The organism is Campylobacter concisus (genome assembly GCF_902460675.1).
GTDB classification, from domain to species: Bacteria; Campylobacterota; Campylobacteria; order Campylobacterales; family Campylobacteraceae; genus Campylobacter_A; species Campylobacter_A concisus_AJ.
Map to the genome: position 1 here is coordinate 553,213 of NZ_CABPUQ010000001.1, position 57,671 is coordinate 610,883.

Consider the following 57,671-nt stretch of genomic DNA (forward strand, 5'->3'; position numbering starts at 1 on the left):
GCAAGCTATCATCTAAAGATCTTAAGCTCTTTTTAGTAGGGGTATTTTTTATTTTTATCACATTTTGCTTTATCTTCCAAATTTCATCATAAATTTGATCAAAATTTCCAAAAAATGCAGGTGAGAATATAATCAAAGTATCATCTTCTATAAAGCTTATATATCTATCTTTAAAAATTTCAAGCTCAAAAATTTCTGATCCCATATTGCTAAAAACTAGCGCTTGATTGTCCCTATCTAGCCCCATCACAAAGCCTCTTTTTATGATCAAAACATTCATGCATTTTAAAAATCTCTGAACTTTTGCCTCGTCATAAACATAGCTTAAAAGATAAAGCGTCATATCATCTAGCTGGCTACTTGAAAAGTCTTTGCATTTGCAATCCCAAAGGTAATTTCCTGGTCTTAAACACATCATTATAAAAGCAGCGTCTTGCATATATGCAAATTTTTTATCATCGCCTATTGATCTACTTTTTAGAGATTTTACATGCTTTTCTAGGTATTCATTTGGAGCTAGGATGTAACTATTTTTATCGTTTATATGCTGTTTTTGGCTCGGTACTAAATTTTGATCTAGCTTTATAAGCGCAAAAAACTCTTCACATATCTTCTCTAGTTTTATATTTATTTGCTTTCTTTTGCTCTTTATTTGTTCATCAAAATTTTTGATGTAGCCACGAAGTCTTGGAACATTTACTATTAGATCTTCGTCTTTACCACAAACTTTGCAAACTTCATCCATAAATTTTTTAGTCTGTTTATCTCTTTCTTTATCAACCAACTTTTTAAGTATAGGTAGATCATTTTCTTTACTAAAATCATAAAATTTACTAACAAAAAGAGAGAGTGCATATGTATTTACAATAGAGTTTAAAATAGGTGTTTGATGTATTTTTAGGTTATTATTTGGTTTCTTTTTGCTTCTACCATTAAAAAGTTTATATTCGACCTCGAATGACATATTTTATCCTTGTAAATAAAATAAGTAAATTTTATCAATATTTCATTGTTTTAATATAAAAATCTGCGTAAAACTGATGAACTACTAAATTTAAATTTGTGTTATCAAGTGATCTATAAAGAGAGCTGAAAATAAAACATATATTTATACAATTTAAGTATTCAGTAAGAATAATTCTTATATTATTTTTCACTTAGTAAATAAATTTCAAACATGGAATCAGTTATGAAAGATCTTTTTAAAATAGTAGTTTTTGTCGCTTTATCATTAAATTTCTTGTATGCAAAAGCTACGATACTAGTAGATGGCTACACAAAAAAATTGCTTTTTATGAACTTAAAAGATGGTGGCACTATCTATGTAGATAACGAAAAAAGAGGAGTGACATCTTTAAAAGAGCCAGTGTCCATTTTAGCCGAAAATGGCAATCATGAGATAAAAGTATGCTTTCCAGATGGGAAAAGCACAACACATAAAATATGCGGGGAGCAAAATGTCACCCTATCAAATAATGAACAAATCAATATAAAAATAAAAGCAGACAAACTTACCGAGATGTCGCCACTAGAAAAAAATGAAGCAAAATGCCAATATGGGGATTTAGGGGCTTGTATTATTTTGGGGATGAACTATTATAGTGATAAAAATGCACAAAAAGACTATAAAAAGGCAGATGAGCTATATCAAAAAGCTTGTGATGGTGGAAATATGAGTGGCTGTGTTGATGTTGGTTTTGCTTATATGTATGGCAAGGGTGTAGAAAAGGATATCAAAAAAGCGATAGATCTTTTTAAGAAAGCTTGCGAAAAAGGTGAAATGAGTGGATGCGTCGTTTTAGCAGATGAATTTGAACATGGCAAAGTGATAAAAAAAGATCCTATAGAGGCTATGCGCCTATATGAAAAAGCCTGCAATGGAGGCAATATGGCAGGTTGCGTTAAATTAGGGATCGCATATAAACATGGAACATGTGGTATAAAAAGTGTTTCAGAAGCAATAAAATTATTTGAAAAAGTTTGCGATAGTGGATATGAATGGGGATGCTACTATTTGGATCAGTTAAAATCTCAAAGATATAACTAGAGCCATATAAAAGGCTTTAGATAACGTAAAACTAACTAAAAGGGCGAGCAATTGCCCATCTTCTAACTATCTCAACCTCGTTTATATCTTCAAATTTGATCTTAGTTTTTACGATCATGAGAGTTTTATCTTTGAAATTTACATCTGAGACTAGTCCGCCAGATATTACGTAAGTAAAGCCGTCGTGGTAGCTCACGCGCACCTCATCAGCTATCTTTAGCTCGCTTATCTTTTTTAAAATTTCATCAACCTTGCTCTCATCAAGCTCGAGCTTTTCGCATTTTTCTCGCTCTTTTTGACGCAAGGCTCGCTCTAATGTAGAAAGAGGATTAAACGAGCTAAAAATTTTCGCCCTATCTTTACTCACCGCTCTTGTGCCCTCCGATCTTTTTGTTTCTATCTTGCCCAGTCGCCTCTGGTAGCAGGTCGATCGCGCGCAGGATCGAGTTTTTACCAAATTTCTCTTTTATCAAATTTAGTGATTTTAGCACCGCTTTTTCCTTAGCGTCATCTTCAAATAAGCTAAACTCAACCAAATTTTCTTTCACCACATCATTTGCTGATATGCCTATTTGCCTGATTAGCCCAACGTTTTTTATCTTGTTTAAAAGTAGCTCCTCAGCCGCGCTCATCAGCACGCTTGAGACATTTGTTGGCATTTTAAACCTCACGCTCGCACGTTGCTGAGGCTCAAGCTTATCGGCAAATCTCACATTTATCGTTAGCCCACTCGCCCTCACATCTTTGTTTATCATCCTAAGCGCGAGCCTGTCAGCCATCTCTTTTAGCACGATCACCGCCTCGCAGCGCTCGTAGTCTCTAGGCAAAATTTCTGAGCTAAAGTAGGACTTCGTGCTTGGTTTATAGGTCTTTATATCAGCTATCGTCGTTGGCTCTATACCGTTTGCGTGATCTATCGTGATGTAGGCATCGACGCCAAAAATTTTTTCAAGCAGGCTTTTTGGCGCATTTGCGATATCTTTCATGCAAAAGATGCCGCATTTTTCGAGCTTTAGCCTAGTTTGCTTACCGATACGCCAAAAGTCACTTAGCGGCTGATGTGTCCAGAGCTGCTTTTTATAAAGCTCTTCGTTAAGATAGGCGATGCCGTCATCTTGGTGCTTTGCTAGTATATCAAGCGCGATCTTTGCGAGGTATAAATTTGTCCCCATGCCACAAGTCGCCGTCACACCAGTCGTTTTTAGTATCTCATCCATCATCATCTTTGCCATCTCTTTTGCGCCAAGAGCGTAAAATTTCAAGTAAGAAGTGAGGTCTATGAAGCACTCATCGATCGAATAGACGTAGATGTCCTCTTTGGCGACATATTTTAGATAAATTTCATAGATCCTTGCGGCGTAGTCGATGTAAAACTGCATCCTAGGTGGCGCGATGATAAATTTGACATCCTTTGGTATCTCAAAGAGCCTGCAGCGGTTTTTCACCCCTTTTGCACGAAGCGCAGGGCTAACAGCTAAGCAGATGCCACCACTGCCACGACTAGCATCAGCCACGACTAGATCGGCCTTAAATGGATCAAGCCCACGCTCTACGCACTCAACCGAGGCGTAAAAGGACTTTAGGTCGATAACGGCGTAAATTTTGCTCTTTGGATTTTCATTTTTCATGAGAGGATTATAGATGAAATTTGGTAAAAGTTAGTTTGTAAATTTTGTTTGAAATGGCTTAAAAATTTAATAAAAATCTTTTAGAAAAAAGGCTAAATTTTAGTGCAAAAACCCCGCACAAAGATACCGCCTCCACTCACAGCTAAATAGCTCCGTGATCAGAAACTACGCCAAGCTGAGCGCAAAAGAGCCGTAAATGCCGCCAAAGCAAAAGGGTTCGCGACTAGCGACATGGTGAGAGTATTTAACGACAGGGGTGAAATTTTGGTTGATGCGCTTGTAGCTCATCATCCCAGAGCACGTCATCGCCATCTGCGAGGGTGCGTGGTATGCTCCTGAAATGCTAAGCAAAAGAGCCTTTGCAAACACGGCTGCGTCAATGTCCTAACTCGCAACAAAGACATATCTGACACCACTCAAAGCAACTGCGGACACGGGGTCTTAGCAAATTTAGAAATATATAAAGGCGAGATCAAGTTGGTCGCTGCGTTTTCTAAACCAAAAATTTTGCAATCTTTGCAGAATTTATAGAAATTTAGTCCTCGTTTTTTGGGGTGGCTAAGTCAAATTTAGCCGTAAATTTTCTTTAAATTTTCAAGCTTTGTGCTTGCATTTAGCAGTAGCATATCAGCAAGTACTAGCCTTATCATCGCGGTTGCGACGACGCTGCCACGTATGCCTATACAAGGATCATGCCTGCCTCTTAGCTCAAAATCCACCGCCTCGCCAGCTAAATTTAGCGTCTTTTGCTCTTTAAATATCGAAGGCGTTGGCTTAAAATGGCTCTTTAGCACGATCTCAGCCCCGCTGCTTATGCCGCCAAGTATGCCACCAGCGTTGTTGCTTAAAAAGCCAAGCTCGTCCATCTCGTCGTTGTTTGCTGAGCCAAGCATAGAGCTCACATTTACGCCAGCGCCGATCTCTACGGCTTTTACTCCGTTTATGCCCATTAAAGCTGCCGCTAGAGCGCTATCTAGCCTATCATAAAGTGGCTCGCCAAGACCAGCTGGCACGCCTCTAGCCACGCTTAAAACCACAGCTCCAACGCTATCGTGCTCGCTTCTAGCTTTATTTACAGCCTCTTTCATCGCCTCTTCGTTGCCAAGGGCGTAAATTTGCGAATTTTGGGCAAAATCAAAATCAATCTTGTCGCTAACAACTTTGCCAATGCCAAGCACACCGCTTAAAACTTCTATCTTAAGCTCATTTAAAAGTAGCTGTGCAAATGCCCCACCAGCAACCCTTACTGCTGTCTCTCTAGCACTTGCGCGCCCACCACCTCTGTGATCCCTGATGCCATATTTTTTAAAATATGTAAGATCAGCATGCCCTGGGCGGAAAATTTCACGTAAATTTTCATAGTCGTTTGACTTTTGGTTGTTGTTAAAAATGGCAAAACCTATCGGTGCGCCGGTACTCATGCCATCAAAGACGCCGCTAAAAATTTCTATCTTATCAGCCTCATCTCTTGCCGTTGTGAAGCTACTTTGCCCAGGGCGACGTTTATCAAGCTCGCTTTGGATGAAGTCTGCATCGATCTTTAGCCCAGCAGGTAGGCCGTCTATCACGCCACCGATCGCCACTCCATGGCTCTCACCAAAGCTAGTTAAGGTTAGTTTTTTGCCAAATGTATTCAAAATTTATCCTATTTTTTGATTTTTTCTAGTGCTATTTTTGCTGCGAGCTGTTGGGCTTGTTTTTTCGAGCTACCAACAGCACGTGAAATTTCTTTGCCATTTAGCAGTAGGGCTATCTCAAATTCTTTCTTATGATCAGGGCCAAAAGAGCCTATGAGCTCGTATGTTGGTATGACGCCAAGGGTCGCTTGAGTGACCTCTTGAAGGGCAGTTTTGTAGTCCTTTTCAAGGTGTGCAAAGTCGATCTGCGGATAGCAAAGCTCAAGCAGGCTAATAGAAATTTCTCTAACTTTAAGAAGTCCAGCCTCAAGGTAGATAGCGCCCATCACTGCTTCAAATGCGTCACTTAAAATGCTATCTTTCTCTCTACCGCCGTTGTTTTCTTCAGCTTGGCTAAGTCTTAAAAACTCGCCCATTTTTAGCCGTCTAGACATATTTGCAAAGCTTTTTTCATTGACAAGCGCGGCTCTTAGCTTGCTCATATCGCCCTCTGCGATCTTGCTAAATTTCTTAAAAAGATACTCAGCCACGAGCAGATCCATCACCGCATCGCCCAAAAACTCGAGCCTCTCGTTATTTAACGCCTGCTTAGTGCTTTTATGCGTTAGCGCCTCTTCTAAAAGCTCAGATTTTTTAAATTTATAGCCAAGATTACGTTCAAATTCTTCTAAATTTTTCATATCTTATTCTCATCTTTTATTTTTAATGCCTCGTTTCTTGCCATCTGGTCGCACTCCTCATTTTCAGGGTGCCCAGCGTGCCCTTTGACCCAGCTAGCCACGACTTTATGCGGCTTTGAAATCTCTAAATACTCCTGCCAAAGCTCGACATTTTTTACATTTTTAAAATTTCTCTTTTGCCAGTTTGCAAGCCACTCGTTTATGCTATTTACCACGTATGAGCTATCGGTTATTAGCCTCACTTCGCAGGGCTCTTTTAGCGCTTTTAGCCCCATTATCGCAGCTTTTAGCTCCATTTGATTATTTGTAGTATACGCCTCGCCACCACTTGCTTTTTTCTGCGCTTCATTAAATCTCAATATATACGCCCAGCCGCCAGCTCCAGGGTTTCCAAGGCACGAGCCATCACTAAAAAGTGTTACTATCTTCACTTGGTTTTTCTGTGATGTGGGATAAAATTTTCACACTTCCTAGCTCGTGACAGACCGGACAGCGGTAAAAGTGCATAGGAAATGAGTTTTTGCAGTTTTTGCAAACGTAGTTAAAGCTTAGCCCAGCTGCGTCAAATTTAGCATCTTTTAGCCTCTTTATGACATTTAGCTCAAAGCCATAAATTTCACATGGACCTTCTATATCGCCCTTTGCGTAAAAGAGGGATTTGTATTTTGCATCGTCTAAATTTATAGGCGTTTTTAGGTTGTAAAGTAGATCAAGCACATCTTCAAATTTGGCAAAATCTTTTAAATTTTCTAAATTTTCATTGTGCCTTATGAAAAGGGCTAAGATCATGCGCTTTAAAAGTTCAAAATTTTGACTAAGGTGCGAGAGAATTTCTACCTTTTCGCTAAAGCTTAAATTTCTATCATCTAGCGTGCTAATCGCCTTTATATAGGCCTTTTGATCTTTTACATTTGTCCCTAGCTCTTCAAGAGAATTTAGCGCATAAAGGGCTTCTTTATAATTTTTAAGCTTCTCATCTATCATCGTTAAAAAGCGAAGTGCTAGGACATTTCTAGGGCTTAGCTCGAGCGCTTTTTCAAAGACTTCGCTAGCTTTTTTTAAAAATCCAGCCTTAAAATAGACCTCTCCAAGCTCGTTTAGGATAAATTCCTTCTCGTTTTTATCTTTTACCTTTTCAAGTGCGATGAGATAGACGCCGATTGATTTTTCAAAGTCGCCATTTTTAGCGAAGGTCTGACCTAGCATGCTAAGGCTTGGTATATCTACTTCTGGGCTTTTTAGCATCTGCTTGTGCTCGTCGCTTATGCCATCTTTGCTGTCAAATTTCTTGATAAATTTCTCGATGCGTTTTTTCTCATCTTTGCTAGAAAATATGCCCCAAGCATAGCTTAAAGCGGCGATCATCAAGATGATACTAAATAGAATAATAAGGCTAAATATCGGATCTCTGTGTCCAATGAAAAAAATATCCACGCTAACACTTTGTAATAAAATTTTACTTTAATTATAACAAAGCAGTTGTATAATTTTGCTTATGATAGATCCAAAATCCATTGAAAAATTAAAAAACCAGATAGATATTGTTAGCATCATCGAGCAGTATATCCCTGTTAAAAAGATGGGCTCAAGCTACAAGTGCGTATGTCCGTTTCACGACGACAAAAACCCAAGCATGAGCATAAATCAAAACAAGCAGATGTATCACTGCTTTGCCTGCAAGGCTGGCGGAGATGCGGTTAAATTTGTGATGGATTATGAAAAGCTGACATACCCAGAGGCGATAGAAAAGATCGCTCAAATTTCAAATTTCAGCCTTGAATACACAAACGACAAGGTGCCAACGCAAAAAGAAAATAAGCACATTTTAGAAAAGGCAAATGCCTTTTATAGAAGTGAGTTTTACAAAAACGAAGCGGCTGTTAGATATATCAAGTCGCGCGGCATAAATGACGCTATGATCGAGAAATTTGAGCTTGGCTGGGCTGGGGATAGTAAAAGCACCATTAGGCTTTTGCAAAATGAAAACATAGAGCCTAAAGAGGCGCTTGAAGTTGGCATCGCAAAGCAAAATGAGAAGGGAATTTACGCTAGTTTCATCGAGCGCGTAACATTTCCTATCTACTCGCACACCACAAGGCTAGTTGGCTTTGGTGGTAGAACGATATCAGACCACCCTGCAAAATATGTAAATTCGCCCCAAAACTCGCTCTTTGACAAGTCAAAGCTGCTCTATGGCTACCACCTAGCTAGACAAAGCATCTTTGAGAAAAATCAGATAATAATAACAGAGGGCTATCTTGATGTCATCATGCTTCACTACGCTGGTTTTACAAACGCTGTTGCAGTGCTTGGCACCGCACTTACTACAAGCCACTTGCCGCTTTTAAAAAGAGGCGAGATAAGCGTAGTTCTTTGCTTTGACGGAGATGGCGCTGGCATAAATGCAGCTATAAAGTCCGCTCACTTGCTAAGCATAAATAAGATAGATACAAAAGTAGTCATCATAAGTAACGGCGCAGATCCTGCTGATATGGTCTTTGCAGGCAAGATAAAGGAGCTTAGTGAGCTCTTTGGCTCAGGCGAGGACGCGGTGAAATTTTATATAGAAAAGATCATGCAAAAGTATGACATCGCGCGCCCAATGCAAAGAGATAACTGCCTAAGCGAGATAAAAGCCTATATGGACGAGCTTGGAGAGGAGATAGCAAGCTCGTATGTGACTGAGGTTGCGGCAAGATTTAACCTCACTCCACAAAGCGTAGCAGATAGGTTTGGGCTAAAGCAGAAGCCAAAAAATGAAGCTAAATTTAAAAGAGAATTTAGAAAAAAAGATAAAGATGAATTTAGCAACTCTGTCATGGTAGATGAGGTGCCAGCTGTGATGAACAAAGACCCGCTAGAGTTTGCACTTTTTAAAACCATGCTAAATAACCCAAACTACAGAGATGAGATACTCTCAAAGCTTGGAGCTAGATACTTTATAAAGCATCCTGAGTATCTAAACGCCATCCTTTATAGATACGACGTGAGCGATGAGCAGATGGTTAGAGAAATTTTAATGGACGAAAAGATCCATGAGATCATTGACCCAACCACTTTGCAAAAGGCTATTTTAAATATGCAAATCGCATTTTACGAGAACGAACAGCAAATTTTAAAAGGCTCTGACAACCCAAATAAGATAGAAATTTTAGAAAAACTGCTATTTATCATCAAAGATCTCAAGACTCAGCTTTATAAAATTTAAGCAGAGCTTTTAACTAGCAACACAAAATCCTTGATACTCTGAAAGAAATGTAAAATAGCGTAAAACTGAGGGCATGGTAGAAGCTGACGAAACATTTGTGCCTATCTCGTGTAAATGTTGTCGCAAGGATTTTAATTTTCAACGCTCGGCAAAACATCGTGGCACGGCAAATACGAAGCGTGGATTATAAAAAGAATTAGTTTGTATGCCTTGCGTTGTTAATCTAAACGGCAAATCAGTAGCCAAAGTAGCAAATCTTGGTAAGCCAAATGTAAAGGCACTTAATAGCGTAATAGGTGGCAAAGTTGAGCGTGAAAGCGTATTTGTAACTGATAGCCTTAGAAGCTACCTAAGCTCTCAAATGAGATGAGCTTAAATCATATTAGAATACCACACAATAAATATTCTAATAGAAGTTTTAATATTCAAGTAGTTGATAACTATCATAGCTGTCTTAAATCAATCCTAGTGTATAATTTCAAAGATGTATCTAAAAAATATATTAATAATTATCTTGTTTATCACAACTTTGTAAATTTTGCAAAAGAAAGTAGAATGGATAAAGAGCAGATACTATTTAATCATATATTAAATACTGATTGTATTAGTAAGGTTGATAAACTAGGAGATAGACCAAGTGTGCCACTACTTGTGGTGTAATAAACCAAAAACATTTTAGAAAGGATATAAATGGCAAAAAATAAAAACTTACATCAGGCAAAAAATGCGAAAAAAGATGAGTTCTATACTCAACTTGGAGATATAGAAAACGAACTAAGACACTACGAAACACACTTTAAAGATAAAGTTGTCTTTTGTAACTGCGATGACCCCTATGAGAGCAATTTTTTTAGATATTTTGTCTTAAATTTCAACCGACTAGGGCTTAAAAAGCTAATTTGCACTTGCTATTATGATAGCCCTATATCTCAAACAAAAACAGGCAAAGACAAAGCACATAAAATAATAATCAATGAGATGAAAGATTTTGATAACAACGGAAGTATTGATTTAGACGATGCTAGGTTTATTATTGAAAAAGCCTTAAAAGATAGTGATGAAAATGTCTTATCGGTGCTAAAAGGCGATAAGACACAAACTAGTGACACTTCTCTCTCTCTCTCTCGCATAAGCCTGGCGACTTTCGCTCTGCAGAGTGCATAGAATTACTAAAACAAGCCGATATAGTAGTGACTAACCCGCCTTTTTCACTATTTCGTGAATATGTAACACAGCTCATTGAATATGATAAAAAATTTGTGATAATCGGTCATCAAAACGCTATAACATATAAAGAAATTTTTGGCTTGATAAAAAATAATAAAATTTGGCTAGGATTTGGATTTCGTGGCGGTGCTGGTCATTTTATAAATAAACATTATGAAGACTATGCAACAGCATCAAATCATATTGAAGGAATGATAAGAGTTTCAGGTGTGAATTGGTTCACAAATTTAGACATCAAAAAACGACACGAGAAATTTGAAACAATAGCAAGTTATCACAAAGACCCTAATCATTATCCAAAATACGACAACTACAATGCTATCAATGTGGATAAAACGATAGAAATTCCGCTTGATTATGACGGTGTTATGGGTGTGCCGATAACATTTTTAGACAAATACAACCCTGAGCAATTTGAGATTGTGGCTCTTGGAATTGTCGGCTCGGTCGATTTTACTTGCAATAAAAAAATGGAAATTTTAGATAAAAATGGCTTACCGACAGGCAAATTTACATTTAATGCCAAAGGAACACTTTATAGAAAATTTAATCCCAAAACAGACAAAACACCTGCATTTAAAGATTGTGAAACAGGCGAATTATATTCTAGTATTTACGCACGAATTTTAATAAAAAATAAAAACCCACAAAAAGGAAAAAAATGAAAATAGATTTGCAGCCTATAAAGGTAGTTGATTTAGTAAAGGATTATTTTCGTGATGATGAGAGTAGTCAAGTTAGCGGATATGGCGGCATACTAAATATCCGTCCAAAATATCAAAGAGAGTATGTCTACGATGATAAAAAGCGAAATGCGGTCATTGACACTGTTATAAAAGGCTTTCCGCTTAATACCATTTACTGGGCTAGACAAACAATGTCTAGCAATGAAGCAGAATTTGAAGTGCTAGATGGGCAACAAAGGACTATCTCAATTTGCGAATATGTAAAAGGAAGTTTTAGTATAGAAATAAATGGTCAGCCAAAACTATTTGATAATCTTACAAAAGACATACAAGAAAAAATCCTAAACTACAAACTAATGGTCTATATATGTGAGGGTAGCGATAGCGAAAAATTAGACTGGTTTAAGGTCATAAATATAGCAGGTGAGCAGCTAAAAGACCAAGAGTTAAGAAACGCTGTATATACAAGTGCGTGGCTGAGCGATGCAAAAGTGAAATTTTCAAAAAATAACTGCTTAGCGTATCAAAAGGGTTCAAAATACTTAACTGGTGCACCTATAAGACAAGAATACTTAGAAACTGCTATAAAGTGGATAACTGCTAAAAGCTACGATAAAGTAGGCGATGATAAAGATATATGCGAATATATGGCAAAAAATGCAAAAGATAGTAAAAACGCTGATGATTTATGGGGATATTTTAGTGGCGTAATAGACTGGGTAGAAATGAAATTCCCTAGATACCGTAAGGAAATGAAAGGATTGCCTTGGGGAGCCTATTATAATGAGTTTAAAAATAGCAATTTAGATAAAGATGAGTTAGAAACAATCATAAGTGAGTTAATGAAAGATAGTGATGTAGGAAGCAAGGGAGGAATTTATCCTTATTTATTGAGCGGCAATGAGAAGCATCTAAATATAAGGGCATTTGACAATAATCAAAAGCGTGAAGTCTATGAAAAGCAAAATGGAATTTGTGCGATATGTAAAAAGTATTTTGAGATAGAACAAATGGAAGCCGACCACATAATACCTTGGAGCGAGGGCGGAAAAACACAGCCTGATAATTGTCAAATGTTGTGTAAAAATTGTAACAGAACAAAATCAAATAAATAGCCATCTATCCAAAAGTGCCATTTTGGCACTTTTGTTTTTTTCTTATCTAGCAATACTTTTAGCACACAGAGCCTAAAATTTAAAAACTCACACTTTTTCAGCTTCAAATCATAAAATAAAATGTAAAATGCTTAAAGTAATAAATCTTTTTAAGATTGGCTTTATATTTTAAGGATTTATGATGATAGATGCTAAAAGATTTGAGAGAAATTTTAACGCTATAAGCGAGTTTGGAGCACTAAAAGGTGGTGGGCTAACAAGGCTAGCCTTTAGCAAAGAGGACCTCGAAGCAAGAGAATTTCTTATAAATTTGATAGAAAAAAATGGCTTTAAACTTAAAATTGACAATGTCGGCAATATCTACGCTATCTATGATGATGGCTGCGAGGCGGACGCGAAGCCAGTTTGTGTGGGTTCTCACATAGATAGCGTGCCAAATGGTGGCTTTTATGACGGCACACTTGGCGTCATGGCTGGTCTTGAGGCGCTAAGCTCTATAAAAGAGGCTGGCATCAAGCTAAAGCGCCCACTTTGGCTCATAAATTTCTGCTGTGAGGAGTCGAGCCGCTTTAAGACAGCCACTATCGGCAGTAAGATAATAAGCGGCAAACTAAGCCAGCAAAGGCTTCATGAGCTAAAAGATGAAGAAGGCATCTCGCTTTTTGAGGCGATGAGTGCGGCTGGGTTTAAACCACAAAATTTAGATGAAGCCATACTAAAAGAAAACTCCCTGCACGCCTATCTTGAGCTTCACATCGAGCAAGGCCCAGTTTTAGAGCGAAGCGCTATAAGCGTTGGCGTGGTAAGCGGGATTGCAGCTCCAATTAGGTTTGAGATAACAATACAGGGCAAGGCCGATCACAGCGGTGCAACTCCTATGAATATGCGTAGTGACGCCCTGCTTGCCGCTTCACACATCATAATCGCAGCAAATAAATTTGCTAAAAACAAAAAAACAGCTGTCGCAACCGTTGGCTACGCGCATGCAAAACCAGGCGTTTTAAATGTCGTGCCAGGCGAGGCAAGGCTTGGCGTTGATCTAAGAGATATCGATAAGGCAAGCTTAGAGGAGCTAAATTTAGAGCTTAGAAATTTTGTGGCTGAGCTAAGCCGTGAGCTTAAATTTAGCTACGAGATAAGGGAGCTAAGTAGCGACGAGCCAGTAAAACTAAGCGAATACGCCATAAATTTACTTGAAGATGAAGCCAAAAAGCTTGGCATAAAAACGCTTACTTTGCCAAGTGGGGCTGGGCATGATGCGATGAATTTAACAAAGCTTGCAAGCAGCGTTGGCATGCTCTTTATCCCTTGCGTAGATGGCATCAGTCACAACACCAAAGAGGCGATAAATTTCAAAGACGCCGTAGCAGCAACAAAAATTTTGACAAACGCACTAATTAGACTTTCAAACGAGGAGTAGTCATGGACAAAATAGCAAAATTAGCACTATCTTTAAAAGAGGATATGATCAAAGATCGCAGATACTTTCACTCGCACCCAGAAACTGGCTGGTTTACCTTTTTTACGACTGCGGTTTTGGCAAAAAGGCTTAGCGAGCTAGGATATGAAGTGAAGCTTGGCGAAGAGGTCGTAAAGAGCGATGCAAGGCTTGGAGTTGGCAGCAAAGAGCAGTGCCAAAAGGCGATCGAGCGGGCAAAAAGCCTTTTAAATCCTGACGAGGCAAAATACCTTGAATGCATGAAAGACGGCCTAACTGGCCTAACAGCCTTCATCGATACAAAAAGGCCTGGTAAATTTAGCGCATTTAGATTTGACATTGATAGCGTTGATGTGACAGAGAGCGCAGAGGCTGCTCATAGACCTTGTAAGGAGGGCTTTGGCTCAGATATCGCTGGTATCACGCATGCTTGTGGGCACGATGGACACATGGCGATGGGTCTAGCGCTTGCAAAGCTGATCGCTAAAAATTTAGACGATTTTAACGGTAAATTTAAATTTATATTTCAAACTGCAGAAGAGGGCACAAGAGGCGCTGTGGCTATGGAGGCTGCTGGGGTGCTTGATGGGGTTGAGTACCTACTTGGCGGACATATCGGCTTTCAAGCAGAAACAAATGGTGGCATAGTTTGTGGCACAAACAAACTGCTTGCAACTTCTAAATTTGACGTGCATATCACTGGCCGTTCAGCTCACGCAGCAGGAGCGCCGCAAGAGGGAGCAAACGCCCTTTTAGCCGCTGCTCAAATGGCTCTAAATATGCATGGCATCACAAGACACGCAAAGGGTGTGACTAGGATAAATGTGGGCGTTTTAAGAGCAGGCGAGGGCAGAAATGTCATAGCTCCAAACGGCTATCTAGCCTGCGAAACAAGGGGTGAGGATACAAATTTAAATGAATTTATGTATAAAAAATGCATGGATATCGTAAAAGGTGTGAGTGAAATTTATGACGTCGATAGCAAAGTCGTGATGACTGGGGGCACAAGCGGGGCAAATAGCGACAAAGAGGTGACTGAAATTTTCTATGAAGCGGCAAAGCAAAGCCCATTTATAGATGACGATAAGATCGTTAAAGAGCTTGACTTTGGCGCTTGCGAGGACTTCGCTCACTTTATGAGAGCTTTGCAAGATAGGGGCGCAAAGAGCGGATATATGATGATCGGTACAAATTTAAAAGCGGGCCATCACAACAGCAAATTTGACTTTGACGAGGAGTGCTTGGTCGCTGGGGTTGATATCTATCTAAGGGCTGCTTACAAACTAAATGGAGCTAAAAAATGAAAAATGCTTTACTAATCAGCGCTTCAAGCTACCAAGATACTGGCTACTTGAGACACTGCAAAAACTGGGTCAAGGACTTCTTGGGTGAGAGTGGCAAGGAGGAGATTTTATTTATCCCTTACGCTGGAGTCAGACGAACAAATGACGAATACGAGCAAAAGGTGATCGACCGCCTAAAAAATAAAAATATAAAGTCGATCCACCACTACGAGGATAAAATTTCAGCTATCAAAAATGCTAGCAGTATCGCAGTTGGCGGTGGTAATACCTTTATGCTGCTTTACACGCTTTATAAGCTAAATTTAATTGAGCCTATAAAAGAGGCTGTGGCAAATGGTGCAAAATACTTTGGCTGGTCAGCAGGCGCAAATATCGCTGGTAAGACGATGATGACGACAAATGATATGCCTATCATTATGCCAAAGTCCTTTGACAGCCTAAATATCTTCCCATATCAGATCAATCCGCACTTTATAAGTGGCAAACTAGCAGGTCATAACGGCGAGAGCAGGGAGGAGAGGCTAGAGGAGTTTTTGATAGCAAATCCAAAAGAGACTATCTACGCTTTGCCTGAGGGCACAGCTTTGCTTATAGCTGGTAGCGAAGCTGAGGTCATAGGACACAGCGAAATTTTAAAATTTGAGTATCAAAAAGAGATAGAAAAAATAGAAGTTGGAACTAAATTTAAAATCTAAACAAGGAGAGAGGTATGGAATCATTCAAGCTAATTGCTGCCATTCTTGGCATCGTTGCAGTTGTCGCACTTCTAGTCTTAAAAAAAGAGACAAGAACAGTGCTAATAGGTGTTGGTTTGGTGCTTTGTTTAATCGCACTAAAACCGATGGGGGCACTAAGTGCTTTTACTGACTATATGACTAAAGCAGGGCTTATAAAGGCTATTTGTGCTAGTATGGGTTTTGCTTTTGTTATGAAATACACAATGTGTGATAAGCACCTTGTTGCGCTTCTTACAAAGCCACTTAAAAACGTGGGATTTATCTTGATCCCTGTAACAACTGTGCTAACTTACTTTATAAATATCGCTATCCCTTCAGCTGCTGGCTGCTCGGCTGCTGTTGGCGCGACGCTTATACCGCTTCTAATGGCTTCAGGCGTTCGCCCTGCGATGGCTGGTGCGGCTGTTTTTGCAGGCACATTTGGCTCAGTCCTAAGCCCAGGCTCTGCGCATAACATATATGTGGCTGACCTTGTTAAAAAGACAGTTGAGGGATATACAGTTCAAGACATCATAAAAGTGCAAATTCCTAGCGCATTTACAGCTCTTGCTATCGTAGTTGTCATGCTAACTATCGTCGCAATATTATTTAAAGACTATCAAAAAGGTACAAATTTCACTCTTGAAAGCGGTGCCGCAAGCGAAGAGAAGTCAGCGTTTAAAGTAAATTTGATCTACGCTATTATGCCAATTGTCCCGCTTGTCATCTTGGTTATTGGCGGAACTAGCCTAGCAAAAGACTACAGCTTTTTGGCATGGACAAAGATGGGCGTTGCTGAGGCGATGATACTTGGTGCTATCATAGCTATCTTTGCTACTCTTACAAACCCGCAAAAGATCACAAAAGAGTTCTTTAACGGCATGGGTCACGCTTACGCTGATGTTATCGGTATCATCATCGCAGCTGGCGTCTTTGTCGCTGGCTTAAAGGCGTGCGGAGCTGTTGATGTGGTCATAGCGTGGCTAAAAACCGATCAAAGCTACGTTAAATTTGGCGGAACATTTGTGCCATTTATCATGGGTATAGTTACAGGCTCAGGCGACGCTGCTACATTTGCATTTAACGAAGCTGTCACAACAAATGCTGCTGCTCTTGGCTTTGAGCAAGATAAGCTTGGCATGGCTGCGGCAATCGCAGGCTCACTTGGACGTTCAGCTTCTCCGATCGCTGGTGCTGCTATCGTTTGTGCAGGTATTGCTATGGTTAGCCCAGTCGAGCTTGCAAAAAGGACATTTTTAGGTATGTTTCTCTCTGTTGTGGCGATCGCATTTTTCGTCATCTAAGGATGAAAGATGGATATCGTAGAGAGATTTATAAACTATACGAAATTTAACACCACGACAAATAAAGAGAATGGATTAAAAGGCATCATGCCTTCTAATCCAACCGAGTATGAGCTAGCCAAATTTATCAAAGATGAGCTTAGCTCGCTTGGTATAAAAGATATCATCTTGCAAGATAATGCCATCTTGATAGCAAAAATTCCTGCAAACTGCGAAAATGCTCCAAGTATCGCCTTTTTTGCGCACTTAGATACAAGTAGCGAGCAAAAAAACGACACAAAAGCGAAGATAGTAAAATACACAGGCGGCGACATCTGCCTAAACGAAGAGCAGGGCATCTATCTTAAATTTGGCGACAACCCAGAGCTTAAAAAATACGTTGGTGACGACATAGTCGTGACTGACGGCACTAGCTTGCTTGGCGCTGATGATAAAGCGGCGATCGCTAGTATCGTAAATATGGCTAGCTTTTTCATGCAAAATCCTGAGGTCAAGCATGGCAAGATCGTGATCTGCTTCGTGCCTGATGAGGAGCAGGGCTTGCTTGGTGCAAAGGCACTTGATGTAAATTTGCTTGGGGCTGATTTTGGCTACTGCTTAGACTGCTGCGAGATAGGCGAGCTAATATATGAAAACTGGAACGCAGCCGACTGCACGATGGTCTTTAAAGGCGTTTCGGCTCATCCGATGAATGCAAAGGGCAAGCTTGTAAATTCGCTACTTCTTGCGCATAAATTTATCTCGCTTTTACCAGGCGGTGAAGTGCCAGAGTGCACCGAGGGCAAAGAGGGCTACTTCTGGGTGAAAGAGCTTAGCGGAAACAGCGCGAAAACGACGCTCAAGATCGACATTAGAGAATTTGACGAGGTGAAATTTCAAAAAAGGCTTGAGTTTTTAAGTGAGATGGCAAGCTCTTTTAATAAAATTTATGGAGATCGTTGCGAGATCACGCTAAAAACACGATATGAAAATGTCTTTAAGTTCTTAAAAGATGAAAACTCACTGCCTATAAAACTGGCAAAAGATGCCTTTAGTGAGCTAAATATCACGCCAAACATAAAGCCGATGCGAGGCGGATACGACGGTGCTGCGATCTCTGCAAAGGGCGTACCAACGCTAAATTTATTCACAGGCGGAAACAACTTTCACTCCGTCTTCGAGTACTTGCCAGTTAGCAGCCTAAAAGCCGCAAGCGAAGTGATTAAAAAAATCGTAATTAACGCTGCTAAATAAACTTCATAAAAGCCTAGATTTAGTAAATTTAGGCTTTAAATTTTACTTTCAGGACAAAAATGAAGGCTTTAGCTTTGTTTAGCGGAGGGCTTGATAGCATGCTCTCTATGAAAATAATAAGCGATCAAAATATCGAAGTGGTCGCACTTTATATGGATACTGGATTTGGCGTGGATGAGGAGAAGCACGAAGTTTTAAGGCGCCGTGCAGCCTTGGCAGGGGCTAGCCTAAAGGTGGTTGATATGAGAAACGAGTATCTTCGTGACGTGCTTTTTAACCCAAAATACGGCTACGGCAAGCAGTTTAACCCTTGCATCGACTGCCACGGATATATGTTTAAAACCGCTCTTAATATGCTAAAAAGCGAAAATGCAAATTTTATAATCACTGGCGAAGTCGTGGGGCAAAGACCGATGAGCCAGCGCAGAGACGCACTTTTTCAGGTTAAGCGTCTAGCTGATGATGAGGATGATCTAGTGCTTCGTCCGATGTGCGCTAAGCTCTTGCCACCAACTAAGCCAGAGCGCGAGGGCTGGGTCGATAGAGAGAAGCTGCTTGACATAAGCGGGCGTGATAGAAAGCCGCAGCTTGCTTTGGCGAAGGAATTTGGCTTTGAGGACTTTGCAACGCCTGGAGGTGGGTGTTTGCTAACGATCGAGAGCTTTGCTGTAAAGATAAAAGACTATTTGAAATTTGACAAAGAGATGCGAGATATCGACGTTACGTGGCTAAAGCTTGGTAGGCATCTGCGCTTGGTTGATGGAGCTAAAATGATAATAGGCCGTGATGAGAGTGATAATAACGCACTTTTGGCTCATCCAAATGATAAATTTGAGCAGGTTAAATTTAAAGAGAGCGATGACATCGTGGGAGCTGTTAGCTTCATAAGTAAAAACGCAAGCATTGCCGACAAAGAGCTTGCTGCAAGGCTCGCACTTGCTTATACAAAAGCTAGCAAAGAAGATGAATTTGAAGTTAGCATCGCTAATGAAAAATTTATCATCAAACCTGAAGATAAAAAGCTAGCGCAAGAGTTTTTTGTGAAGTAAATCCAAATTTGCAAAGAAATTTGCTCTAAATTTCTTTGCAATATCTAAAATTTTATAACTATTTCAAACCCCCATAAAATCTAAATTTACAAAATTCCCAGTCATAAATATGTCACAACTGTACCAAAGTACAATGGTTTGATTTTAATAAAACCGTTAAATTTAGGAAAAAATTTAAAAAGGGAGATGCATGTCAAAGGAAATAGGCGTAGTAAAAAATGTAACGCAAGGAAGCGTAAAAGCTGTAAGTCTAACAGGCGAAAGCAGAGAATTAAAAGTAGGTGACATAGTATATCAAGGAGAAAAGATAGTCACTGAATCAACTGACGCAAAAGTAGTAATAGCAAAAGCAGATGGAAAAGAGATAAGCCTAATAGGTAAAGACTCAATAAATTTAGACCAAAGCGTTAGTGAAAATTCTCAAACAACAGCAGATATCACTTCACTTCAAAAAGCAATCTTAAGCGGTGAAGGTTTAGCTGGTTTAGAAGAGACTGCAGCTGGTGGAAACCAAGCAGGTGGAAACGCTGGAGGTGACGGAGTAAGTCTTGGTGCTGCTAGCTTTGCACAGGGTGGTCACTACTCAAATATAAGTGCGAATTTTAATAATCTCGGCGACCTAGGTGCTACATTTGAAGCTCCAGTTAGCTCAGTCGGCGGCGGACAAAGTGAAAATTTAGGTGACGGAGCGGCTACTGATAACGTAGTACCACCACAACCACCATTGCCACCACAGCCAAATGGAATAATCAAAATCCCACTCTCAGCTCACAAGGGCGAGGACCCAGCGGCTGATCTGATACCGGCATTTACGACAAAGATACCTAGCGGATATAGCGTACAAAAGCAAGGTGATGGCAGAAGCTACCTAGTACCTGATGATGGTGTGAATGAATTTACATATAACAATGGCTGGTACGTGAGCAACGACAGCCAGCTAGCTATCGGCCAAGATGAGGCTAAAAAGCTAGCAGTAACGAGCAACGCAAACGAGGGCAACTACCCAGATGATGGCACTATTGCAAAGATAGTAGCTCCAAATGCACAGCTAAACGTTTTTGGCTCAGATTTTAAAGATAATATAGTTGTAGATAATGCGCAGATAAACAATGTCTACGGCGGCGTTGGTGTTGATAAAATTTCAGGTATAAATTCTGCAAAGCTTAGCAATATCTCTGGTGGCTCAGGTGGTGACGTGGTCGATCTAAACAAAACTACGATCACTGGCATAGTTGTGGGCAACGATGGCGACGACACTATAAATGTAGATAATGGCTCAAAAGTTGCTAAAAGCGTATATGGAAACGACGGAAAAGACACTATAACGATAGATAATAGCTCTGTTGTTAGTAAGAATGTATTTGGTAACGCTGGCGAAGATACGATAGTAGTTCAAGGCGGTGCCAAAGTGGACGGCTGGGTGCTTGGTGATACAAAGACTAAAAACGATATGCATGAAAAACAGGTAGATCCATCTCTGGATATAACAGATAATGGCGCTGGTAATGACATCATAAAAATAAGCGGCGCAGGAACTAGTGTAAAAAATATAGGTGGTGGAAACGGCATTGATACTATCACGGCAGAAAAGGGTGCTCATGTTGGACTTATCCAAGCAGACGAGGGCGACGATATCATAACTGTAACTGGTGCTGGCACATTTACAAGCGCAGTAAATGGCAGAGGTGGCGACGATACTATCTTGGTTAGCGACCAAGCAAAGGTTGAAGGCATAGTTGGTAGATGGGGCAATGACGACATAACTGTAACAGGTGCTGGCACTACTGTGACTGAGTATGTACAGGGCAACGAAGATGCTGATACTATTAGAATTTTAGATGGAGCCACTGTAAATCAATATGTAAGCGGCGGTCGTGGTGAAAACCCTGATGTATATGGCGGAGCTCAAGACTCTGATAAAAACAAAATAATCATCGAAAACGCCACAGTAAGAGGTGACGTAGAGGGCGGCAGCACTAGTGGCGGTGATAGTAAGATCGAAATTTCAGGCTCTACTATAAATGGTAAAGTAGTTGGCTCTAGCGACGGTATAAAAGTTAGCAAACTTACCATAGAAGACAGCTCTGTGGACTTTAGTAAGGTTGAGAAAATAACAAGCCTTGAGCTTGGTGGAGCTGATAAAAATTTAAATATCACGCTAACTAAAGATGATATCTTTAGAAACAATGAGCTTAAGATAGACGGCGAAGAAGGCGATAAAGTAACGCTAACTGGTGGCTTTACAGAGGCTGGCTCACATGATGGCTACAAAACATACACGGCAACTACTCATGCAGGTGCTACGGTAAGTGTTGAGATAAAAAACGACGTCGTTGTAGATATATAATAAATTTGGTCTAAAAGGGAAACCTTTTGGACCGAAATGCTTTTTTCGTATATAAATTTGTTAAATTTTTACAGGAATGCAGCTTAAATTTCTAGTTAAATTTAAAAAATCCTCAAACGAAATTTGATTCATCCCGAATTGACTCCAAAAATATTGCCAGCTTTTTGCTCTCTCGCTTATAGCTTTATGCTTAAATATCTCAATGTATGCCTTAAATCAAGCAATACTAAATATCACAGAACATGTCAAATTTAACAAATTTTGGTCGCCACTGTGCACTTTTACCTTTAAAATTCTATAATTACAAAATGAAATTCAAGAGAAATTATTTTTATATTTTATTGGTTGCTGTTGCTGTGGGATATTTTTATCTAGTTTTTACAAACTATGATGAGAACAAACAACAAACATACAACTCTGCCGTTTCAAGCCAGATAAAAACAGTGCAAAAATACAAAGCAATAATAAACGAGCGCATCGAACAACAAAAGCGACTGCTTGAGGAGACCGCTAAATTTATAGAGACAAAAGACTATATAAAAGACTATGCTACGATAAAAGGAGTGCTTAGCATTGTTGCTAGAACGGGTAGCTTTTTAGCAGTCTATGCCGGCTATCCTGATAGCTACAGATTTGTCGCAAGCAACGATATAGAGCCGCAATATAATTTCTCAGACCGCCCTTGGTTTGTCGCGGCAAAAGAGAGTATGACAACAAGCTTTACCGAGCCATATATCGACCGCCAGCTTGGCATCTACGTCATCTCTGTCTCAACGCCACTTTTAAAAAATGGTAAATTTATAGGTGTTTTGACGGCTGACCTTGACTTTGAAATTTTTCAAAAAGAGCTTGCCACACTCTTTCCGCTTGCAAATGGCTCAGCGTTTTTAATGGTAGATGGCAAAAATATCCTCGATCAAACAGAGCAAATTTTAGACTTTTCAGGCGCTCAAACCAAAGAGATATTGCAAAAAATTTCAGTTAAAAAACAAGGAAATGAGAAAATTCTTATCAAAAATAAGCCTTATATTTTTGTATATGATACGCTCGCAAATAGCAAATGGATGCTAGTTAGCGTGCTTGATGAGGGTATGATTTACAGGCAAATCGACAAAAAAGCGCTAAAAGATCTTGGTATTTTTTTGGCATTGGCATTTTTTGGCATTTGTGCCTTTGCTACTCTTTATGTGGCGCAGCGAAAATTTTATAAAAACAAGCATCTTTTAAATCTTTTTGCAAAAAACCCAATAGGTGGGCTTGTCATCACAGATAAAGCTGGCAATATCGCCTTTATCAACAAAGAATTCGAGAAAATTTTTGGCCTAAAATTTAAGGCAAATATCGGTAAAAATTTAAAAGAACTCTCTAGTATTTTTTGCTCGAATAAAACCACACAGAGTATATTTACGCAAATCAGCAGCAACCCAACCAAGAGCTTTAGCCTGACTTCAAAAAAGGGCGAGCTGTTTTATAAAACAGAGTTTTTGCCACTGCTTGACAAGCAAGGCGTATTTGAGGGTGTTTTTATCATGTCGCACGATATCACGCATGAGGTGAGTTTGGAGCAAAATAGGCAAAAACAAGAGCAAATTTTACTGCAAAACTCCAAAATGGCAGCACTTGGTGAGATGATAGGCGTGATCTCACATCAATACAAACAACCCCTAAATACGCTTTTGCTTCTTGCAAGCGATACTCATGAACTGTTAAGCGGCAAAAATGGCGATAAAATGGCACTAAAAAACATTGAAAATATACGTATGAACGTTGAGCTTATGAATGAGACTATCGATGTTTTTAGGGATTTTTACAAAGAGGATTTTTGTGAGAAAGAATTTGACCTAATCAACGTGCTAGATGATGTTTTATACATTTGCCGACCGCAGCTTCAAGTAAAAAATATCGAGTTACGCTTTACATACGACGAAGGCTCTTATAAGATCAAAAGCTATGCAAACTACATAAAGCACGTGCTTATGAACCTTATCACAAATGCAAAAGATGAGCTGGTAAAAAAGGCAAAAAATAGAGAAAATTTCTCTCCTTATGTGGCTATAAATTTAAGCCAAGATGAGAGCAAATTTATTATTACTATCGAAGATAATGCAAATGGTGTAGATAGTGAGCTTTTAGATAAAATTTTCGAGCCGTTTTTTACTACAAAAGGCGACGACGGCACCGGTATGGGGCTTTATCTTTGCAAGCTTATTTTTGAGAAAAAACTACGTGGTGACATAAGGCTTGCAAATGCTAAAAATCCGACAAAATTTGAAATAGAGCTATTAAAATGAATGAAATTTTTAAAGAGTTAGCACACTTAAATGTGCTTTTGGTTGAGGACGATACGCAGTTACAAGGAGTTTTGGCTGGACTTCTTGCGCCATATGTAGGCCAAATTTATAAGGCACAAAACGGGCAAGAAGGCTTTGAGTGCTTTAGCAAAAACGACATTGATATTATCATCACTGATATAAATATGACCCATATGAGCGGAACATCGATGGCAAAACGGGTTAGAGAGCTTGATGCACGCGTGCCTATCATTTTTATTACAGCCTATGATACCGATGAAAATTTACAAAACTCACTAAACATACAAAATTCAAATCTGCTTAAAAAACCATTTGATAAACAGCAACTTTTAATCATGATATTAATGGCTACAAAAAATGGTTCAAATGCTAATAAGCGATTAAATTTAGGTCGTGGCTTTAGCTATGATACGCAAGATAGGTTGCTTTATAATGAGAACAAAAATATCGTTTTAACTAGAACTGAGCAGCGACTTTTGCATATCCTAGCGATAAATAAAGAGCGAGTCGTATCGTTTGAGATGATAGAAAATTTCATGTGGAGTGGCAAAGTAGCGTCTTTTGAAACTATGCGAAACTACATAAATAAACTGCGTAATAAAACCTATGCGCAGCTTATCAAAAACGTTCAAGGGCTTGGTTACAAGCTCTCTCTTGATGATGAAGCTTGATAGTAAATTTAATTCTAAAAGCAATTCCGTGATTTGATTTAAAAATTGCTGAAAATTTCGACCTAAGCCCAGAGATATAGTCCATCAAAGGCCGAAATTTTCTAGTTTATAGAAATATAGCACAAATAAAGTTATTCTATCGGAGCTTTACTTTGTAAAAATCTAGTCAAAGTTTGCGTTTCTGTCTCATTAAGTCCAGCGTTGCCGATCATAGTTTTTATAACACTTGGCCAAACATTTACGTTAAACTCATCATATCCGTGTAGTGCATGGCACGCCCCACATCGCTCTTTAAACAACTCTTCGCCAGGCTTATAAACCTCGTCTAAATTTGGCTTTAAGGCCTTTTTTTCGACCGCTCCCTTAACACTAACTTTGATCCATTCATTGTCATAGTCGTCTTTTTGGACGCCATTTTTCTTGAAATTTTTATCGTTTTTAACACTTATGTCGCTCTATAGGACACCTAGTCTAGCATAAGCTGTATTACCCTCGCCAGGTACAAAGCCGTTATATTCGACCTCGGCAAAATTGCCGCTATCTTTTAATACCTTGACTTTTGCACCCACAAAAAGCTGACCGATCTCTTTGCCGCCAACCTTATCTAAAATTTTAGCTGGCGTACCGACATAGGCATCGTTAGCAAAAAGCGCAGCACTAAGCCCTAAAAACATAACTATTTTTTTCACTTCTTATCCTTTTTTTGCAAATTTTGGCTGAGAAAAGACCTCTAGGTTTGGCAATTCACCCTCAAATTTCTCGATTTGCACGAGTGCAGTTGCTTGATTTCCCATAGCAAGGCTTGAGGTTGGTTCGTTTGGTATTAGGACGTTTACGTTTCCGTGTCTGCAAAGTCCGTTTTTATCTGGATCCCACCAGCTACCCTCTTGCATTCTAACAACGCCTTGTTTTACGTTTTTAGTTACGATAACTCCTGCTAAAGTTTGACCGCGATCGTTAAAAATTCTTACCACATCACCGTTTTCAAGACCTCTAGCTTTTGCATCGTCTGGATGCATCCATACAGGCTCTCTGCCTTGGACTTCTTCAAGGTTTCTAAGCCATGTGTTGTTTAGTTGGCTGTGAAGGCGATATTTTGGGTGCGTAGTTACTAAATTTAATGGATATTTTTTTGTTTTTTCCACATCTCCTAGCCACTCCATCGGCTCCATCCAAGTTGGGTGCGCCTTGCAGTCATCATAAGCTGCTTTTGCGATCTTTTTAGACAAAATTTCAAACTTGCCAGATGGCGTTCCTAGGCGGTTGATGATAGGATTTTTTCTATACTCAGCCATAGTTACGTATTCGTGAGCGTGAGGCGAGACCTTAAACTCAACATAACCTTTCGCCCAAAACTCATCAAAACTTGGCATGCCTAGTTTTGCATCATCGCCCTTTTTCTTTGAGGCATTATAAAACTGCTTGATCCAGTCCATTTCACTCTTGCCCTCGCTAAATGCCATATACTCTTTATCGCCAAATTCTTTTAAAATGCCGCAGTAAATTTGGTAGTCGTTTTTAGCTTGCTCGTATGGCTCAGCGATCTTATGCATAGCTATAATAAATTTGTTTGTATGAGATTTTGTGATGTCATCTCTCTCTTGCTCGGTGGTAGCCGGCAAAACGATGTCAGCCATGCGAGCTGAAGCCGTCCAGAAGCAATCTTGCACGATAAACGTATCAAGCTTTTCAAAAGTTTTTGCCATTAAATTTGTATCTGGTGCATGGTGAAATGGATTGCCGCCAGCCCAGTATGCCATCTTTATAGTTGGGTAGGTGATCTTTTTGCAGTTAAAATCAACCTCTTTACCAGGGTTATTTATACAATCAAGTATCCTTGAAACCGGTATAGCGATATTGCTGCGGTTCTTCCACTCGCCCTCAGTTGATGGTACGATGCCGATAGCTCCTAGTCCAGGGAAAGCTGTAGATGTTGTAGCAGAGCCGCTTGCAAGTGCAAGTGCGCTGCCGTTTGGCGCAGCTGGACTTGGGCAACCGCCGTCAGAGTAGTGGTAACCAAAGCCATATCCGCCACCAGGCAAGCCGATCTGTCCAATAAACGCAGCAAGAGTTATCATCATCCAGTGAAACTGCTCACCGTGATGTGCGCGCTGTGGTCCCCAGCCACCCATTAGCATAGTTCGTTTTGAGCCAAAAATTTTAGCTAAATTTCCAATCTCTACCTCGCTCACTCCACAAATTTTTGCCGCCCAAGCAGCATTTTTTACAACTTTATCCTCGGCTTCGCCTTTTAGATAAGCGATAAATTGCTCTGAGCCGCTTGTATATTTTTTTAGAAATTTCTCATCAGCCACGCCAGCGCTCATCATCTCGTAGCATATCGCCATCATCATAGCAACGTCGGTTGTTGGATTGACGAAAATGTGCTCTGAATTTAAGTAATTTGCAGTGTTGTTATAAACTGGATCGATTGTAATGACTTTGATGCCACGCTTTTTCATCTGCTCTTTTAACTTACGAAAATAAATGTAGCTCTCGTGATCTGGCACTCCCCATGCGATCTGGTTTGTATTGATCGGGTCAGCTCCCCATATGACGACAACTTCGGTATTTTTAAGTATCACAGGCCACGCAGTAACAAGAGAGTTGCCCTCGTCAGAGCCTGCAACGTGTGGCGTGATCGCACTGATAGCATGCTGCGAATAGTTTAGCGTACGAGTAGTGTAGCCGCCAATGATATTTAGCATACGGCCAAGAAGCGTTTGCGGATTGTTAATGCTACCAACGCTATACCAACCATAGCTACCGCCATAGATCGCGCTACCGCCATATTCTTTATTAACGCGTTTTAGTTCGTCGGCTACTAGTTTAAAAGCCTGCTCCCAGCTTATCTCGACCCACTCGTCCTTACCGCGCATTGATTTATCGCTTTGATAGCCTTTTTCTAGGTATCCTTTACGCACGCTTGGACGCGCGATACGAGTTTGATCGTAGGTTCTAGCAACCACGCCTTGAGTTAAGCTAACTGGGTAAAAGTCGATCTCACTAGCATCTAATGCGCCTTCGAATTTACCGTTTTTAACTAGCCCTTTGATAGCACCAAAATGGCTTGCGCTCATCTTTGCAGGCGTGTCGCTCATTAGGTTGTCGCTTATGAGAGTTGTTGCGTTTAAGCTACTTGCTCCAGCAGCTGTAGCTGCTGCAGCTTTTAAAAAATCTCGTCTTTGCATCTTTTCTCCTTGCATAAAATTTTATGATTAGTTTAAAATATAAATGTAATTTTAAATAAAAAGCATAATAAAAGTATAATTTAAAAAAAATTTGTAAAAAAGTGTCCGAAAGACTCAGACACTATATGTTTTATGCGTTAGGTTTTGAAAATACCTTTACTTTTGGGGCATTGCCTGTAAATTTCTCTATATTTACAAGAGCTATGTGAGATATATTGCCTTGTGTAAGCTTTGATGTGCCCTTATCGATAGTTAGGACGTTTACATCGCCATGAACATACATAGATCCTATCTCGCCAGGATTTTGTGGATCATGCCACTCACCCTCTGCTACGCAAACTACATCTTTTCTGACATCATCTTTTACGACAGCGCCACATAAAATTTTGCCACGTTTTGATGAAACAACGACTAGATCACCATTTTCAATGCCTTTTTGTTTAGCATTTTCTGGATTTATCAGAACTGGCTCACGCTACTTCAGCCCCAAAAATAAGACTTGGGATACAGAAAAATATAAATACAGCAACTAAGTTTTTAGGTTGTTTTGTTTTTTTATCCTTATTCTTCCTTGTGATGTAGGTTAATAAAGAATTTTAATAAAAAAGTATAATAATTTAAAAGAATAAATTACTTTGTATTTTTAAGACAATACATTTTTTATATTTTTTGATACATAAAACATCTGCTTTTCTAGTCGCTTTTTGTATTGATTGTATTACAATCCGCACTTGCCTTAAGGGGAGGAGTTCTGACGATAGTTTAGACTAAAGCTACCCTAAACCTTTTTTCTACAAACTTCTTAAAAATTATCTAAAATCTGTGAAAGTATAAATTTTGAGCTCCAAAATTGTGAAAATCTTTGTTTAAAAATCGTCCAGCATAATTCTTTAAGTAGCAAACAAAACTATTGGATTGCTTGCATATAGTAAAACAAGATTTTTATTCTTTAAATGCTTTCATTATTTATGAAGCAGGAGTACGACATGATTTTAAACTTTTTTGAGATAGTGTTCCACTCTTAAAGGAAATTTTAAAGAAAGGGAAAGAACAAAAGCATTACTGCTAGTGCCTAAAATAGGGTGTTATGGTGTCACGGGGGAGACTTGAACTCCCGACCTCCGGCTTATGAGGGTTTAAAAATAAACCTTGTGTAAGCACCAAAAAGACGGCACACAGCCAGTTTCACACTAGGTATCTGCTACATTTTGCTACAAAGTTATATTGCATAGGTAACAAAGATGCAATATTTAGTCAAGCGAAATGGCATATATTACTTTAGAGTAGCCATCCCACTATATCTGAGGCCTTATTTTGGTAATAAAACCGAATACATAACCTCCTTCCTAACAAAACGCTTTGATACAGCAAAAAATCGTGCTAAGATCTACTCTATAATTTTTAACGCGATCAAAAAGGCATGGAAGATGAATTTGAGCAGCGAACTTATAGAGCACTTGGTGCTTATGCTTTTAAAAGCCAAGGAGGCCAAAAGTATCAAAGAGCATGATATGCTTGGCAGATATATAAATTTAGATGGACTACTATCACTAAATTTGTTTTTAAAACAGAGTTTAAAAGAAGATAGCTTGCCCAGTGTAATATCAAAAGAGATTGATGATATCTGCAAAAAGCTATCTTGTACTGACTCTCACACCAAAAAGCTTCTTGGCAAAAGAGTGCTTGAAGCAACGATAGATAACATAAATCACATATCATATAAAATGTGCAAAAACCAAAAGCTACTAAATGATAAGCAACAGACATTTGTACCACTTGGTAAAAAGCACAAGAGTGCAAATTTAGATGATAATACTAAAGACGAGATAGCAAAAGGTGTTAAAGAGGCTAACATAGATAGCTATCAAGACGATATAGAGACTTTAAAAAAGCAGAATTTGGTGCTACCTTTTACTAAAAAGTCCTTAAAGCACTCTATTTGCGAGCTAAGAGATGCTATAAATGAGCTAGCCAAGCAAAAAGGTGCACTCACACAAAACGATATCCTAAGAATATTTGGTTGTGAGTTATCACCAGATGGAGACAATGAGCTAAGTGATGATCTAAAATTTGGGTATGGAAATTTAAATGATCCTAACTTTGGTGGTCAGGTAAAGTTATACAAGGCAGATAAATATGAAGATAAGGGCATAGTTTTAAGTGACATTGAGGCTAAAGACCTTGAGATAGATGATACAAGTGATACTAGTAACATGACTTTTAATGAAGCTATAAATTTCTTTCAAAAACTCTTCTCAAATAGAGCTAGAAGCTTTAAATCACAGCTAGACTCATCTACTAAAAGCGAGAATAAAGCTAGCATCGTCACGCTAAAGAGCGCATTTGAAAACTATGTATCAAACACGAGTATTTCAAATAACTGGAGTGATAGCACATTTGGTCTTGTTAGACATGTAGGACGGCTAATGTCTATGAAATTTGGCGATGAGCTAGACATCAAAAAGATAAAAAGAGATGACTTGCTAAATTTTAGAAATGTCTTACTGCAACTACCAACCAAACTCTCTCAAAATAGTCTCTATAAAGATAAGAGCCTAGATGAGATCATAGCTTTGGCAAAAGATAGACCAAAAATTTCTAAATCAACCATCAAGAAGTATATTGTTAGAGTTAGTGAGTTTTTTAAATACTGCTACGATAGCGACTATATAGATAAGAACCCAGCGGTGGATCTACAAATAAATTTAAACCAAGATGATGTTACAAATAAAAACCCTTATGAAGATAGTGACGTAAACGCACTTTTGGATATTGTGAGTAAGATTAGATCAAGTGGCGATACCAAAAGTCAAAGAATTGGCAAAGATGAGCTATTTTTCGTTACTCATATAGCAGCCTACTCTGGCATGAGACTAAATGAAATAATCCAGCTAAACACAGATGACATAGTCGAAAAATATAACATAGTATGCTTTAGTTTAAATACAAAAATAGATGTAAAAACAGGCAAGAGCAAGACTTTAAAGACCAGAAACTCTGCAAGGATAGTTCCTATCCACTCTAAGCTAAGTAGCATTGGGCTATTTGAATTTATAGAGAATAAAAAGAAGCTAGCTAGGAAATGCAGCAAAGCAGTTAGGCTATTTAGCTGTGATAATAAAGACTTCTCTGAATATTTTAGAAAGAAGATCAATACTCAAGTTATAAAAGATAGTGATAAAACAAGGACATTTCACTCATTTAGACATACTTTCATAAACAAGCTCATCCAAAGTGGCCAGAGGGTTGAACATATAGCTGCTCTTGTAGGGCACGAACAACAATACAAGATCACCATGAACACTTATGGCGAGCCAGTAACTCCAAAAATTCTAAAGGATCTAGTTGAGGAGGTAAATTTTTATCAAGGAGGGGAAGGGTGAGCGTAGTAAACTATTTAAAATGATGAGATTGTTAGCATAAATAGTAAAGATTGATTTATAATTTAAGGTTATTTAAGATTCTAAAATTATGCTTCATTTTATAACTTCTTAATATTTTACTATATGTTATTTGATTTATCTTAAACGGATCGATAAACAACGAAAAACATAACCTAAACCAGCTTGCATCTATATTCTATATATGGTATTTGCTATCAAAAAGCCATCTTGTATTTCATCTGGGCGAGGATACTTTTTGTCCGACAAGTCAGACAAAAAGACCTCGTTAGGGATAGTCCCTAAAACCCCATATTTATTATACAGCCTAAAAAATTACTGTATTTTGTTCCATAAGAACCAAACACTAATAACTCAAACGCATCTTTATTTTCAAAAAAATACCCTCTTTACTGGTTTGTCCAGTAAAGAGGGCACATATCAAAACCCTTCTCTTTTTCTTTTATAGAACTTTTGCGTTATATACTTCTTCGGGCTTAGCGGCCAATAGTCTTGCTGCCATATCTTTTTTCATCTGAATCAAAGTAGCCTCTTCCTCTTCACTTCTATCTTCTTTTCTTGATAATTCAATAAATTCTTTTAGTACAAAACCTGGCTTTATGGTTATAACGACTGTTTTATCTCTATACTTGAATTTAAAATAATATCTTCCATGGGGACTTTCTAAGACTTCTTCAGCTTCTTTTAAATTAATATCAACGGAAATTCTACCACCTGTTACGCATCTTGTTACCATTTCAAAAGCATCTAGCCCTCCCGGTCCCGGAAATGCTGTAATAAGATATATCTCTCTTCTTTCTAATAATTTCCCATCATCTAAAAGTGGAAAGGCTCTACTCATGACTTGAAATGCATGAGCTACTCCCCCAGGATAACCTACACCATGATAGCTTAGTAAATTATCAAAGCTATATTCTAATTCATGTCCTTTTTCTAATACTTTTATTTTATCCATGTTTTTTCCTTTCTTGTTAAACTACTTCCTCAATATTGTAGCAACTTCATCATCTGATAATTTGTAATCATATTTCTAATACTTTTATTTTATTTATCCATGTTTCTTCCTTTCTTGTTAAAACTACTTCCTCAATATTGTAGCAACTTCATCATCTGATAATTTGTAATCATATACATATTCAAAGAAATTCTTTAACTCTACTTCCATGTCCATATCTGAAAACAATTGTGGATACTGTATTTTTGCAGCCCATTTAACTGTAAGCGGAGTTTCAACCCCAGGAGGATCCCACCTATAAACACCTATAGGAATTTTGTATACTTGTTTGTTAGCTACAGCTTTAATTGTTGACCAGTTTCTACCTTCCTGCTTATTTTCAATAAAGTCTTCCGGCATTAAGTCTGAATGATTTCCTAAATAAATGATATCAGGGTTCCATACAATCATCTGCTCCATGTCCACTTCAGCCAATTTACCCTTAAGCTCGTGGGCCGGATTATGGGCTCCACTTGGTTTCATCCAATGGTCGTATGTTTTTACAGCTATTTTCATGTCACTATAAAACTCTATAACTTTTGGTTTATCTTCATCTTTTATTTCAGCTAACTTTGATGTTACTTCATTAATTCCTTTGTCCATATATTCAACTAATAAGTCGCCACGTTCTTTCTTTTGAAGTACTTCAGATATCATTTTTATATTTTCTTTTATACTGTCAAATTCTGCCCTCTTTAAAGCTACTACCTTAAGTCCTGCAGCTTCCATTTTTTCAATTTCTTTCTCAATATTCGAATAAATAAACACTACATCCGGTTTTAGCTTCAATAACTCTTCCACGTTAACAACTGAGTCTTTTGAACACCATTTAGTATTCGCATTAGCTAGTTGTGGATACATGTTTTTTAAAACACTTTCTTCAAAAGCTTTAATAGAAGATGGGTTGCATCCTACAATTTTATCTGTCTTTCCATCAATTGCATATATTATAGACGGAAGAGGCTTGTCCACCGTTGCAATTCTTTCCGGTGTTTTTTCAAATTTAATCGTTTTTCCTCTAACATCAGTAATCGAGTATTCGCTTTCTTTTACCTTTTTAACTTCTTGCACTTGACTAGCTTCTTTTTCCTTGTTTTCACTGATTTCATTTTTATTACTTTGAGAGCTGCCGCCATAAGCATTTAAAATTAATGCTAGTACTAAAAATAATAATAAACTAATCCTTCTTTTCATTTTTCCTCCTTCGAAAATTATACACTTAGTGGATAAACTCCAAACAAATCTGCAACTTCTTCTCTTAATATATGAGGTCTTTGTCTAAGAGCTTTGCCAACTTCTATCTTTCTTTCTAAATCAACTTGATTAATTCTTTCTTTTAATTTTCCTTCTTGTTCACTCCTTTCTTTAGCAGAGTAAGGTTCTTGATATAGGGTTTTAATAGCTTCATTAATTTCATCTTTTGAATTAAAGGTTCCCAGTACAGAATCTATAAAAGGAAAGGACAGAATATATGCATATGCCGCTTGAACCAAAGTTTGGTCTTCTTTTATACGAATAGCGTTAAATATATCTTCATAAAGCAACAAGTCTCCTGTTGCCAGCGGATTCATAGCTATTGTCCCTATATCTTTTTCATGAGTCTTCATTATTCCTTTTAATCTGTATTTGGAATTAATTATATTAAAGCCCTGTAAACTATAATCAAATTTATACTCCCCAATCATCTCAATTAGTTCTTTATTTTGTAAGTGTGAAGAAAAAGTAATATGCTTAATAAGTCCTTCTTCTCTTGCTTTTTCCATCTCTCTTATAGCTCCATAGTTTTTAGCTCCTCTCCATTCTTCAAAAGATTTTACACCCCAAAGACAAGTAAAGGAGTCAATACAACTTATTCCTAAATTCTTCAAAGAATTTTCAAGATTTTTTCGAAATGTTTTAGAATCTCCGGCATGTGTCTTTGACATAATATAAAATGGTTTTTTATGCTTCTTCATTTCTTTTATGGCTGCACCTAATATAAGTTCTGAACAATTGTTTCCATAAGTATCGCCGGTTTCAAAGAAATTTATTCCTTGTTTATATGCATAGAAGAAATTTTCTGCATGTTTATCTATATCTTGGGGATTCTTTAAGTGATGACTTCCCATAGATATTCTTGAAATTTGTATGCCTGTAGATCCTAATTTTCTATATTCCATTCATTAACCTCCTTCTAACAGTTCTATATGGCTTTATAAGGTGCAACTGTTTTGTATTCAACTTCTTCTGCTTGAAAAATTAAAATTTTAGCTTTGATCTGAAAATACTTTTGTAAGTTATCTTCAGTAATGGCTTTCGAACTTTCATCAAAGGTTGTTTTGTAGTCACTACCGATAAACAAAGTTTTGTCAGATATCTGCAATGCATGACTAGGAAAATGAGTGTTTATTATGCAAGCAGATTTTTTATTTACATTTATATGTTTAATTGCCTCTATGATTCTAATTTGATTCTTCATATCCAGGTTTGATTCCGGTTCATCTAAAATAAGAAGTTTTGGATTAGAAACAAGAGCTCTCGCAATCATAACCATTTGAAGCTCTCCTCCAGATAGCTCATCACAGTATCTATTTGATAGCTTTTCAACTCCTAATTCTTTTAAAGTTTCATAAGCTTTATCATAATCTTCCTTCGTAGGGATATGGAAAAAACTGTTTTCCTTGTCTAAACCCATCACAACCATTTCTAAAACCCCATAACTAAACACACTTTTCTTAACTTGAGGAACATAACTTAAGTTTTCCCATAATTCTTTTTCTGCATATTCATTTATATCTTTGCCGAACAATAAGGCTTTTCCCGTGTCCCATTTTAAAAACCCCATAAGACACCTTAAGAAAGTAGTTTTACCCACCCCATTGGGTCCAAGAATGGACATTACTTCTTCTTCTTTTAAATCAAATGAAATATCTTTTAAAATTTTTCTCTTGTCATATGAAAAAGTACCTTTTTTAACTTGGAGTATCATCTTCTTTCTCCCGAATTCTTTCTAAGTATAGTTATGAATAATGGCGCACCTATAAATGCTGTTAATATTGAAATGGGAATTTCATTGCTTGTAGCTGCTCTTGAAAGGGTATCTATCAGTAATAAATAAATTGCTCCCATAACACAACAAGTTGGAATAAGGTACCTATTATCATTTCCGATAACCATTCTCGCCAAATGGGGAATTATTAAACCTATCCATCCTATAATTCCACATACAGAAACTGTAGTTGCAGTTATCAATGTTGAGAGTAAGATAACCACAATACGTAATTTTTTTACATTAATTCCTAAAGACCTAGCCTCATCAGAATCTAGAGATAAAAGATTCAATTTCCACCTTAATAGAAAGAAGCCGAAAATACAAGGTATTATTATTATTGAACAAATAACAAGGTCTCTATAGGATACACTTGCTAAACTTCCCAGCAACCACATAGTGATAGTTGGAAGCTTATCTTCCGGATCTGCTATATATTTAATAAATGATATTGAAGCATCAAATAGTGACTTTACAATTACTCCGGATAAAACTAACACATACAAATCTGTTCGTTTTTTTACTCTGGATAGGTTTAAAACTATATAAACTGCTAAAAGCCCCAGAAGCAAAGAAACATGCTGAGTCACTATCATGTCTAGGGATAATAATATAGATAAAGCCGCCCCAAAACCTGCTCCTGAAGACACCCCTAGTAAGTCCGGGCTAACTAAAGGGTTTGAAAAAACAGTTTGATATGCTGCTCCTGCCAGTGATAGCCCTGCACCTACTAAAACTGCCATAAGTATTCTAGGTAGTCTTATGTCAATTACTACACTAGTTTCATGTACGCCTAAGCCGCTAACATCTCCGGTTATTGTTTTGTATATAATCATAAATGCTTCATAGGGGCTAACCGGATATCTTCCTAAACAAATAAAAGTTAGTATTAAAAGCAATAGCAATACAAAGAGAACCAATATGCATAATTTTTTATTCTTAAAGAAACCTTTCCCCATTTATCCACTCTTTCTAATTAATAGTTATATTATAGCACTTGCTATATTTGAAAGTCAAGGATATTGATACGCATATTCATCTTTAAAATGGTCATCATCATACTCTTCATATACATAATAATAATTTAACCTAAAATGCACATTACCAATGTACGCATCTACCATTGTTGTGTTAGCAGTCGGTTTTTTAGTGTAGGCTTAGATAGTTAGGCTTGCTGGCAAAAAAGATTCTTGGTAAGTAAATTCACTTTTGGCAATAACACATTTTTCATTTAGGTATGAACTACAAAATTCTAAAAACTTAGCTCCTAATTCATCTGCTAGCTCTCTTTGTGTGCTAGCCAAATCTACAAACTGATGTGCCTCGTGAGGTAGATCACGTCGCCGATTTTGATATCTGCTAGATCCTCGGGCGCGATCGGCGTGGTTAAAATTTTCTTACTCATAGCGCGAACTCCTTGTGCGATTTTACGGCAAAATTTAGCTGCTCGTCCCAGACGATGTGGCCTTTGCGGTGCGACCAGCAGCCCACGTTTACGGCGACGGCGATGACGCTTGGGTGGCGGGCGCAGTTTTCGATATGCACGCCCATCACGGAGCTCGCGCCGCTCATGCCTTGCGGACCCAGGCCGATTTTATTTATGCCCTCTTCGAGCAGCTTTTCGGTTAGAGCCGCGCGGTCGTTTGGATTGCGCGAGCCAAGCGGCCTCATCAGTGCTTTTTTGGATAGCAAGGACGCCACGTCGATCGAGGTGCCCACGCCCACGCCCACTAATAGCGGCGGACAGGCGTTTATGCCGTAGCTGGTCATTATATCCATCACAAATTTCACGACTCCCTCGTAGCCCATGCCGGGCATTAGCACGGTCGCCTTGCCAGGCAGGCTACAGCCGCCGCCCGCCATATAGGTGTGGATCTCGCACTCGCCGCTATCCGGCACGATCTCCCAAAACAGGCTAGGCGTGCCCTTGCCGACGTTTTTGCTGGTGTTGTACTCGTCAAAGGTCTCGACGCTGTTGTGGCGTAGCGGAGCCTCTCGCGTCGCCCGCAGTACGGCTTCGCGCAATAGCTCTTCAAGCTCGCCGATGAGCGGGAAATTTGCGCCGCAGCACACGAAAAACTGGATCACTCCCGTATCCTGACAGGACGGGCGGTCTAGCTGCTTTGCAAGGCGCTGGTTTTCAAACATCGTTTTGTAGATCTCCTTTGCCAGTGGCTGCGTTTCAAGCTCACTAAGCTCCAGCAGCTTCGCCGTCACGTCGTCAGGCAGCACCTTGCCCGTGTAGCCGACAAATTTCGCCATGACCTCGGTCATCTTTTGCACGGCTTTTTCTTTATCCATCGCTTCTCCTTTGTGAAATTTTACTTTCAAATTTTTCATAAGCGCCCGCCAGGGCGCAACCCGCAGCGTAGCAGAGCAGATCGGCGAAATCAAACGTTCCGCCGATCATTACTTTTAAAATTTTATTTTCTATGCCTAAAATTTGCACTGCGCCAAAATACTGCGCTAGCTCCAAAGCCGCTGCGAACGCGAAAATTTTAAGCGGCAAATTTAAAGGCGGCACGCTAAAAGCAGCCCGCGCCAAAGCGTAAAGTAAGACGACGGCCAAAACGTCGCCCGCGTAGTGGCGCACGAAGCCGCCCTTTACGCAGATCGCGATGTAAATTTCAGCCGCTAAAATCAAAACCGCCGTGGCTAAAAACGCTAGCCTAGTTCGCGTGCTTTGTCTTGTTTGCGCCTTTTGCTCGCGCTGTTTTGCGTCCCTCCGTCCAGCCTTTTGCTCGTTTAAATTTTCCTCTCGCAACGCTTTCCTTTTAAATTTAGCCTTCAAATTTAGCTGCAAAAACCACGTTTCAAATCAAAAGTGGGCCAAAACATCACATTTTTCACTTTGATTTGAAACGTAAATTTTTTAATCTTTTTATTATCGTTTTAAATTCAAAAAATACTTTTAAAGATCCTTGCCGATATTGCGGCGATGGCTTTAAAAGAATAAAATTAGATAATCTTTGATATAATTGCTTGGAAAATTTCAAGAGGTGTTAAAATGTCAAATATCCAAGAGAAATATATACGTGAAATTAACACATCTGATTCCTTTTTCGACTCTTTAAGGCAAGACTATAAAGGTTTTGATACATGGATAGCGAAAAAAGCGGACGCTGGCGAAAAAGCATATATACTCTTTGATAATACCAAGATAGTGGCTTTTTTGTATCTAAAAATAGAAAGCCCAATAGATAATACGGATATAAGTCCGGCACTTGACACAAATGTGACATGGCTAAAGATAGGAACTCTTAAAATAGATGCGCATGGGACAAAGCTTGGAGAGCGTATTATAAAGAAGATTTTTGATTTTGCCGTAGCAAACAACATTTATAATATCTATGTAACGTCTTTTGAAAAACAAGCACCTTTAATAAAATTATTAAAAAGATATGGGTTTGTCCAGCATGGCAAAAAAATCAATGAGCTAGTATTAACAAAAAATATACCAACTCATGTGCAGGCGCTAAAAAATGATATACTGCTGGACTATCCGGCTATTAATGCGACAAGCGACAAATATCTTTTAAGTATATACCCAAAATATCATACTGGTATGTTCTCGGACTCTATGCTAAACACAGAAAGCTATGACATACTAAAAGACATGTCTGAATCAAATAGTATTCATAAGGTGTATATAACGGAAATGAAAGGTGTCGAGCAACTCAAGAGAGGCGACTGCTTGCTCATTTATAGAACAAAAGATAAAAATGCCCAAAGCGCGAACTATTCATCGGTCGTAACCTCTTTGTGCGTTGTAGAAGAATATAAAGATTTATCCAGTTTTAGTGACTTGTATGATTTCATCAAGTACTGCAAGCCTCATAATATATTTACTGATGATGAATTAGAGAATATATTTATCAAAAAAAGTTACACAAAAATAATAAAAATGGCATACAATATATCATTTAAAAGACGTGTTATTTTAAAGAAGATTAGAGAAATTATAGGTCACGAAGAAGCCTACTGGGGTTTTGTGAAGCTTACAGATGAGGCTTTTTTTGCAATTTTAAAAGAAGGTTTAGTAAATGACAGCATTATTATCCATTAAGCCGGAATTCGCTGAGGCTATTTTTGATGGTACGAAAAAATTTGAGTTTAGAAAGGTAAAATTTAAAAAAAACGTTAATAAGATTAAAGTATATGCCACAAAGCCAGTTGGAAAAATTATAGGAGAATTTATAGTTGATAATATTTTGGAGGCAAGCCCAGAAGAACTATGGAGTAAAACAAGTATGGATGCCGGTATAGATAAAGAAAGATATCTAAAATACTTTAATGGCAAGAGTACCGGTTTTGCCATTAAGATTAAATCCGCAAATAAATATAAAGAGGCAATTTGTCCTTATTTGCAATACCCAAATTTTGTGGCACCACAATCGTTTATGTATATTGGATAAAAAACTATGAATAAAAAAACTCAATCGCATGGCCTATAGCAATTTGTGCAGATTCTGATATTGCAGACAAAATAGAAGCTATACTTCACATCAACCTGTTTTTGCCAAACAATAACGAAAACTCATATATTGAAATTGGGGTATTGGTATCCAGGAAAGAATACAATAACATTAGTAGAAACTTTAACATAAATATCACACTCCCTTTTAAAATATACAAAACTGATTTTATAGACATCAAGGATCGCTTGTGTGATGGTAAAACCATAAACATGATATTTAACGAAGAAACACATCTGGATAAAAATAAATCAAGTTTTAGATTAAAAGAGTATGACCTTGGTAATATTGAGCTCTGTAATACCACCATCAACAATGATACAAGTATTACAATGAGCGTAAAGGAACAACAAAAAAATAGTTATTTCAGATTTAGAGTTACAAATATTAAGGATAAAATATCTGACACAATGCTCTCAGATACTATGGCTAACCCTTTTATTAAAGCTATAAAAATCACCGGCATATCTATAAATTTGGATAGACGCTTTACAAAGCAAATAGATAATAAAATAAAATTTAAGGAAATTAATACATTTATTATACTAGATTCTACTACGGAACTACTAGAAAAAAATAAGTCAATAAAAAGTTTTAGGGTTTTGGAGGATGATTTGTGGCGTGAATATATAGGTTATGATACCGATTTAAATATGACGGTCTATCAGTTTAAGGAGAGTAATCTTAGTGGTGGGTGCATAGAATCGTATCAACTCTTTTTAAAAAGCCTTCATCATAAAAGTTCAAAATTTGAAAAATACAAATTCCTGTTATTCGTGGTGTTAGTAGCCATAGCGTCTAATTTTATTTATGGCCTTATAAAGTGATTTTTTAAATGATATTCTATGACCCCTCAATTGTCTTAACATCAAATCACATTTGGCCTATAAAGGCAGAGATACAGAATAAATATACATTATATAACTATATCAAAGATGCAAAAACATACTACCCCAATTTTGATATTTGGTATTTTACAAATGTGCTGCCGTCATTAAAAGACGGAACAAAAAAAATTATAACTTCCTGCGATGATAATAATCTAAGGGGTCTTGCTATACTAAAATATAACGAAAAAAAATTATGCCACTTATCTGTTATGCCCCCTTATAAAAATAAAGGATACGGAATAAAACTTTTTAAACAAAGCTTTATGGAATTAGAAACAGAAAAACCATTTCTCACGGTGTCGGAAGAAAAATTAGTAGAGTTTAAGCGCATATTTGAATATTTTAGATTCGAACTTACTGATGTTATAGATGGCTACTATAGAAAAGGTAAGAAAGAATATTTTTATAATCAGATATAATCCTACCCCTCAAACTCCAGATCAATCATATAGCTTGTAGTGTTTAGATTATGCGATACGCTTTTAATACTAAATTTTACATTTTCAAGTCTGGTTACGCCGGTTATTTTTAGTTTTACGCCGGCCCTTAGCTCTCTACCAGTGGCGGTAAGCTAGCCGTTTATTCCGCCGCGTTGTAGTTCGTTTGGCTTGGCTTCGCCCTTTTTAAGGCTTCATTGTCTGATTTTGGCTTGGGGATATTTAGCTTATAGGTTTGCTCTCCGCCGCCAATCTTCGCTTGTTTATCTTTACCGTCTTTGCTATTGTGCCACTGCGCTATTACGGCTTGGTAGCTGTTGCGGTTTGCTTCTGTGATCGATAGGCTCTCGCACTCGAATTTAACCGTTAAATTTGACCAGCGCACGGACATAAATTTAGAGATGATTTATCAGGCTCGCGTTATACGCGGCGCCGAAACCGTTGTCGATATTTACGACGCTGACGCCGTTTGCGCAGCTGTTTAGCATCGCTAGCAGAGCCGCCAGCCCGCCGAAACTCGCTCCGTATCCCACGCTGGTGGGTACCGCGATCACCGGCACGCTAACAAGACCTGCCAGCACGCTAGCTAGCGCGCCTTCCATGCCCGCCACCGCGATCACGACCTTTGCGCCGCGTATTTGCTCTAAATTTGCGATCAGCCTATGCAGCCCGGCCACGCCCGCGTCGCTAAATTTGCGCGCGTCGTTGCCTAAAAATAGCGCCGTCTCGTACGCCTCCTCCACGACCGCGCCGTCTGCGGTGCCGGCAGATACTATCGCGATGTAGCTTTGCGTGAGCGCAGGCTCTTTAAATTTGACGCTGATGATGCGGCCGCGAGCGTTAAACTCCGCCTGCGGTAAGATTTCGCGCAGCCGCTCAAAAACCCGCTCGTTCGTGCGCGTGATTAGGATATTTTGCCCTCTCGCGCCGATCGCCTCTGCGATACGCAAAATTTCATCATCCGTCTTGCCCGCGCCGTAGATCACCTCGCCCGCGCCGTTTCGCAATGCGCGCTGGGTGTCGATTTTGGCGCAGCCCGCGTCGCTAAAAGGAAAATCCCGTAAAAACTCTATCGCTTCGCGCTCGCTTTTTTCGCCCGATTTTACGGCGCGGATGAAATTTAAAGCCTCATCTTTCGTCATTTAAAATCTCCCCGCGAAGCCCCTTTAAATCAAGCAAAATATCATACTCGCCAAGCGCGGCGATCTCGCGTACGACGGCGCTAAAATCTCCCGCGCAAAAGCGCCTAGTCTCGCTCGCACCCATTTGCAGCTTAAAGGCTTTGCCGTCAAATCGCGCGCGAATGTTTAAAAATCCGTGCGAGATTAGCAGATTTTCGGCTCGCTCCACGAGCGAAATTTCCTCCGCGGAAAACTCCCTATCGTGCGGCAGGCGCGTCAGAAGGCACGCGTAGCTGGGTTTGTCCGCGGTCGGCAGTCCAAGCTCGCGGCTAAGCTCTCTAATCTCTGATTTTTTGAGGCCTTTAAGCGGCGAAAGCACGCCAAGCTCGTCTTTTGCTTTAAGCCCCGGGCGGTATTCGCCAAGGTCGTCTAAGTTCGTACCGTCGGCGACGTTTGTAAAGCCTAGATGCCTTGCCAGCTCGATTAGCCGCGTAAAAACCGCCTTTTTGCAGACGTAGCAGCGATCTTGCGGATTATTTTTTACCGCTTCGGGCGCTTCTAGCTCTAAAATTTCGTGCCTGATGCCGTAAGTACGGGTAAATTCTACCGCCTCTTTTATCTCGCGCCCCGACATATAGGGCGATTTTAGCGTGATAGCTACCGCGCGCCGGCCTAGCGTATCGGCGGCAACGCGCAACAGTAGCGAGCTATCCACGCCGCCGCTAAACGCTACGGCTAAATTTTCCAGTTTTTTTATATCATTTTTTAGAATTTCTAGTTTCGTCATATTTTTTTAAAGTCTCGTTTCTAACCTCGCGGATCGTCGTTTGAAATCTCTGCGCGGCTTTTTTGCAGTCCTCGAATTCGGGCTTGATTTTTAAAATTTCGGGGTAATTTCGGGCTAAATTTTCATCCGCCGAATTTTGTTCGGCGTTAAAACCGCAAACTCGGCCGCGCGAAATTTTAAGCCTTATTTTGCCGTATTTAGTCTCTACCTCGCAAAACTCGCGCGCAAGCTCCGTTTTCCTCACGGCGCACTCTCTAACTCCGATCGCCGTCGTATGCGCGAAAATTAGCCCCTTTATCCGCGCGGCGTCCTGCTTGCGGCACAGCACGTTTAGCTCAAAGCCCGCGCGCCCCTTTTTCATAAAAATAGACCTGCTAAATACGTCCAGCGCGCCGCTATCTCGCAAAATATCGCACGCAAAGGCAAAGCTCTCGGCGTCCATGTCGTCGATATTAGTGGAGATTAAAATCCGCTCGCAAAGCTCGCCATAGCCGATCTGCACGCTCAAATTTGGCTCATCTTTCAAGCCTAAATCCTCGCTCGTTTCGCAAAGTATCACGCGAAGCGCGTTGGCAAAATCCGCGGCCTCTTTGTCGCCCGCGCCGTAGCCCGTGCTTAAAATTTTAAAATTTTGCGGCGGCTCGCGGCGGTCTTGCTCCCTTAAATTTAGCGCGCAGGCCTTTAAAATCGCCGCTCCCGTGGGCGTAGTCGTCTCGAAATTTGCCCGCCCTAGGCTTACTTGCGCGCCTTTTAAAATTTCGCAAACAGCAGGCGCCGGTACGGCTAGCCTGCCGTGAGCGCAATGCGCAAAACCGCCGCCAAGCTCGATAGGCGAAGCAAAAATTTGCGGCGCGCCCAAAGCCTCCAAGCAGATAGCCGCGCCCACTACGTCCGCGATGCTGTCTGCGGCGCCAACTTCGTGAAAATGTACTTGCTCTACGCTAGTGCCGTGGATTTTAGCCTCGGCTCGCGCGATAACGCTAAAAATTTCGCTTGCCGTTTTTTTTACGAAAGCGCTTAGGCTAGAGCTCTCGATAAGCTCTAAAATTTGCGTGAAATTTCGCGGACGCGGGTGGTTTTGGGCGGGCTTATCCGCTCTAAATTCGGCGCCGTGAATTTTGCCGTTTAAATTTTGACGCGGGCTAAATTTAGCGCCTAAGAGGCCAAGCGGAAGCTGACCCCGATTTGCCGCGCAAACGACGTCTATTTTGGTTGCGGAGATACCGCATTTTAGCACTTTGCGCTTGCGTAGGTAAAATTCGCTAGCTAAATTTAGCTTAGCAAGCTGGGCGCAAAGATAGCTAAAATCCGCGCCAAGCTCAACCAGCGCGCCTAAATTCATATCGCCGCTAATACCGCAGCTAGCATCATAGTATAAAATTTTAGCCATACTTAAACCTTAGGCACAGTCATAGAACCAAACGGCAAGATGGCTATTTTTGCGTCCGCACCCTTTTTGCTCTCGCCTAAAAAGACCATCTCGTCGTGTTTGGAGTCGTGATCGTGAACTTCGCCTTTGACGTTAAGCTCCGCGTAAATCTCTTTGCCGAAGATCATCTCGTACTCATCGAGCGTGCCCTCTCTGTGGCAGCCGGTGGCGATGATGAAAATTTTATTTTTATCGCGGATTTTCGGGTAAATTTGCTTTAAAACTTTTGCTGTCGGCGTAGGTCTCGTGCCGTCGTTTACGATGACGACGATCTTTTCATCGCCCGCGATAAACTCATCGAAGCTTTTTTGATTTATCGGATTTGCCAGAGCCTTTGCGATGAGTGCCGTTTCGTCGAATTTAGCCACGGGGTTGGGGTTAAAAACTCCCAGTAATTTTTTTTCCGGAACGCTTAGGTCGATGATATCATCTTTGCCGTAGCGAATAGGAATTTGCACGTTTGCTCCTTAAGTATAATTATTAATTTTTTATCTTAGGATTATATATAAATTTTTCTTTTAAATGTATTTAAAAAGGGTATTCAATTTTTAAATTTATAGAGCGGATAAAATTTATTATGGTTCTTTGTCAATAGTAGGGGTGTAAAAACACCTCTATCTATTGCAAAGACGTAAATATATCAATTTTCTAAATCTTTCATAGTTTCTTAGTCCATAAGATACTCTTTTTATTACTTTTATTTTGTTGTTATTTCCTTCTACAAACCCATTGTTTATTTTATATTCTACTATATTTATTATCTCTTTTTTCCAACTTGTTATTGTATCTGCTAGTTTTATACTTTGCTTTATATTAAATACTCTCAATTTTTCAATTAATTGCTCTATTCTCCTTCTCATTGTCTTTACTGTCTTGCTCTCAAACATCTTGTAAAATTCTTTTATTATTCTATACATCTTTTTCAATGTCTTATCTACTTTTAATATCTCTTTTAATATTTCTTTTTGTCTTTGACTAAACTGACTTATTGGGCTTTTACTTAGTATTTTCCAATATTTTTTTAACTTCTTATACTTTTCATTGTCTTTGTTAAATAATTCTACTCTTAAATCTCTTAATGCCCATATCCCTTGTCTTATTACATGATATTTATCTGCTACTATTTGGGCCTGAACTATATTACTATTTATTTTACGCTTCTAAATGGCTTAAACATATCCATTACAACTACTTGTGGTTGTATTTAAAATTCGTTTATTATATTTTTTATTGTTTGTGAATGTCTATTTCTTAATATATCTACTAGTTTACGGTTTTTATCATACATCGCTAGCTGATATTTCTCTTTTTCTATATTTCCTTTAAATTCGTCTATATATATGACTGATGTATCTGGAGAGGCTTGTCTTTTTAGGGCGATTGCATTTTATGATGGTGATATCAAGCACATTTATTTTGTTGCGGAGACTAAAGGGTCTATGAACTCTATGCAACTTCGCCAAATAGAAGAGTCCAAAATTCACTGTGCAAAGGAGCATTTTAAGGCTATTAGTAATGATAGCGTGGTCTATGACGTTGTGGATAGCTATAAATCGCTACTGGATAAAGTTATGAGGTAAAAAATTTATTGGGAAGTTAGGTTGCAGTATAAAAGATCTTGTGCAATATTCCAAAAATGGTTATTGTGCTACTCCTTTTGAGGGAAAATTTGACTGCCATTTGTCAATATGGAAATCTGAGGTGATATTGCTTAAAACTCTACAAATAAAATACTCAGTATGATAGAAAATCACAGTGACTGACTTAATCTTGCCAGTTTTAGTTCGAATTAAATTTAAATATACAATTATCTTAACCAACCCATCCTTGTAAATTTATATAAATTGTAGTATTATACTCCTAAATATTTAAGGATAAAATACTATGTACATCAAACGAGCCATAAGCGACGAAATAAAAGAGTATATGAAAAGCTTTCCTGTGCTTTTGATAAGCGGAGCTAGACAAGTTGGCAAATCAACCCTTGCTTTAAATTTAGATATACCAAACTACATAACACTTGACGATATAAATATATATGAAGCAGCGAGAAACGATCCAAAAGGCTTTATAGAGCATTGCGATAAGCCCATAGTAATAGATGAGATACAAAGAGTGCCCATACTGCTTTTAGCAATAAAAGAATTTGTAGATAAAGATAGAACAAACGGGCAGTTTATACTAACTGGCTCTGCAAATTTAGAAGGCTTTAAAGATATATCAGACTCACTTGCTGGTAGGATAGGCATAGTGGAACTCTATCCGCTTTCTCAAAAAGAGTTAAGCCATAGTGATGAAAATTTGATAGATATTTTAAGTGGCGATATAAGCCATCTTGCGCTAAAGAAGTATGACAACGACGGCTTATCTGAAAAGATCATAAATGGCGGCTACCCGGAGATCACAAAGATAGGCTCAGAGAAATCAAAATACCTATGGTTTAGCTCGTACATAAGAACATATATAGAATCAGACGCCAAAGAGATAGGCAACATAAGAAATATGGATAAATTTATCACGATGTACCGCTTGTGTATGCTAAGAAGTGGCAATATCTTTAATAAAAACGAGCTATGTCTAGAGTCTTGGCTTGACAATAAGACATTTGATAGCTATTTTAGCGTGCTTGAACATACATATCAGATCCAAAAGCTGCAACCGTATTTTAATAACGCTCTAAAAAGGCTCATAAAAACACCTAAAATTTTTGCTACCGACACAGGGGTGCTGGCACACTTACTACAAATTTCTTCAGCACAAGAGCTTGCAAATTCTTCATATAAAGGTGCTATATATGAGACATTTGTATTTGATGAGCTACTAAAGGCAAATACAAGTAGCAAAAAAAGAGCAAATATATATTATTATAGAACGAGCGATCAAAAAGAGATAGACTTTATCCTTGAGATATCAGGCAAACTCATAGCCATAGAGGTCAAGTCCTCAAAAACTATCAGTAAGGATGACTTTAAGCACATTCATCATCTAAAAGAGAATTTGCAAAGTAAATTTGATAAGGGCATAGTTTTTTATGCTGGAGATACGGCTATAAAGCTAGATGACGATATGTTTGCATTGCCGTTTGGATTTATGGGGTGAGAGATGGCCAAGAAGATACAATGCTAATAATTTGGCTTCTATAACAGCTTACGATAATCTACCTTCCCAAACCATCATACCCTGACTTTACACTCTGTTCTTTAGTCTCTATCATATTCGATGGTTGTTTTGATTGCTCTACTCCAAAATTCTTATCAAGTCCTTGATCGTATAGCTCTTGCTTTGTTATTTTTAGTGAGCCAAATAATATATGATCCTCTGTTAGATATATCTTATCTGTTTTATAACGCTCCTTTAGCTTATTAAAACCTTGCATATCCTGCCAATCTTTCATATATGTTTTTATATTATAAATTAAGCCTTTATAGTTAATCTTAGCTATATCCGATAGATATTTTTTAAAGTTTTCTATTCTATTGATAAATACCAAATAGTATCTATTTATATCTAGATGGTCATCAATACCTTTTACGAAGCTTTCATATTCATTTTGTGTAATACCTAGCTTTTGAATGAGATCATCATTAAAAAACCCAGTTTTTATCTTTCTAGCTGCTTCATAAAATTTATCTCTAATGTAGATATATGGAGTATAGTGTCTATTTTGGCTAAAAGAATAGGCTGTGTTTTCTTCTGGCAAGTATAGATATCTGCCACTATTGCCAGAAAGTATTTGATGATTTTTATATTCTTTAAGCACAGTACTCTCGTCAAAGTATTCTATTAACTCTTTTATAGAAATCTTTGATGATATAGCCTGATAGCTTGCTCTTTTAATATGTGAGTTGGTATCTTTTGGTTCATGGCTAAGCTCATATTTTCTTTGATTTTGTAAATCTTCATATATGGCTTTAATATCCATATTATTAATATCTGTTTTTAAGCCAGCATCTTCAATGGCTCTTGTATTATCCAAAGTTTTTCCACGAATGCTTACAACCTCAGATCCTGGCACTGGAGTGTAGTGAAATTTACTAGGATATAGGCTGGAGTTATTTACTATGTTACATAACCCAAGCTCTATTGTTATCTCTTTTATGTATTCATCATATTCATTTAAGCTTGGAGCATCTGTTGTGGGTATGATGAGTTTAAATTTCTCTACTTTTGTGTCTGGCGCTTGATAGGTCGTTGGGTATATGAAGCCTTTTATTCCTTTACTTTGTAGTAAATTTTGAGCATCATTTGCAGTAAATTTGGGGCTATCTATATCATATATAAGCGTAGGAGTTATGCCATCAATACTGCTAGCTTCTTCACTTTTATCTTTGAAACTTGCCACTGATATAGCTGAATAGTTTTTAAGTATTGATTTTAGATTGTATGGCTCTATTTGTATCGTTTTCCAGCTATTTAACACTTGAGTTTTTGGGTTCTTATTTGGCGTGCTAAAGTCACTACTTACACTTAATGTTATCTTTGGCTCATTTTTATTGACTTGAAGCTCTATAAGCATTTGCTCCAGCTCATTAACTACGTGAAATAACGCTCCTTTTCTGCCATTATAGACTATCTTGCACATTAGATCAGTTAGATTATAAGTTCCTTTAAACCCATCCACTCTTACTTTATATTTGTCATTTACCATTTCAGGTTTTGCGGTGATATTAAATTTTGCATTGATCATAGGCAAAAATTCTCTTATATCCACTGCATTAAGTCTCTTTGCCCTATCATAGTAGTTTTTTTTAAAACTCTCGTCTTCTTCTATCATTCTTAATAGATAATCAGCTGTAGAATTTTTAGCATCAGCTAGTAGCTCTTCAACACTTGTATTTTGCTCTTTTGTATTGGCTTTTGGCTCGATCACTACATCCGTTTCTATCTTCATCTGCGTATCTTTTTCTTTGCCTTTCTTAACCTTTTGTGCTGCACTTTTAAAGCTTTCATATTGCTTATTTAGTTGGTCTTCATCCATACCTAAAGGCTCTATATTATTTAATCCATACTTGTTAGATAAGATATCATTAACTACTCTTTTAAATTTCTCTGCTGATTTAGCCATAACAGCTTTTACTTGTTGCTTGGCTGCACCTTTTGCATATATGGCTCCACCAGTTTTTACGCTATGAGTAAATTTCATATTTTCAAAAGAGATTATTAGATGGATGTGAGGCTCTCTTTTTAGCGGTTCGCCATTTTTATGTTTCTTATTTAATGTTCTATTTTCTAGTGCCCCTTCTGGACGAGGAATATATGGCTCTTCTTTGATTATAGGCAGATGAGCTTCAGCATAAAAAAGTAGCTCATCTATATCGTGATTTGGGAAAGTTAGTTTCAAAAAGTCCATTATAAACTCATCTATATTGCCACTTTCATATAGTCTGCTCCACTCCTCTGAAGTAAATGACAAGGATATATGATAGTAGTTATATTTCTTGTTCTTTTTCTTTCTCTGGTGCTTTTCAGATATCTCTATAAGATCTAAATTTCCAGCCAGTGGCAATCTATCATCTTTTTCATCTCTAGTTAGCTTTGAATCTCTTTTCTTGCCAGTTTTTAGATAATCAGCTATGCCTTTTTCTCCCTTTGAGATCTTAACTATCATAGTTACTCCTTATTAAGCTTAAAATTTCAGTTAGGACTGATTGAACTTTGTACAACTCTTCTTGTGTTTGCAGTATCACTTCTAAATCTATATTATCACTAGTCTTATAAGCTATATTTAGCTTCTTTGCTATTTGATTAATGTTATTAAAAGGTCTAGAAAAATATGTAATGATTGATGCATCTAGCCCTTTCTTTTTTATGGATTCAGAATTTACAGTGCCATTATCTATAAGATAGGAAATGATTTCTGATCTTGACATATCTAACTCTAGAGCTATTTTAGATAGCTTATCGTATTGTTGATAAGTGATCCTTGCGGAGAGCACCTTATCCTTGACATTTTTTGACATATGATATCCTTTCATAAAATGTGTTAGCGAGATGAAGCGTTTTAACGCTTCTTATATCTCGCATTGTAGCCCTCGGCAGAGCAAGATTATACAAGGTATGAAAACGAAGTGTCATACATTGTATGTGTCTTGCTATTAGAAAAATTTGCTTACTACCAAACATTGCTGTCACCATTTGTGTTTAGCCATTTAGTAAAATCTTTGCTAGCTTTTTGGCTATCTTGGTTGTAGATATGGATGATAAAGCCTTTAAGATTAGACACATCATAAAGTGCCTTATCTAGACTGCTTTGTAGTACAGATCTGGCTTCATTCGTCTTATGACTATCATAAAACAAGTAGCCAAAAAAGAAGATCGCTTCTATAAATACAAAGGCAATTAATGCATATACTATCTTTTTCATCAAAGAGGTAAAAGATGAGTTGATCTTCGATATAGTTTTGTCCGCACTCTGTAATGTCTTTTTAAAGTCATTTTGGATCTCTTTTGTTGTATTTGTAAGTTCAACACTTCCTTGCTCTATAAGTTCTATTTTTTCTTTAAAGCTTTTATCAAAGATATCTGCGGCTTGATTAAAAAGTTCAATATTATTTCCAATATTTTCACTAGCCTTATTGCTCATTTCGATATGTTCTTGTAGAGCAATTACGGCATTTGCCGCAACTGCTGTATCGCTACTCTTGATTGTTAGTGCCATTGCTTAGCTCCTCACTTTCTTTTTTGTCTTCGTTGGGTAAGAGAATATGACATGCATCAGAGGGTTGATTGGCATTTGTTGCCTCATACTCTTTCCTCCATTTGGAAAACTCCTTATTTGATAGCTTTACGCTAAAACTTTTTTCGATTAGTAACTTGCACTCTTTGAGTGTTGCTTTTTCTGGAAACAAGACTTCAATACATACTTGTTTAACCTCCTCTTTTTTCTCGTTTTTTCTAATGACTTTTAAGTCCTTTAAAAGTGTTCTTTTGGTAGCCATATTTTTCTCCTATAGCTTTTTAAATTTTACAAAGACAGCAATAGCTATCTCACCAAATGGGCATACCTATAGTGCGCCTTTTATTTTGATATGGTAGTTACTTATAAGGTTTTTTATTTAAGAAGTTTGAAAGTAGATAACGATTACAATAGAAGTCCCAATAATATCGTAAGGGTTATCTTTTTCAAACACTTAAAAGAAATCCTTACTCTTAATTGATTTTAGTCATCTTAACCTCCTTTAAGTTAAAATTTTTTAAATTTGCGTGTATTATAAGATATTTTGGTGGCTAGGTTGTTTAAAGTGGTAAATAATTTTTGACTTTTATTTCAGAAGCACGATATATCAGGGTATTTCTAGTTCTATAACATAGTAATACTTATAAATTACTTAATGCTAGTATCTATATTAGAAATCGAAACAAATATCTTAAAATTATAGACCATGAATGACCTTATTTTCAAGTAAAAAATAAAAATGTTTTATTAATAACATGTATTTCTTTAAAAAGATAAACGAAAAATATTACATAATTATCAACTGCATTCTAGATAGTCCCTAAGCAATTTCTCAAATTTCACCCTTAGATACTCAGGCTCTTTTATCTTGATAAATGGCAGCCAGTATTTGACCACGCGCAGGATCTCGTAATGCTTATGTGGTCTATCTCTATTTTGTGTTTTGTTGTTAGGAAATATGAATGAATCATAATCATCAAAAATATTTTTTAGCCCATATTCAATAGCTATAAACGCCATTTTTACTACGCATCTATACTCATTTTATTTAAGTTATGATAAAAATTTAACACAGTAGAGTGACAGATTATATCATAGTAGATGATTCGTTAAAAAATTTTACTTGTTTTTTAAAATTTTACAAAAAACGTGTTAAAATTACTGCAAGCTTAAAAATTTGCTACATAAAATTTTATTTTGCTACAAACATTAAGCTATATTTAATGAAAGGTGACTGCAATATAATATTGTAGAAACATCGTAGTTTAGGTATTTATGGTGTCACGGGGGAGACTTGAACTCCCGACCTCCGGCTTATGAGGATTTTTTATATAAGCTCACAAAAGCCTGAAATACGCACTTTAGACGATTTTTTACTTAGTCGTTACATAAAACTGTTCCATTTTTGACCGGTTGGCTATTAAATATGGGACAACACTTAAGGGAGCGAAACGGTATATATTACTACCGAGTCACACTTGCTCCAAGCATCAGAAAATTTTTTAACGAAAAGCGAGAAATTTGCTTCTCCACATCCACTAATCTCTTGGAAAAAGCCAGAAAAAGGGCTAAAATTCTAGATAATAATCTTTACCTGATAAAAAGGGCAGTTCACATGAATCTTAGTGATAACATAATCCAATCTTTTGTAAATTCGTTTATGAAAGTAAAGCTTAGTAAGAGCATCAAAGAGCACTCTCTTCTTAATAAGAAGATGGATGTAGAATTTCTAAATGCGCTCAATGACTACTTTAAACAAAGTTTGATAGATGGCGATCTACCTCAAATTTTAATTAAGGATATAAGTAATATCACTAACACTGCTGGTGCTCTTGGCAGCAAGGATAAAGAGAACATAGGGCAAACTCTTTTAGAGAAAAACATACTAACACTTAACTATCTTGTATCAAAGCTTGAGAAGAGCAGTGTGCTCTTTGATGACAAGCGTGAGCACTTTTTCCTTGAAGATGGCTCTAATGATACTAAAGCCACGACTAGTTCGTTTGACGCTAAGGACATAGCTTCATTTCAAGAAAATATCAAAGAGCTTGAAGATAGTGGTTGTTTGCCCATTACTGATGGGCAGCTTAAGGCTATGGCTCAGAGGATTAGCGAGACGGTTTATGCCATACTAGATCAAAAGTATGGCTCAACTTCAAATTTAAAGCTAGTAAGAACAAAGAATGACCATAGAAGCATGGAAGATATTATATTGGATCCAAATCCACCAAAAAATATCAAGATAAAATTAGATAACGATAGTAGCTTTAGTATTTTTAATCCTAGCGCCAAAATAACCAAAGAGTATGAGATCAGGCAAGTACTGCAAGCGACATCTGGCTCTAGCAATCAATTCTCAGCTTTAAATTTAGAAGATCAAAAGAGCTTAAAGGATGCATTCGAGATATTTGAGACAAACACTAAAAGAGCTGACAAGTGGTCGCCAGATACGCAAAGACTAGTTACTGGCGTAAAAAAGCTCTTATTTTTATACTTTAACGAAGATACGCCAGTTTATAGGATCACAAGAGATAACTTGCTTGAATTTAGAGATCTTCTTTATAAAATTCCAACTAAGCTAGCTCAAAAGAGCAGGTATAAAGATAAAAGTTTATCTCAGATACTTAAGCTAGGAGAAAATGACGATAAACTCTCTGAGCCTACTATCCAAAAATATATGATAAGGGTTATTCAGTTTTTTAACTACTGCTTTGATAGCGGCTATATAAGTAAAAGCATAACTGCAAAAATGAATGTCAAGATAGACATAGACCCTAGCGAAAGGGCAGTGCTTCCATACGAAGCATCAGAAGCTAGAAAGATCTTTGAGATAGTAACTAGTATCAAACAAAGTGGTAAATCACCAAGTTCAAGGATAGAGGCTAGTGAGCTCTACTACGTCACAATGATAGCTGCTTATAGTGGCATGAGGATAAAAGAGATCACACAGCTTCATAAGGAAGATATAGCTTTAAAAGATGGGATTTACTGCTTTAACATAAACACAAATGATGGTAAAACCACCAAGACCAAAAACAGCATTAGGTTTGTGCCTATTCATAGTAAGCTCATAGATCTAGGTCTGCTAGAATATGTTAATAGCAAGAAAAGCGGAAATATATTTAAGGTAAGCAATAAGGACTTCTCTGAAATTTTTAGAAGCCAGATCCAAAGAAAGTTTATAGACAAAGACTCTAAAAAGACCTTTTACTCTTTTAGGCACTACTTTATAGACTATCTAGTGCAACGTGAAGTCGAAGCCAACCTTATAGCTCAGATAGTAGGGCATGAGAAGCAGTATAAAATTTTGCTAAACACCTATGCTAAGCCTATTAACGCTAATACACTAAAAACTAAAGTAGAGATAGTGTCGTATGATAATGAGTAGGGATAAATTTCAAAGCATAAATTTTTAAGACTATCTTTATATCTTATTTAGTATTATCTTAGGTATTAAATAAAGGATAAAAATGCAAACCATACAAGCAAATTTTACAGCTAGCATAAGTGAGCTAAAAAAGTCTCCAGCTCAAATTTTAAAACAAGCTGGAGATAATGTCGTAGCTATACTAAACCACAATGTCCCTAGTGCCTATCTAGTACCTAGTGCTGTCTATGAAAAAATGGCAGAGATAATAGAAGAGTATCATCTAAGTAAAGCAGTAGATACTGCTTTAGCAAGTGGTGAAAAACCAGTAAAAGTAAGTCTAGATGAGTTATGAGTTAGAGTTCTTGCCAAGTGCTTTAAAAGAGTGGCAAAAGCTAGACAATAGCATAAAAGTGCAGTTTAAAAAGAAGCTAAGTGAGCGTCTAGAAAACCCAAAGGTTGCCAAGGACAAGCTACGAGGCTATGAAGATGTCTATAAGATCAAGCTAAGAGATGTCGGCTACCGCTTGGCATATCAAGTAAAAGATGACGAGATCGTAGTATTGGTGCTAGTTGTTGGCAAAAGAGAGAACAACGAAGTATACGAGATACTAAAAGATAAATTTAACTAAGCATAAAGCTAGACTTTAGTCATCTATGATTTGCTAGTAACTAATTTTATGTTATTAGCTTGTCCTATCTAAAGTGCTCTTTTATGATGAGCATAACCCCTATATTTTTATTATTTTATTTTCTTAATTTCATACTAGACTAAATTTTTAAGAGAAAATCCAGAAGCTACAAAAATTATATTATATATTTCATAGTATTTTTAAAAAACACGCATTTTAGCGGCCTGAAGCCTACCGAATTCCTTGTTTTAGGCTGTGAAATTTTATAAAATAACCTTAAAAGATATTTAAAGAGCAAGTCTGACAAAAATTTTTATGGCATAGGATTTTTTGAGTGGCTTCTTCTTAGATTGGGAGTAAATTTACGTGAGTTCTGAAAAGATAAAAAAACGCAAGGTAACCAAAGTCATAACTAAAAGACTCAGGCTAAGTAATGCAGAATGGTTGGTGATTAATAATAAATTACAAGAAAGTGGCCTAACTTTCTCAAAATTTGCCCTAAGAGCTATGTTGTCTAAGCAGATTTATGCACCAATTATAAGGGAACTTCTAATTGAGCTATCTAGACAAGGACAAAACATGAACCAAATAGCCGCCAAATTAAATAGTGGGCAAAGCCTAGATAGAGTTGGTATCAAGATCATAGCAGACGATAATAAGATCTTACATAAAATTTATGAAGCATTGGGTAAATAATATGTTTCTTGATTCGCCTTGTATCAATACAAATAAAGGCACTAGTGATGCTAGTTAAATTTCTTCGTACTTATACTGGTGGTGGCCTTGGGAGCATAAATTATCTTTTAAATGAGAGAAAGGCTGCTGGAACAGCAAGAGTTATAAAAGGTGATGAAAATTTAACTAGAGCCATTATAAAAGGCATCACCTATAAACAAAAGACCTGTTTTGGTGTTTTATCATTTGAAGAGAGGCATGACTTTTTAACTGAAGAGCAAAAACTAAAAATTATTAAGGATTTTGAACATGCTCTTTTGGGTGAATATATGCTTGAACGTACAAATGTATTATGGGTAGAACATTCAGACAAGGATGGACGGCTTGAGTTAAATTTCCTTATCCCTAAGATAGATCTTGAAACAGACAGGTCATTTAATCCTTATTTTGCTAAATATGATCAAACGAGAATAGATCTAATTAAAAAGATCATTAACGATGAGTATGGACTATCAAGCCCAGATGATCCAGCAAAAGAACAAACTATATTATCTAGCAAGAAAAACGTCAATCATTATAAAAATTTAGAAGAGCTAGATCAAAAGCTGTGCGATCTGGTTAAGCAAGGCTATATTAAAAATAGAGATCACATGATTGAACTTCTTAAACAAAATGGTATCGAAATAACCAGGATCAACAAAAAAGGCATAACGATCATACTGCCTACTAAAAAAACAAAAAATCGTCTAAAAGGAGGAATATACGATGCAGACTTCACCAGTGCTCAAAGACTTGGAGAACTCAGCCAAAGCTCAAGCAGAAGAATTAGAGAATTCCATGATAGAAATACACAAACAGAGTGTAGAGAAAATAGGCGAAAACTTGAGGAGCTTATTGTTAAAAGAGATAGATTTAATCAAGAAAGATATGTCGAAAGAACTTCAAAAAACAATATCCTTGCATCACAAGGACAGATCGGTGATAATCTCGCTATCAGTTGCTACCGCACTAATTTTGGGAATAGCAATTGGCTGGGTAGTGCACGCAATGATATTAAAGGAAGAAGTAGCTTGGACGATACCAAAACAATGGAGATACAGCCAACCTGCTGCAGACAAGACCCAGAGGGAATATTACATATCAATTCCAAAAGACGAAGAGATAACAGAGAACGAGCGCAGGAAATTTATATTAATGAAAATGGAGTAGAGGATGACAGCATTAGAGAAAGCATTGCTAGAAGAGAACGAGCGCTTGACCAAGATGATCGAAGACGAAAGGAGCAAGCACGAATTAGAAATAATGAATTTGCAACAAGACTGCGAGAAGGAGCTTGTGATATTACGGACAAATGTGACAGCGCTAACAAAGAAAGTCAAGAGCTTGAACAAAGATTGCAACGACGCCTTAACGGAATCTTTGCAGCAACAAAGAGATATGTACGAGAGTTCAATATCTTGCTTGGAAGAAAAATTAGAAAATTTAGAAGAAAAATTCCAAAATTTGAGAGAAGAACACGAGAACTTACAGATAGAGTACAAGATGCTACAAGAATATGTAGAGAATTTATAGAGGAGCGTGAATACACCCAAAAAGCCAGCATACATCACCATGTGAGTGATGTGTGCAAGGAAAAAACTCAAAGCCTAGAAGATATGTTTTAAATTTAGCGACTATATTAAGTTTATTAGACAAACCATCTCATTTATTACTTCCAAACATTATTTGTTACGTTGCCATTTTAAAAATATACTAAAATATATTTTGTAGATCATAAAAAATAATTTAGTCTAATTATTTTTGTTCTTATGGCTGCCTTTAATCAACTTAAGCTTTTATTAAAAAAAGCCTATCTTGCATGGCCACTTTAATAAAGAAAATATTTTTTAAGCGTGGGTCAAGGGAGCGGCAAGCTATCCTTGCGAGCCTCTATGGAGATGCAAATGGTAACATTTTGTAGCTACAT

The 57,671-nt window shown here is 37.8% G+C and carries 54 protein-coding genes and 2 pseudogenes; 27 read left to right on the forward strand and 29 right to left on the reverse strand.

Annotated elements, in window-relative coordinates; genetic code table 11:
- The coding region (locus tag F3G88_RS10195) for a hypothetical protein (protein WP_188117453.1) at positions 1-964 on the reverse strand (964 nt) is incomplete at its 3' end.
- Between the two features lie 225 nt (positions 965-1,189).
- Between F3G88_RS10195 and F3G88_RS02670 the strand changes: the two genes are divergently transcribed.
- On the forward strand, positions 1,190-2,047 hold the full coding sequence (locus F3G88_RS02670) for a tetratricopeptide repeat protein (RefSeq protein WP_180999944.1): 858 nt from the start codon (positions 1,190-1,192) through the stop codon (positions 2,045-2,047).
- Positions 2,048-2,078: 31 nt separating this feature from the next.
- On the opposite strand, the gene F3G88_RS02675 is transcribed toward F3G88_RS02670, so the two are convergent.
- The 6 genes from F3G88_RS02675 to F3G88_RS02705 form a co-directional block, all read right to left on the reverse strand.
- Complete coding sequence (locus tag F3G88_RS02675) at positions 2,079-2,414, reverse strand: YolD-like family protein (RefSeq protein WP_149715304.1); 336 nt, start codon at positions 2,412-2,414, stop codon at positions 2,079-2,081.
- Entirely contained in the window at positions 2,407-3,675 is a 1,269-nt protein-coding gene (locus F3G88_RS02680; protein ID WP_149715305.1) for a Y-family DNA polymerase, read from the reverse strand. The genes F3G88_RS02675 and F3G88_RS02680 overlap by 8 nt, the downstream gene beginning before the upstream one ends.
- 569 nt (positions 3,676-4,244) lie before the next feature.
- A complete protein-coding gene (aroC, locus tag F3G88_RS02690; protein WP_048809745.1) occupies positions 4,245-5,312 on the reverse strand; it encodes a chorismate synthase in 1,068 nt (355 codons plus the stop codon).
- An 8-nt stretch (positions 5,313-5,320) separates the two neighbouring features.
- On the reverse strand, positions 5,321-5,992 hold the full coding sequence (gene rnc, locus F3G88_RS02695) for a ribonuclease III (RefSeq protein ID WP_103571810.1): 672 nt from the start codon (positions 5,990-5,992) through the stop codon (positions 5,321-5,323).
- A complete protein-coding gene (gene rnhA, locus F3G88_RS02700; RefSeq protein WP_149715306.1) occupies positions 5,989-6,423 on the reverse strand; it encodes a ribonuclease HI in 435 nt (144 codons plus the stop codon). Before rnhA ends, rnc begins: the two co-directional genes overlap by 4 nt.
- Positions 6,401-7,426: a tetratricopeptide repeat protein gene (locus F3G88_RS02705; protein ID WP_103575680.1), complete on the reverse strand. Its 1,026-nt coding sequence runs from the start codon at positions 7,424-7,426 to the stop codon at positions 6,401-6,403. Before F3G88_RS02705 ends, rnhA begins: the two co-directional genes overlap by 23 nt.
- A 61-nt stretch (positions 7,427-7,487) precedes the next feature.
- Here F3G88_RS02705 and dnaG point away from each other — a divergent pair, with 61 nt between their 5' ends.
- From dnaG to F3G88_RS02775, 14 genes and pseudogenes are all read left to right on the forward strand, one after another.
- Entirely contained in the window at positions 7,488-9,200 is a 1,713-nt protein-coding gene (gene dnaG, locus F3G88_RS02710; protein WP_188117454.1) for a DNA primase, read from the forward strand.
- A gap of 17 nt (positions 9,201-9,217) precedes the next feature.
- Positions 9,218-9,860 (forward strand): annotated as a pseudogene (locus F3G88_RS02715) (IS1595 family transposase); the annotation flags it as partial.
- Between the two features lie 30 nt (positions 9,861-9,890).
- Positions 9,891-10,364 (forward strand): adenine-specific methyltransferase EcoRI family protein, encoded by a 474-nt coding sequence (locus F3G88_RS02720; RefSeq protein WP_103617900.1) that lies wholly within the window; start codon positions 9,891-9,893, stop codon positions 10,362-10,364.
- A pseudogene (locus F3G88_RS02725) lies at positions 10,337-11,092 on the forward strand (adenine-specific methyltransferase EcoRI family protein); the annotation flags it as partial. The gene F3G88_RS02720 and the pseudogene F3G88_RS02725, both read left to right, overlap by 28 nt.
- On the forward strand, positions 11,089-12,228 hold the full coding sequence (locus F3G88_RS02730; RefSeq protein WP_021092718.1) for an HNH endonuclease family protein: 1,140 nt from the start codon (positions 11,089-11,091) through the stop codon (positions 12,226-12,228). The pseudogene F3G88_RS02725 and the gene F3G88_RS02730, both read left to right, overlap by 4 nt.
- 181 nt (positions 12,229-12,409) lie before the next feature.
- Positions 12,410-13,648, forward strand: a complete 1,239-nt coding sequence (locus F3G88_RS02735; RefSeq protein ID WP_149715309.1) for a M20 family metallo-hydrolase — start codon at positions 12,410-12,412, stop codon at positions 13,646-13,648.
- 2 nt (positions 13,649-13,650) lie between these two features.
- Entirely contained in the window at positions 13,651-14,970 is a 1,320-nt protein-coding gene (locus F3G88_RS02740; protein WP_103581621.1) for an amidohydrolase, read from the forward strand.
- On the forward strand, positions 14,967-15,665 hold the full coding sequence (gene pepE, locus F3G88_RS02745; RefSeq protein ID WP_149703307.1) for a dipeptidase PepE: 699 nt from the start codon (positions 14,967-14,969) through the stop codon (positions 15,663-15,665). Before F3G88_RS02740 ends, pepE begins: the two co-directional genes overlap by 4 nt.
- A 14-nt stretch (positions 15,666-15,679) precedes the next feature.
- Complete coding sequence (gene dcuC, locus F3G88_RS02750) at positions 15,680-16,990, forward strand: C4-dicarboxylate transporter DcuC (protein ID WP_149703308.1); 1,311 nt, start codon at positions 15,680-15,682, stop codon at positions 16,988-16,990.
- A 9-nt stretch (positions 16,991-16,999) separates the two neighbouring features.
- Positions 17,000-18,223, forward strand: coding sequence for a peptidase T (pepT, locus tag F3G88_RS02755; protein ID WP_149715310.1), 1,224 nt, complete (start codon positions 17,000-17,002; stop codon positions 18,221-18,223).
- A 59-nt stretch (positions 18,224-18,282) separates the two neighbouring features.
- Positions 18,283-19,272, forward strand: a complete 990-nt coding sequence (locus tag F3G88_RS02760) for an argininosuccinate synthase domain-containing protein (protein ID WP_149715311.1) — start codon at positions 18,283-18,285, stop codon at positions 19,270-19,272.
- A gap of 190 nt (positions 19,273-19,462) precedes the next feature.
- Positions 19,463-21,619 (forward strand): retention module-containing protein, encoded by a 2,157-nt coding sequence (locus F3G88_RS02765; RefSeq protein WP_149715312.1) that lies wholly within the window; start codon positions 19,463-19,465, stop codon positions 21,617-21,619.
- Between the two features lie 308 nt (positions 21,620-21,927).
- Complete coding sequence (locus F3G88_RS02770) at positions 21,928-23,910, forward strand: cache domain-containing protein (protein WP_103573767.1); 1,983 nt, start codon at positions 21,928-21,930, stop codon at positions 23,908-23,910.
- Complete coding sequence (locus F3G88_RS02775; RefSeq protein WP_149715313.1) at positions 23,907-24,602, forward strand: response regulator transcription factor; 696 nt, start codon at positions 23,907-23,909, stop codon at positions 24,600-24,602. The genes F3G88_RS02770 and F3G88_RS02775 overlap by 4 nt, the downstream gene beginning before the upstream one ends.
- A gap of 131 nt (positions 24,603-24,733) precedes the next feature.
- Here F3G88_RS02775 and F3G88_RS10415 read toward each other — a convergent pair whose 3' ends face one another.
- From F3G88_RS10415 to F3G88_RS02790, 4 genes are all read right to left on the reverse strand, one after another.
- On the reverse strand, positions 24,734-24,901 hold the full coding sequence (locus tag F3G88_RS10415) for a hypothetical protein (protein WP_223228712.1): 168 nt from the start codon (positions 24,899-24,901) through the stop codon (positions 24,734-24,736).
- 156 nt (positions 24,902-25,057) lie between these two features.
- A complete protein-coding gene (locus F3G88_RS10420) occupies positions 25,058-25,291 on the reverse strand; it encodes a hypothetical protein (RefSeq protein ID WP_223228713.1) in 234 nt (77 codons plus the stop codon).
- A gap of 3 nt (positions 25,292-25,294) precedes the next feature.
- Positions 25,295-27,808, reverse strand: coding sequence for a molybdopterin-dependent oxidoreductase (locus F3G88_RS02785; protein ID WP_223228714.1), 2,514 nt, complete (start codon positions 27,806-27,808; stop codon positions 25,295-25,297).
- A gap of 115 nt (positions 27,809-27,923) precedes the next feature.
- A complete protein-coding gene (locus tag F3G88_RS02790) occupies positions 27,924-28,256 on the reverse strand; it encodes a molybdopterin dinucleotide binding domain-containing protein (RefSeq protein WP_149715315.1) in 333 nt (110 codons plus the stop codon).
- Between the two features lie 778 nt (positions 28,257-29,034).
- Here F3G88_RS02790 and F3G88_RS02795 point away from each other — a divergent pair.
- A complete protein-coding gene (locus tag F3G88_RS02795) occupies positions 29,035-31,176 on the forward strand; it encodes a tyrosine-type recombinase/integrase (protein ID WP_103574083.1) in 2,142 nt (713 codons plus the stop codon).
- A gap of 460 nt (positions 31,177-31,636) precedes the next feature.
- Here the strand turns inward: F3G88_RS02795 and F3G88_RS02805 are convergent, their stop codons facing one another.
- The 7 genes from F3G88_RS02805 to F3G88_RS02840 form a co-directional block, all read right to left on the reverse strand.
- Entirely contained in the window at positions 31,637-32,149 is a 513-nt protein-coding gene (locus tag F3G88_RS02805) for a hypothetical protein (protein WP_149715316.1), read from the reverse strand.
- A 123-nt stretch (positions 32,150-32,272) separates the two neighbouring features.
- Positions 32,273-33,382 (reverse strand): ABC transporter substrate-binding protein, encoded by a 1,110-nt coding sequence (locus F3G88_RS02810; protein ID WP_009295484.1) that lies wholly within the window; start codon positions 33,380-33,382, stop codon positions 32,273-32,275.
- A 17-nt stretch (positions 33,383-33,399) separates the two neighbouring features.
- Entirely contained in the window at positions 33,400-34,347 is a 948-nt protein-coding gene (locus F3G88_RS02815; RefSeq protein WP_021086681.1) for an aldo/keto reductase, read from the reverse strand.
- 23 nt (positions 34,348-34,370) lie between these two features.
- Entirely contained in the window at positions 34,371-35,156 is a 786-nt protein-coding gene (locus tag F3G88_RS02820; protein WP_009295486.1) for an ABC transporter ATP-binding protein, read from the reverse strand.
- Entirely contained in the window at positions 35,153-36,175 is a 1,023-nt protein-coding gene (locus F3G88_RS02825; protein WP_103574085.1) for a FecCD family ABC transporter permease, read from the reverse strand. Before F3G88_RS02825 ends, F3G88_RS02820 begins: the two co-directional genes overlap by 4 nt.
- Positions 36,176-36,617: 442 nt before the next feature.
- Positions 36,618-37,517, reverse strand: coding sequence for a L(+)-tartrate dehydratase subunit alpha (ttdA, locus tag F3G88_RS02835; protein WP_103574086.1), 900 nt, complete (start codon positions 37,515-37,517; stop codon positions 36,618-36,620).
- A complete protein-coding gene (locus F3G88_RS02840) occupies positions 37,510-37,980 on the reverse strand; it encodes a ribosomal maturation YjgA family protein (RefSeq protein ID WP_009295491.1) in 471 nt (156 codons plus the stop codon). Before F3G88_RS02840 ends, ttdA begins: the two co-directional genes overlap by 8 nt.
- 243 nt (positions 37,981-38,223) lie before the next feature.
- On the opposite strand from F3G88_RS02840, the gene F3G88_RS02845 reads away from it, so the two are divergent.
- The 4 genes from F3G88_RS02845 to F3G88_RS02860 all read left to right on the forward strand — a co-directional run bounded on the left by F3G88_RS02845 (position 38,224) and on the right by F3G88_RS02860 (position 41,000).
- A complete protein-coding gene (locus F3G88_RS02845; protein WP_009295492.1) occupies positions 38,224-39,282 on the forward strand; it encodes a GNAT family N-acetyltransferase in 1,059 nt (352 codons plus the stop codon).
- Positions 39,260-39,631, forward strand: coding sequence for an ASCH domain-containing protein (locus tag F3G88_RS02850; protein ID WP_103574087.1), 372 nt, complete (start codon positions 39,260-39,262; stop codon positions 39,629-39,631). The genes F3G88_RS02845 and F3G88_RS02850 overlap by 23 nt, the downstream gene beginning before the upstream one ends.
- A 101-nt stretch (positions 39,632-39,732) precedes the next feature.
- Positions 39,733-40,518: a hypothetical protein gene (locus F3G88_RS02855; protein ID WP_009295495.1), complete on the forward strand. Its 786-nt coding sequence runs from the start codon at positions 39,733-39,735 to the stop codon at positions 40,516-40,518.
- Positions 40,519-40,526: 8 nt separating this feature from the next.
- Positions 40,527-41,000, forward strand: coding sequence for an N-acetyltransferase (locus F3G88_RS02860; RefSeq protein WP_103574089.1), 474 nt, complete (start codon positions 40,527-40,529; stop codon positions 40,998-41,000).
- A gap of 160 nt (positions 41,001-41,160) precedes the next feature.
- Here the strand turns inward: F3G88_RS02860 and F3G88_RS02865 are convergent, their stop codons facing one another.
- The 6 genes from F3G88_RS02865 to F3G88_RS02890 form a co-directional block, all read right to left on the reverse strand.
- A complete protein-coding gene (locus F3G88_RS02865; protein ID WP_009295498.1) occupies positions 41,161-41,409 on the reverse strand; it encodes a hypothetical protein in 249 nt (82 codons plus the stop codon).
- 4 nt (positions 41,410-41,413) lie between these two features.
- Positions 41,414-42,160, reverse strand: coding sequence for a nickel pincer cofactor biosynthesis protein LarB (gene larB / locus F3G88_RS02870; RefSeq protein WP_103574090.1), 747 nt, complete (start codon positions 42,158-42,160; stop codon positions 41,414-41,416).
- Entirely contained in the window at positions 42,147-42,926 is a 780-nt protein-coding gene (gene larE / locus F3G88_RS02875) for an ATP-dependent sacrificial sulfur transferase LarE (protein WP_103574091.1), read from the reverse strand. Before larE ends, larB begins: the two co-directional genes overlap by 14 nt.
- Complete coding sequence (gene larC, locus F3G88_RS02880) at positions 42,898-44,316, reverse strand: nickel pincer cofactor biosynthesis protein LarC (protein ID WP_149715317.1); 1,419 nt, start codon at positions 44,314-44,316, stop codon at positions 42,898-42,900. Before larC ends, larE begins: the two co-directional genes overlap by 29 nt.
- A gap of 2 nt (positions 44,317-44,318) precedes the next feature.
- The gene (locus F3G88_RS02885) at positions 44,319-44,813 is read right to left on the reverse strand and encodes a lactate racemase domain-containing protein (protein WP_223228717.1); all 495 of its coding nucleotides are present in this window, start codon (positions 44,811-44,813) and stop codon (positions 44,319-44,321) included.
- A 156-nt stretch (positions 44,814-44,969) separates the two neighbouring features.
- Positions 44,970-45,506, reverse strand: a complete 537-nt coding sequence (locus tag F3G88_RS02890; RefSeq protein WP_103618890.1) for a DUF1722 domain-containing protein — start codon at positions 45,504-45,506, stop codon at positions 44,970-44,972.
- 189 nt (positions 45,507-45,695) lie between these two features.
- Here F3G88_RS02890 and F3G88_RS02895 point away from each other — a divergent pair, with 189 nt between their 5' ends.
- Complete coding sequence (locus tag F3G88_RS02895) at positions 45,696-45,935, forward strand: restriction endonuclease (RefSeq protein WP_103618891.1); 240 nt, start codon at positions 45,696-45,698, stop codon at positions 45,933-45,935.
- 304 nt (positions 45,936-46,239) lie between these two features.
- Positions 46,240-47,454 (forward strand): ATP-binding protein, encoded by a 1,215-nt coding sequence (locus F3G88_RS02900; RefSeq protein ID WP_149715318.1) that lies wholly within the window; start codon positions 46,240-46,242, stop codon positions 47,452-47,454.
- Between the two features lie 58 nt (positions 47,455-47,512).
- Here the strand turns inward: F3G88_RS02900 and F3G88_RS02905 are convergent, their stop codons facing one another.
- The 5 genes from F3G88_RS02905 to F3G88_RS10425 all read right to left on the reverse strand — a co-directional run bounded on the left by F3G88_RS02905 (position 47,513) and on the right by F3G88_RS10425 (position 52,051).
- Positions 47,513-49,963 carry an aminotransferase gene (locus tag F3G88_RS02905; protein WP_149715319.1) on the reverse strand — a complete coding sequence of 817 codons (2,451 nt, stop codon included), beginning with the start codon at positions 49,961-49,963 and terminating at the stop codon, positions 47,513-47,515.
- Complete coding sequence (gene mobC, locus F3G88_RS02910) at positions 49,953-50,315, reverse strand: plasmid mobilization relaxosome protein MobC (protein WP_103573145.1); 363 nt, start codon at positions 50,313-50,315, stop codon at positions 49,953-49,955. Before mobC ends, F3G88_RS02905 begins: the two co-directional genes overlap by 11 nt.
- Before the next feature lie 152 nt (positions 50,316-50,467).
- Positions 50,468-51,013, reverse strand: a complete 546-nt coding sequence (locus F3G88_RS02915; protein WP_103573146.1) for a hypothetical protein — start codon at positions 51,011-51,013, stop codon at positions 50,468-50,470.
- Complete coding sequence (locus tag F3G88_RS02920) at positions 50,991-51,293, reverse strand: hypothetical protein (protein ID WP_103573147.1); 303 nt, start codon at positions 51,291-51,293, stop codon at positions 50,991-50,993. The genes F3G88_RS02915 and F3G88_RS02920 overlap by 23 nt, the downstream gene beginning before the upstream one ends.
- Before the next feature lie 536 nt (positions 51,294-51,829).
- Positions 51,830-52,051, reverse strand: a complete 222-nt coding sequence (locus F3G88_RS10425) for a hypothetical protein (protein WP_223228718.1) — start codon at positions 52,049-52,051, stop codon at positions 51,830-51,832.
- Between the two features lie 640 nt (positions 52,052-52,691).
- Between F3G88_RS10425 and F3G88_RS02930 the strand changes: the two genes are divergently transcribed.
- From F3G88_RS02930 to F3G88_RS02950, 5 genes are all read left to right on the forward strand, one after another.
- The gene (locus tag F3G88_RS02930; protein WP_223228719.1) at positions 52,692-54,419 is read left to right on the forward strand and encodes a site-specific integrase; all 1,728 of its coding nucleotides are present in this window, start codon (positions 52,692-52,694) and stop codon (positions 54,417-54,419) included.
- 82 nt (positions 54,420-54,501) lie between these two features.
- Complete coding sequence (locus F3G88_RS02935; RefSeq protein WP_021088296.1) at positions 54,502-54,753, forward strand: type II toxin-antitoxin system Phd/YefM family antitoxin; 252 nt, start codon at positions 54,502-54,504, stop codon at positions 54,751-54,753.
- Positions 54,743-55,030: a type II toxin-antitoxin system RelE family toxin gene (locus F3G88_RS02940; protein ID WP_149715321.1), complete on the forward strand. Its 288-nt coding sequence runs from the start codon at positions 54,743-54,745 to the stop codon at positions 55,028-55,030. The genes F3G88_RS02935 and F3G88_RS02940 overlap by 11 nt, the downstream gene beginning before the upstream one ends.
- 366 nt (positions 55,031-55,396) lie before the next feature.
- Complete coding sequence (locus F3G88_RS02945) at positions 55,397-55,726, forward strand: plasmid mobilization protein (RefSeq protein ID WP_103571152.1); 330 nt, start codon at positions 55,397-55,399, stop codon at positions 55,724-55,726.
- Between the two features lie 47 nt (positions 55,727-55,773).
- The gene (locus F3G88_RS02950) at positions 55,774-57,369 is read left to right on the forward strand and encodes a relaxase family protein (protein ID WP_149715322.1); all 1,596 of its coding nucleotides are present in this window, start codon (positions 55,774-55,776) and stop codon (positions 57,367-57,369) included.
- Positions 57,370-57,671 lie beyond the last annotated feature (302 nt).

Bases quoted from the DNA above. Each gene is read 5' to 3' on its own strand.
- F3G88_RS02670 (WP_180999944.1), top strand. From the start codon at position 1,190: ATGAAAGATCTTTTTAAAATAGTAGTTTTTGTCGCTTTATCATTAAAT.
- F3G88_RS02680 (WP_149715305.1), bottom strand. From the start codon at position 3,675: ATGAAAAATGAAAATCCAAAGAGCAAAATTTACGCCGTTATCGACCTA.
- rnc (WP_103571810.1), bottom strand. From the start codon at position 5,992: ATGAAAAATTTAGAAGAATTTGAACGTAATCTTGGCTATAAATTTAAA.
- dnaG (WP_188117454.1), top strand. From the start codon at position 7,488: ATGATAGATCCAAAATCCATTGAAAAATTAAAAAACCAGATAGATATT.
- F3G88_RS02720 (WP_103617900.1), top strand. From the start codon at position 9,891: ATGGCAAAAAATAAAAACTTACATCAGGCAAAAAATGCGAAAAAAGAT.
- F3G88_RS02730 (WP_021092718.1), top strand. From the start codon at position 11,089: ATGAAAATAGATTTGCAGCCTATAAAGGTAGTTGATTTAGTAAAGGAT.
- F3G88_RS02735 (WP_149715309.1), top strand. From the start codon at position 12,410: ATGATAGATGCTAAAAGATTTGAGAGAAATTTTAACGCTATAAGCGAG.
- F3G88_RS02740 (WP_103581621.1), top strand. From the start codon at position 13,651: ATGGACAAAATAGCAAAATTAGCACTATCTTTAAAAGAGGATATGATC.
- pepE (WP_149703307.1), top strand. From the start codon at position 14,967: ATGAAAAATGCTTTACTAATCAGCGCTTCAAGCTACCAAGATACTGGC.
- dcuC (WP_149703308.1), top strand. From the start codon at position 15,680: ATGGAATCATTCAAGCTAATTGCTGCCATTCTTGGCATCGTTGCAGTT.
- pepT (WP_149715310.1), top strand. From the start codon at position 17,000: ATGGATATCGTAGAGAGATTTATAAACTATACGAAATTTAACACCACG.
- F3G88_RS02760 (WP_149715311.1), top strand. From the start codon at position 18,283: ATGAAGGCTTTAGCTTTGTTTAGCGGAGGGCTTGATAGCATGCTCTCT.
- F3G88_RS02765 (WP_149715312.1), top strand. From the start codon at position 19,463: ATGTCAAAGGAAATAGGCGTAGTAAAAAATGTAACGCAAGGAAGCGTA.
- F3G88_RS02770 (WP_103573767.1), top strand. From the start codon at position 21,928: ATGAAATTCAAGAGAAATTATTTTTATATTTTATTGGTTGCTGTTGCT.
- F3G88_RS02775 (WP_149715313.1), top strand. From the start codon at position 23,907: ATGAATGAAATTTTTAAAGAGTTAGCACACTTAAATGTGCTTTTGGTT.
- F3G88_RS02785 (WP_223228714.1), bottom strand. From the start codon at position 27,808: ATGCAAGGAGAAAAGATGCAAAGACGAGATTTTTTAAAAGCTGCAGCA.
- F3G88_RS02795 (WP_103574083.1), top strand. From the start codon at position 29,035: ATGCAATATTTAGTCAAGCGAAATGGCATATATTACTTTAGAGTAGCC.
- F3G88_RS02805 (WP_149715316.1), bottom strand. From the start codon at position 32,149: ATGGATAAAATAAAAGTATTAGAAAAAGGACATGAATTAGAATATAGC.
- F3G88_RS02810 (WP_009295484.1), bottom strand. From the start codon at position 33,382: ATGAAAAGAAGGATTAGTTTATTATTATTTTTAGTACTAGCATTAATT.
- F3G88_RS02815 (WP_021086681.1), bottom strand. From the start codon at position 34,347: ATGGAATATAGAAAATTAGGATCTACAGGCATACAAATTTCAAGAATA.
- F3G88_RS02820 (WP_009295486.1), bottom strand. From the start codon at position 35,156: ATGATACTCCAAGTTAAAAAAGGTACTTTTTCATATGACAAGAGAAAA.
- F3G88_RS02825 (WP_103574085.1), bottom strand. From the start codon at position 36,175: ATGGGGAAAGGTTTCTTTAAGAATAAAAAATTATGCATATTGGTTCTC.
- ttdA (WP_103574086.1), bottom strand. From the start codon at position 37,517: ATGGATAAAGAAAAAGCCGTGCAAAAGATGACCGAGGTCATGGCGAAA.
- F3G88_RS02845 (WP_009295492.1), top strand. From the start codon at position 38,224: ATGTCAAATATCCAAGAGAAATATATACGTGAAATTAACACATCTGAT.
- F3G88_RS02850 (WP_103574087.1), top strand. From the start codon at position 39,260: ATGACAGCATTATTATCCATTAAGCCGGAATTCGCTGAGGCTATTTTT.
- F3G88_RS02860 (WP_103574089.1), top strand. From the start codon at position 40,527: ATGATATTCTATGACCCCTCAATTGTCTTAACATCAAATCACATTTGG.
- F3G88_RS02865 (WP_009295498.1), bottom strand. From the start codon at position 41,409: ATGTCCGTGCGCTGGTCAAATTTAACGGTTAAATTCGAGTGCGAGAGC.
- larB (WP_103574090.1), bottom strand. From the start codon at position 42,160: ATGACGAAAGATGAGGCTTTAAATTTCATCCGCGCCGTAAAATCGGGC.
- larE (WP_103574091.1), bottom strand. From the start codon at position 42,926: ATGACGAAACTAGAAATTCTAAAAAATGATATAAAAAAACTGGAAAAT.
- larC (WP_149715317.1), bottom strand. From the start codon at position 44,316: ATGGCTAAAATTTTATACTATGATGCTAGCTGCGGTATTAGCGGCGAT.
- F3G88_RS02895 (WP_103618891.1), top strand. From the start codon at position 45,696: ATGACTGATGTATCTGGAGAGGCTTGTCTTTTTAGGGCGATTGCATTT.
- F3G88_RS02900 (WP_149715318.1), top strand. From the start codon at position 46,240: ATGTACATCAAACGAGCCATAAGCGACGAAATAAAAGAGTATATGAAA.
- F3G88_RS02905 (WP_149715319.1), bottom strand. From the start codon at position 49,963: ATGATAGTTAAGATCTCAAAGGGAGAAAAAGGCATAGCTGATTATCTA.
- mobC (WP_103573145.1), bottom strand. From the start codon at position 50,315: ATGTCAAAAAATGTCAAGGATAAGGTGCTCTCCGCAAGGATCACTTAT.
- F3G88_RS02915 (WP_103573146.1), bottom strand. From the start codon at position 51,013: ATGGCACTAACAATCAAGAGTAGCGATACAGCAGTTGCGGCAAATGCC.
- F3G88_RS02920 (WP_103573147.1), bottom strand. From the start codon at position 51,293: ATGGCTACCAAAAGAACACTTTTAAAGGACTTAAAAGTCATTAGAAAA.
- F3G88_RS10425 (WP_223228718.1), bottom strand. From the start codon at position 52,051: ATGGCGTTTATAGCTATTGAATATGGGCTAAAAAATATTTTTGATGAT.
- F3G88_RS02930 (WP_223228719.1), top strand. From the start codon at position 52,692: ATGAAAGTAAAGCTTAGTAAGAGCATCAAAGAGCACTCTCTTCTTAAT.
- F3G88_RS02935 (WP_021088296.1), top strand. From the start codon at position 54,502: ATGCAAACCATACAAGCAAATTTTACAGCTAGCATAAGTGAGCTAAAA.
- F3G88_RS02940 (WP_149715321.1), top strand. From the start codon at position 54,743: ATGAGTTATGAGTTAGAGTTCTTGCCAAGTGCTTTAAAAGAGTGGCAA.
- F3G88_RS02950 (WP_149715322.1), top strand. From the start codon at position 55,774: ATGCTAGTTAAATTTCTTCGTACTTATACTGGTGGTGGCCTTGGGAGC.